The sequence below is a fragment of the Methanobrevibacter sp. genome (genome assembly GCF_017406825.1).
Taxonomy (GTDB): Archaea; Methanobacteriota; Methanobacteria; order Methanobacteriales; family Methanobacteriaceae; genus Methanocatella.
The window spans coordinates 1-56,175 of the sequence record NZ_JAFQXT010000036.1 but is presented as its reverse complement, the minus strand read 5'-3'; the positions used below and the strand labels follow the sequence as shown (position 1 = coordinate 56,175).

Here is a 56,175-nt window from a genome sequence, read left to right as displayed (position 1 = left end):
CAGAAAAATCTACCAATACAACTATGGAGCAACCAAATTGGCTATCAGAAGAGCAATGGAAGGTTACCCATCAATCGAAAAAGTGCTTGCAGAAAAAGACCGTGGAACTCACCCAATCATGGGATTCAAAGTCAAAAAACTCTGGTCACCACCTTACCTGCAGGTTGCACTTGACCTTGACAACGAGGCTGCAATGGAGAGAATCATCAACGACTTGCCGGACAATGACAGAATCCTGCTTGAAGCAGGCACTCCTCTTGTTAAAAAATTCGGTGTCGGAATCATCGGAAAAATCAGAAGCTTACGTCCGGACGCATTCATCATTGCTGACTTGAAAACCTTGGATGTAGGTCGTGTGGAAGTTAAGATGGCGGCTGATGAAACCGCTGATGCTGTAGCTATTTCCGGTCTCGGTACTGTTGAATCCATCGCTAAAGCGATTCATGAAACCCAAAAGCAAGGTATTTACTCTATCCTTGACATGATGAACGTAGCGGAATTCGAGAAAAAACTGGCAAAATTGCCTGAAGACCTGAAACCGGACATTGTTTTACTGCACAGAAATGTTGACATGGAAACCTACAGGGCAGAGCACGGTGAAGACACCAGTGACATGACCGAATGGGGTAACATCAAGGACATTAAAGCGGCACTTGGCGAAAAAGGCTTAATCGCTGTTGCCGGCGGAATCAAACCTAATAATGTAGCAGAAGCTATTGATAAAGGTGCAAACATCATTATTGCAGGCAGATACATTATCGGTTCAAGAGATGTGAGAAGAGCCGCACAGGACTTCTTGGAACATTTCGACCCAGATCCGGACAATATGAGACTTGCCATGGATGAAGACGAAAACATTGAAGTGAAAGACGACTAAGTAAATTAGAATTTTTCTAATTTACCTCTATTTTTTTTTAAAGGTGTATTTTTATGGGATTTTGCAATTCATGCGGCAGGCCAATTGTAAAAGAAGATTACGGAACAAATAAGGACGGAAGTTTAAATCCTGAATTTTGTAAAGACTGCTATCAGGATGGCGAATACACTGAACCTGACATAACATTGGAAGAGATGATTGTCAGAAAAACAAAAGAGATGATGGAAAAGAATCCTAGACTTCCCGAAACTCAGGCTACAGGAATTACAGTAATGTTCATTCCGGGATTGAAAAGATGGAATCCGGAGTTTCAAGAGGATTATGAAACTCTCTAACCATTGTTTAACACAAATTCTTTGACCTTATTGGCTATGTAGGTATCATGGCTCTGGTTTGATTTGATGTAATATAATTCTTCATTCAAATCGTTATATTTGTCAACCAAATCATTGTATTCCAAGCGTAGGGAATCATAATCTTTTTCTAGGTTTTCATTAAGTTCATACATTTCAGCATAACTGGTTTTTGTGTTGAGGTTTTCCTGTTTTAGATGGTCGTATTTTGTTGAAACCTGGTCAAAGCTTGCACGAATGGATGCATGCTCTTCTTTAAGGTTGAAACATTTGCTTTTGAGGTTCTTGTTTTCTTCCTTGATGCTTGAATATTTTGTTTTGAGGTTTTCATTTTCGGTTTTGATGTTGACAAACTTTGTTTTCAGGTTTTCGTTTTCAATAATAAGTTTTGAATGCTTATCTTTGATTGATTCATTTTCCTTTTTGAGAGAATCTAAATTAGATTGGTGTAAAGACTCATATTTCTCTTCCATTTCACTCAAAGCAGTATTCTGTTCATCAATTTTTTCTCTAAGTTCTTTAATTATCTGTTCATATTCTGAAATAGAAGCATTATTATTTTCACTCAGCCTTTCTTCCAATTTTTTCACTTCCTCAACATATAAATAATTAGCAACTTTCAATGAATCGTTTTCTTCTTCAATATCTTTGAAGTTTTCAATTTCTGAATTGGGGATGATTAGGACTTCTTCTTTGTTTTCATAAATGTCTTCATGCTTAGGCACTGTAATTTGGATCTGTTCTGTGGTGTATTTTTTCCTTTCACCACTTTTCAGTGTCCTGTTATATTCTCTTGAATATTTTTTTACAATACCTTTACCAAACTTCATAAGCATCCCTATTTATTATCATTCTAATTTTGTTTTTTTGATTTAATAAATATTTTGCAATTATAATAAAACTATTTTAATCATTTGTTCTAAACTATTTTTATGAAAGTCTTTGGAATCTGTGCAAGTCCGAGAAAAGGCACAACCCATTATGTATTGGACCATGCCCTGAACACATTGGAAGGCCATGGTTTTGAAACTGAAATCTTTACCTGCCAGGCAAAGGACCTGAAGCCCTGCATGCATTGCGATTACTGTTTGGAGAACAAGAAATGCATAATTCAGGATGACATGGCGGAAGTATATGAAAACCTGCAAAGTGCAGACGGAATCATTTTGGCAACTCCAATCCACTCAGGCTCCGTTTCAGCACAAATGTCAATCATCATGGACCGCACAAGAGCCCTTGAGGCTGTCGACTACAATCTCCTGAGAGGAAAAATCGGAATGAGCATTGCCGTCGGCGGCGACCGCACCGGAGGTCAGGATCTGGCCCACATGACAATTATCAATTATTTCATGATACACGGCATAATACCGGTCAGCGGAGGACCTTTCGGCTCCAATCTGGGGGCATCCTTCTGGTCAGAGGACTCCTTGGATAAAATAAAAGAGGACACTTACGGCATGGAGTCTTTAAACAGGACTTTGATTGAATTTGAAAATTTCTTGAATAAGTATATATATTAAAATTAATTTACATATATGTAATATCTATTTTTAAGGTTATATCATGGCAAATAAGTTGGTAAGAGGCAGTTTGATAATTTTCATCGGCAACATAATCTTCCGTATCGGAGGTTATCTGTACCGTTTTTTAATGGCTACCCTATTGGGTCCTGTCAACAACGGTATTTTGGGAACTACCTTATCATTCCAAGGAATTTTTCAGACTTTAGCGGCCGGAGGTCTTCCTCCCGCGATATCCAAATATATTGCTGAGTATAATGCCGTTGAAGACTATGATATGGCCAGGCAGACAATCTACACTGCCTTAAAGATTATGGTATTTCTGGGACTGTTTCTGGGAATATTGATGATTTTTGTCATTGCCCCATACATTGCATATAATTTCATGGGCAAGCCTGAAGTTATGGTTCCGTTGCAGATTATCGGTCTGATTACTCCTTTCAGCGTCATCATGGGAGCATTCAGAGGCGCATTTCAGGGAGTATACAAGATGGAGTATATCGTTTATTCCCGTGCAATCGAGCAGTTGGGAATGATTCTGTTTGCAACAGCATTCGTTTTGATAGGATTTTCTGTTGTCGGTGCATTGTGGGGTACGGTTATCGGCTATTCCCTTTCCGCTCTTTCCTGTGTGCTGATATTTAAGTTTTACATGCCAAAATATATTCCCCAACCGTCTGACGATTTCGAATTCGGCTTGCGCGATGAACTCAAATTAGGTTTGATGCTGGTGAAATTCTCAATTCCCGTCATCATCACCGCAATTGCCGAAATGCTCATCTATAATATCTGTACAATTATCATGGGCAAATTCCTGACATTGGCGGATATCGGATTTTTTACAGCGGCGGATCCTATTGCCAGATTGCCTCTGATGATTTCCATTTCCGTTGCAACAACAATTTTGCCGGCTTCCTCTGAGGCGTTTAAGGTTAAGGATATCCCTACCCTTCAGAAATATGTCAGTGAAGCCTATAAGATATCATTGCTGTTTGTGGTTCCTATGTGCATAGGCCTTGCATTGTTTGCGGCACCTACCTTGAAGCTGCTGTATTTCAAAACCCCTGCATACGTTGCCGGGGCTTCAGCTTTGGCGATACTCTCCATTGGAATGACTTTCTATTCAATATTTGCAATATCAACAAGTATCGTTCAGGGAATTGGAAACCCTAGAATCCCAATGTATATCCTGATATTCGGTTCCATTACCACAGCCGCTCTCTGCTGGGTGTTTGTTCCATATCTGGGCATTGCAGGTGGAGCTACCGCCACAACAATCGCTTGTTTCTGCATGATGGTTCCATGTGTGTATTTCGTATTCAAGCTAACCGAGACAGAGGCTCCCAAAAAGCCTGTCGTCAAGATTGTGATGGCCGCCATGATTATGGGATTGGCAGGCCTGTTTATTCCAAAGACCACAATATGGCTTTTCCCTGGAATCATAATCTGCATTATTGTCTATTTCTTCGCCTTGATTTTGGTCAGATTCTTCACTACCGAGGACATTGCCACCCTAAGGGGATATTCATCGAAATTAGGCCCCCTATCCAAATTTACAAATAAGGTCTTGAACTTTGTTGAAAGAATTGAATTTAGAAACAGATAATTGAAAACCTATTTATTATATAACGAATATATTTTTTATTAGTTATACTTTGGGGAGTATAAAATGACTGATGTAAAAGCCGGTGTAGAATATAAGATTAATGTTGACGGTAATTCTTTTTTACTTGACAGTAAAAAGTATAATTTACTGGAGTCTATTCTAGAAACTGGTTCTTTAACAGCGGCTGCTAAAGAGATTAATGTTTCTTATAGGACTGCACTGAATTATATTGATAAAATCGAGTCAACACTTGATGTGAAAGTTGTAACAACCACTAAAGGTGGAAAAGGCGGAGGTGGAGGAACCTCTTTAACTGAAGAAGGCTACTCTATCTTGAAGGAATGCAAAAAGATCAATGCCATAATGGAGCTTCATAAGGATGTCAATGAAATCGAAGCCGAAATAGTGGACATAAATGACGTCAAAGGTGTAATGACTATTAAAATGGAGGAATTTGAAATTAACGCTCCGTTGAATAGGAATTATAAAATCGGCGACCATATATTGGCCTTGATTAGTTATGATAACATCTTTTTGATGTTGGAGCCGCAGGCTTCCAGTATCCGCAATATACTCAAAGGCCAAATTGTTGAAATGAGGCTTGAAGGCGAAATTATTCGAGTTAAAATCAACATTGGCGGCATTACCTTGTGTAGTGATATTACGGTATCAGCGGAAAAGGAATTAAATCTCAGCATAGGCAAGGAAGTCTATGTCGGATTTAAGGCAATGTCTGTTGCAACTTTAAAATTATAAAGTGATAGTATGCCATTGCAGATTTTAGTTGATGAAGATAAATGTATTGGATGTGGAAAGTGTGCCGAGATTTGTCCCAAATCCGCTAAAATTTGGAAAGTTGGTAGCGTTGCACGTATATTGGATTTAAGATATTGTCATGTCTGTACACTATGTGCAATGGAATGCCCTACAGATTGCATTAAAATCATACGTCCGGGCGAAGAAGCCTAAATTATTGAAGCTAAAATTAATTATATTATAGGTTAGATTATGACTAGAATTGCTAACGTTTCAAGGAAAACATCAGAAACCGATATAGAAATAAAAATGAATCTCGATGGTGACGGAGTATATGATATCTCAACAGGAGTGAATTTCTTCAACCACATGCTGGAATCATTCTCCAGACATTCAATGATTGACTTGGATGTAAAGGCAGTCGGCGATATCGAAATAGATGACCACCACACCATTGAAGATATCGGAATACTTTTAGGCGAAGCCTTTTTAGAAGCCATCGGCGATAAAAAAGGCATTAAAAGAATGGCTCATGCAATCGTTCCAATGGATGAATCAGTTTCAACAATAGCAATCGACATCAGCGGACGCAGTTATTGCAACATGAAATTGGATTTCAAAAACGACAAAATCGGTGACATGACCTCAGATGTCCTCATTCACTTTTTTGAATCATTTGCCTCAAGCGCCAAAATAAACATTTACGGCACCGTCGAAGGAGCCAATGACCATCACAAGGCGGAAGCTGTTTTCAAGGCATTTGCAAAGGCTCTAAAAGACGCAATTAAAATTGAACATGATCAAATTCCTTCCACTAAAGGAGTCTTATAGCTAAATTATTAGCTATCTTTTTTTTAATTTTTAAAATAAGATATTCATTACTGTCGGTGATGTTCGGTCTTAAAAAAAATAAAAAAGTAAGTAGTAATTAAACTACTTATTCTGGTTTACTGATTAAGTCTGTTTTACAACCTGGGTTTCCTTCTTTCATGTGAGGGGTTCTTAAAACAGTATCATTAGCTTTTTCGATTTCTCTTGCTTCTTGTGCTAATTTAGCAGCACATGCAGCGATTTCGTGAGCAGCTGCTACTAATGGGATGAAGTTTTCGAAACCTTTGGTCATGAAACAACCTTTCATGTCTAAGTTTGCAACGGATCCTGCCATTTCGTAAGCAGCGATAGCTTTTGCTTTTGCGTATGGGTTTGCGAATCCACCAGCTTCTGCAGCTTTTTCAGCGGTAATGATGAGTTTAGGTAATTCGATTTCTTCTCCTGCATCTGCTTGAGCAATTACAGCATCAATGGTTTTTTGGACTAATCTTAATGCACCGGTTTCTGCGAGTACTTTTAAGATGTCTGAGTTGAAAATAGCCATTTCAGTTGGGTCTAACCATTCTCTTTTTGCACCAATCATTGGGTCAGACATTACGATAATGTAACCGAGTCCTTGTTCGTCCATTTCATCTTTTTTACCTTTACCAGGTGCGTCACCGATGATAATAGCAGGAACGTCTTTTTCGGATAATAATTCTCTTGCTTTAGCTGGTCCAGGTGCTCCTGGGTTTGGGCTAATGAAAATTGCGAAATCAGGTTCGAAAGCGTCGATCTTAGGTACAACGTCTTCTACTTGTTCTGGGTTCATTTTTGCACCAGATCCAAATGTCCTTACATCGATATTTGGTCTGTCTGCTCTTTCGTCTAACAATAGGTCAATTACTGGTGAAGTACCAATATTACCACTTTTAATAATAGCAATTTTTACTACCATAATTTAGTCTCCTTATTTGATAATTAAAATTTTAATGTAGAAAGTATTTAAATTTTATTATTTGTTATTTTGGCTACATATTGTTAGTAACTCATCAAACTGTTGGTTTTTATTAAAACATGTTTTTTAAGGCTAATAATAATTAATTTTGAGATAAAAAGAGCGTATTATTATGCAGTGTTGAAAAAAATCATTAAAAATAGAATTAAAGTGGTTCCGACGAGACTCGAACTCGTGATCCCCTCCTTGTAAGGGAGGTATCATACCACTAGACCACGGAACCAACAAGTAGTATTATGAATTTCTTTATATATATACATTTCTATTTTTCAAATTTTAGCTAAGAAAATTTTATAACTTAAAAAATATATATAAAATAATTGGTGATAAAATGGCTTGGGATGACACAGCTAGTAAAATATGGTTTGATGGAAACATGGTAGACTGGAAAGATGCAAACATTCACGTACTTTCTCATGTTGTCCATTACGGTACAGGTGTTTTTGAAGGAATTCGTGCATATAAAAATGAAAACGGTGTAGCCGTATTTCGTTTAAAAGAGCACGTTCAACGTTTATTTGATTCAGCAAAAATTTATAAAATTGATATTCCATATACACAAGAAGAAATAGAAGAAGCAATCTTAGAAACAGTTCGTGTCAATGATTTGGACGGGTGCTACATACGCCCAGTCGTATTCAGAGGATATGGAGAACTCGGTGTAAACCCTCTAAATTGTCCTGTCAATGTGGTCATTGCCGCTTGGGAATGGGGATCATATTTAGGTGAGGAAGGAATGGCAAACGGTGTGGATATTGGAGTTTCCTCATGGAGAAAACCGGCACCAGATACCTTCCCGGCACTTGCAAAATGTGCAGCAAATTACATGAATTCTCAATTGGCAAAACTGGAAGCTATCGATAATGGATATGACGAAGCCATCATGCTTGATTATGAAGGACACGTTTCAGAAGGTAGTGGAGAAAACATTTTCCTTGTCGAAGGCGAAAAACTGTTCACTCCATCAATGTCCTCATCCAATCTAAAAGGTATTACAAGAGACACAATCATGACCGTTGCACGCGACTTAGGCTATCAAGTCGTTGAAGAGATAATCTCAAGAGAAAGATTATACTCTGCAGACGAAGTGTTCTTCACAGGAACTGCAGCGGAAGTAACTCCAATCCGTTCAATCGATCACAGAACTATTGGTATAGGCAGCAGAGGACCGATTGCTGAAAAAATACAAAAAACATTCTTTGACATTGTTGAAGCTAAAACTGAAGACAAATACGGTTGGTTATCTTACATATAATGGTGTAGTCTATGGATATAGTTCAGGGAATTATAATCGGCATAGTTCAGGGTTTGACTGAGTTTTTGCCGGTTAGTAGTTCAGCGCATTTAGTTTTCATTCAAAACATCCTTGGAGTTGAAAGCTCTCTGGCTTTCGATACCTTTCTTCATTTGGGAACTTTGATTGCAGTATTATGGTTTTTCAGGGCGGACATCTACCAAATGCTCGAATCATGGTGGTACAGTATTCATGACATCTCACAGGGAAGGTTCAGGGAAGGATTTTATGAAGACCCTTACAAGAGACTTGCATGGTATGTGATAATTGCAACAGTTCCGGTTGGAATTGTAGGTGTGCTGTTTGAAGATTCAATAGACGCATTATTTTCAGGGGCATTGTATGTTCCTGCATTCTTTTTGTTTGTAACAGGAACAATATTATACCTTTCTCAAAGAATGCCAAGCGGTGAAATCAATTATGATACAATAACCAAAAAAGAAGCATTATTCATGGGATTGGGTCAGGCGTGTGCAATTCTCCCTGGTCTTTCACGTTCAGGAACCACAATTGCAGCCGGTTTAACAATCGGCCTTGAAAAGGAATTTGCCGCCAAATTCAGTTTCATATTATCAGTTCCGGCAATCTTTGGAGCATTTGTTTTCCAACTTGCGGATATCGGTGCTGCGATGAATGTCAATTTCCTTCCGGTATTTTTAGGATTTGTCGCATCAATCATAGCAGGGTATCTCGCAATCAGATGGATGCTGGACCTTATTCAAAATAAGAGCTTGGATATTTTTGCATATTACTGCTGGTTGGTTGGTATAATAGTGTTTATGGGTTCAATTGCCCACATATTTTAAAATTAAAAATGGTAGAGATTAAAAAATAATCTCTATTTACATACTTTTTCTATTTTTTTTCTTAGTTTTTCAACGGAGTTTCCTAAAACAAGCGCGGTATACATTGCTCCTCCGGCTCCGGCTCCTTCTTTAACAAATCCTTTCAGGTAATTTTTCAATCCTTCATGTTCGGAATCCTCGAATCTAGGATCTACAACATTAACGGTGATGTTGTCGTCAATCTGTTCTAGAATGCCGAAAAGGTCTGCGGTTTCATCGGCTGCGACAAACACTGTTGTAGCCAGGTTGATTCTTGAAAAGTCGAAGGTCGGTTGTATGGATTTAATCGCGGCACAGGTTGCGGCCATCTGTGTTCCTCCAGCCAAAATGATAGGGATGTCGGAACCTAACACCAATCCTGCAATCGCGGCGATGGTCGGGTCACCAACTGCGCCTATGGCCTGCATCGCATCGGCTTTTCCTATTTCAATTCCTGCGTTTTTCAATCCTTCATTAACGGCGTTTGACTTTAAGTCATGAGGGTTATGGGGCATGCTTCCGCTGACTTTCTCATTGGCTTCATAGCCAAGGGCTTTCAATACTCCAAGAGCGGTTGTAGTTCCTGCGGCAATGCTTTCACCGATAATGAGCATTTCATGCCTTAATGAAAGTTCGCTGCCTAAGTCCTTTGCGTTTTCAAATATTTCCAGAGGGTTCAAAACTCCTTTTCCTGTTCTGATGTCCCTTCCGTAATCTTTACCTAGACTCACATAGTCGAGATCAGGTTTGATTTTAGAACCTGCATCGACAATGACGAATGGGATGTTTGCAAGTTGAAGGGCTGCCTTTGTAAGCCTTGCAGGTGTCGGTGCTGCCGCATCACCCACAACGGTTTCTGCAGGTGCTTCACAACATCTCACTTCGCCCAAAACCATAAATTCAGCATCGGAAGCAGGAGTGTATATTGTTAACTCCGCGGATGGGCCCGCTCCAGAAATTCCCTCAATCAATGAGGTATCTGTTGTTCCGATTGTAAGTAAAAATACAGGGTCATCACATTCCTGTAGTTTTTCTGTCAAATCTGTTGACCCGTAAGTGGTAATTCCATCAATCATCTTTTTCACCTTGTTTTTTCAATAAATCTATAATTATTTTATTCTGATTAATAATCTTTTTGTTTTGAAGCATGATTTTCTTTAGCAATTCCCTTTCAGGCAATTCGTCATCTGTTGGGAATGTCTGTCCGTCTCTTGCTCTTGGTGGGATTTTAATCTGGTCTTTTGGAGGAAGGGATGTTTTTTCATCTCCTCTTGGAGGTATTGTGCCTCTTGAAGCGCTGTCTTCTTTAGCAACAAAGTCAACATATCTGTGTGTTACCTTATTTTTTCCTCTCTCTTCAAGAAGTTCCATCAGCCTGTCATCCACCTGCTCAACACCAACCAGCTGTTCCTGCTCGACTTCATGTATCAACCTTTTTTGAATGTTGTATGCATTGTAAATAGGTATTCCTCTGGTATTGCATTCGTTTTTAAACATGTCGTTGATGTTAATGTCTCCGGTTAACTGTTTTACTCTCTTTTGTTCTGGAGTGTTTGCACTATAAAATCCCATACTTTCACTTTTGTTTTTTAAATTTAAAATTGTTTCTATATTGAATTTTTGTCTTATTTTTGGACATTAATAAAATATTTATATAAAAAATGTCTAATTATTATACATTGGTGATAAAATGATTAAGGATATTTTGGGAAACCACCCTCAGATTAAGGTAATTGACTATATGTTGTCTTGTCCTTTCCATGAATTTACAAAACAGCAGTTAGCAGTAGGCTCTGAAATATCTAGATCCACATTGGATAAATTCATTGATAATTTTCTTGAATATGAATTATTATGTAAAAAAGGGTCTAAATATATTGTAAATCCTAAATCTGAGTTCATAAAAGATTTTTTTAGCATTAATGATAAACTTGTCAAAATAGAAATTGAAAAGCAATCAAGACTTCCGGAAGATATGGGTGATGAATTGAGTGATGATGAATTGGATGAAATCCTTAATGACATTCCTGATGAAGTAAATCTGGAAAAATTAGAATTTGAAATTGAATCAAAAGAATTCTATACATTTTCCTCAGACAAATCCAATGAAACTTCTTTCGATTTGTTGTTAAGCAGGTGATAAAATGAAGAATGTATCTGATATACCATATGATGAAACAGTAAAGATAAATGAAGACTCTAAGGTTGTTCATGCTTCATCTTTTGGTGTAGGTGGCACGAATGATGAAATTAGAATAATAGTCTGTGATAAAAAATTAATCACAGATGAAAATGGATTTAAATTAATTAATGAATCTGATTTACAAATTGTTATGGATAAAAAAACGGCTAATGATTTAAAAAATCTTTTAGAAATGTATACCGGGAAAGAATAGGTGTTAAAATGAAAACCAACACCATTATTCAGGAGGAAATCCTATTCTTCTTGTATCAAAACAAATATTTCAACAAACGCCACACTCCAATTTCAAATATCTGCAATAAATTGTCCCAAATTCCATGCAAATATATCAAGAACGAGTTAAAAAACTTATACAGGATTAAATTGATTAGATTCAAAAAAACTAAACATGGAATTGATGTATTTTTGAACGTTAAAATGAAAAGGGAAATTGAAGGCATCATTTCACAAAGACTGGAATCATGGTATTCATTATGATTTAATATTAAAAGGGACAATATTATATTATTAAACATTCAAGTTGATTATTTTGATAAGTTTAGGAATTGAAGGAACAGCAGAAAAAACCGGTGTAGGCATTGTTGATAGCGATGGCAATATCTTAGCCATGGCTGGAAAACAGCTATTTCCAGAGGAAGGAGGCATTCATCCAAGAATTGCCGCAGAACATCATGCAGAATGGATTCCTAAACTGATACCGCAAGCCATGGAAGAGTCCGGCTTGTCATATGATGACATTGATTTGATTTCATTTTCACAGGGTCCGGGCCTAGGCCCCGCTTTAAGGATTGTTGCAACTTCCGCAAGAAGTCTTGCATTGTCACTTAAAAAGCCAATTATCGGCGTCAATCATTGCATTGGCCATGTTGAAGTTGGAAAACTGGATACCGGTGCGGTCAATCCAGTATCACTTTATGTCAGTGGCGGAAACAGTCAGGTAATTGCCTATGAAAGCGGAAGATATAGGATATTCGGCGAAACCCTGGATATTGCAGTCGGAAACTGTCTGGATCATTTTGGTCGTGAAACCGGTTTGGGACATCCCGGAGGTCCTGTAATTGAAAAACTGGCAAAAAAAGGTTCATATGTTGATTTGCCTTATGTCGTTAAGGGAATGGATTTCTCATTTTCAGGATTGTTGTCAGCTGCCATAAGGGAAGTTGAAAAGGGCACTCCAATTGAGAACGTTTGCTTTTCACTTCAGGAAACAGCCTTTTCAATGCTTGTTGAAGTTACAGAACGTGCCCTGTCACACACTCAAAAGGATGAGGTGATGCTGTGCGGAGGGGTATCAGCCAATTCAAGATTGCGTGAAATGCTTAGGATAATGTCTGAAGAGCATGGAGCCAAATTCTACATGCCAGAAATGAAGCTTTGCGGCGATAATGGGGTCATGATTGCATGGCTAGGGCTTTTGATGTGTAAGGAATTTGGGCCGATGGAAATGTCTGAAACCGGCATCATCCAAAAGTTCAGGACCGATGAGGTGGATATCCCTTGGATTGACAATGCTAAAACCTATTTGACACTTTCGGATGAATTGATAGCAAAAGGAGCGGAATCCAACATTGTCAAAAGCAGTTATTTGGGTGAAAATGCGGTCATCAAGGATAGGATTCCTAAAGGTTATAGGGTTCCGGAAATCGACAATAAAATCAGAAAGGCCAGAACTAAAGAGGAGGCCAAGCTATTGTCCGATGCAAAAAGGGCAGGTGTCAGGACTCCGGTTCTTTATGATGTTGATTTGAACCGTAAAGCCATTACAATGGAAGAGATTGATGGAATTATGGTTAAGGATGTTATGGATGAAGACTTAGCTTTTAAAATTGGTGAGGAAATATCTAAACTGCATTCATACGATATTATTCATGGAGACATCACATCATCCAATATAATGCTTCAGGACGGCAATTTGGTTTTCATTGATTTTGGGCTTGGAAGATATTCGCAATTGAAAGAGGATAAGGCTGTAGATCTGCTTGTTTTGAAAAAATCCCTGCAGAGCATTGATTATAATCTGGCTGTGAAATACTTCGGCTGCGTTTTAGATGGTTACGGCGACAAATCAATCTTAAATACAATATCTGACATAGAATCCCGTGGAAGGTATACTCACTGAATTGATAACCAACACATATAATAAAAACCATCATCAAAGTTAAAATTATGATAACATTTATAACTGGTAACGAACATAAAGTAAAAGAAGCAGAGAATATTTTCAAAGATTATGACATTACTTTAGAGCATATTGATTTAGGCTACACAGAACCCCAAGGAACTCTTGAGGAAGTGGCCATATCAGGCGCAAAATATGCTTGTCATAAATTAGAAAAACCTGTGATTGTTGAAGATGCTGGTTTATTCATTAAAGCTTTAAACGGATTTCCGGGGACATATTCACATTATGTTCAAGATACTATCGGAAATCAGGGTGTTTTAAAGTTATTAGCAGATTCCGATGACCGTTATGCCGAATTCAGGTCAGTTATTGGGTACTGTGCCCCCAATTCTGAGCCCAAGATCTTTTTAGGCAAGGTCAAAGGTGAAATCGCAGTTGAAGAAAAAGGAAATTTAGGATTTGCTTTCGATCCAATTTTTTATGTTCCTAGTGAAGGTAAGACATTTGGAGAACTTACAACTGATGAAAAAAACCAATTTTCACATAGAAAAAATTCTTTAGAACAGTTTATCAAATGGTATTCTACTAAAGATTAAATTATATTTATTGGGCTTATTTAAGATTTAAAAAATTTAAAGAGGTTTATATTATGGCAAGACCAGAATGGGTAACTTATAGTGACGAAGAAATTGAAGAAATGATTTTAAAATTTAACAGAGAAGGTAAAAGTACTTCCGAAATCGGTATTATCTTAAGAGACCAGTACGGAATTCCGTCAGTGAAAGACGTAACCGGTGAAAGAATTACTCAAATCTTAAAAAGAAACGGTCAGGCTGGCGACTACCCTGAAGATTTATTAAACTTGATCAGAAGAGCAGTCAACATCAGAGACCACTTAGAAGAAAATCCTAAAGATTTACACTCCAGAAGAGGATTAACCATTATCGAAGCTAGAATCAGAAAATTAGCATCTTACTATGTAAGTGAAGGTGCATTACCAGAAGGTTGGAGATATAATCCAAAAGAAGCAGCACTCCTTGTTAAATAGAGCTAGTGAAGCTACCAATATGCTTAAGGGGCATATTGACAATGATAGTGTTATCAGATTAATTTCTCATAACGATGCTGATGGAATATCAGCAGCAGCAGTTATAGCGAATGCTTTAAAGGAAGAGAACGTTCAGTTCCACACTACAATAATCCCACGTCTTAAGGAAGATATTGTAAATCAGCTCAGAAGCGAAAAATATGATTTGTTCATATTTTCAGACATGGGAAGTCCTTTCATCAAGGAATTCAATACCTATAAGCATGATGTTATAGTTGCTGACCACCATCAGGTTGACGATACTGAATCTGAAAGCAATGTGGTACATGTAAACCCTCATCTGTTTGGTATTGATGGCAGTAAGGACTTGTCAGGTTCAGGTTCAGCTTATCTTACCGTTCGTGATTTGGATAAAAAGCACCTTGCCTATTTTGCACTTATTGGTGCATTTGGTGATATGCAAGGCCAAGACGGTTTTACAGGTGTCAATAAATTGATTTTAGATGATGCAGTAAGCAGCGGGGCTGTTGAAATCCATGAAGGTTTAAAGACAGTTTCCAAATCATCCGAACCTGTTTTCAAATCACTTGCTTATACTTTTTCACCGCCTTTGCCGGGGATCAGTGGAGATTTGGAAGGTTCTCAGGAATTTCTTGAACGCATGAATTTATCTTATGGAATCAAGTTCACCGATTTGGAGGATGAGGAAAAGGATCTTTTGAAGGATGCTCTCATCAATATTAATCCGGAGATTTTCGGGGACTGTTACACTCTTCCAAAGGAAGTTCCATTGCTTAGGGATTTGGAGGAATATGCATACATCCTTGATGCCTGCGGCAAAAACAAAAAACAGGGTTTAGGCTTAAGCATCGCTCTAGGTGAAAGGGACCAGGCATTGGATGCCGCCTTAAAGCTCCAGCGCCAATATCGCGACCAGATAGTCAGAGGCCTTGAATGGATTAAGAAGTATGGAGCTGAACAATTGAATTCAATTCAATATTTGTATTCTGAAGATAAGGTATTGAAATCAGTAATGGGAACAATTGCAAGCATAGGATTGTCAGTTGAATTATTGGATAATTCAAAACCGGTCATCGGAATGTCAAGACTTCACAAGGACATTAAGATTTCCGGGCGCACCACCCGCGAAATGGTTGCACGTGGAGTTAATTTAGGCCAGGCGCTTAAAGACTCATCAAACAATTTCGCAGGAACAGGTGGCGGACATGACGTCGCGGCCGGTGCGATGATACCGTTCGAGGCAAAGGACAATTTCCTGCATTTAGTGGATGAGATGGTTGAATATCAATTAAATAACGATTAATATGTTTTTGACAAAAAAAGAACAAGAAATGTGTGATGGGGAGTATGGAGAAACCATCAGAAAAAGTATGAATATCCTAGTGGCTTTAGGAGATATCTATGGCGCTTCTAAACTGGTTGACATCACTTCCGCTCAGGTATCCGGCGTTTCCTATAAAACAATAGGGGATGCGGGTTTGGAATATCTTGAAGACTTGGCCCGCGACGGTTCAGGTAAAGCCACAATAAACGCTTCACTCAATCCGCCGGGAACAGATTTGGATAACTGGGAAAAATTAGGTTTTCCCCACGATTTTGCAATCAAGCAAAATCAGATTGTAGACGCTTATGCAAATCTGGGCATTTCCAAGACATGCACATGCACTCCATATCTTGTGGGTAATGTTCCAAGATTCAGGGATCACGTTTCATGGTCCGAGTCATCTGCTGTAGCTTATGTCAATTCAGTCATCGGCGCCCGAACCAATCGTGAAGGAGGACCTGCGGCTCTTGCAGCGGCAATCGTCGGTAAAACTCCTCTTTACGGATTCCATTTGGATGAAAACAGAAAGGCCAATTTGTTAGTCAATGTCTCTACAGAATTGAAGGGTGCGGATTTCGGTGCATTGGGTTACATAATAGGCAAGGTTGTCGGCGGAGGAATACCTTATTTCAAATTGCAAAATGTTCCGAACAACAACGATTTGAAAACCTTGGGTGCGGCTCTTGCATCTTCAGGTTCCGTTGCGCTTTACCATATTGAGGGCGTGACTCCGGAATTCAACATAAACTCTGAAGATGAAATTGAGGATATAATGTTCATTTCCGATAAGGAAATTTCACAAACCCGCCAAAAATTATCAACCACAGATAAAACTCCGGATTTGATTTGTCTGGGATGTCCTCATGCGTCACTTGAAGAGATTAAACAGGTGGCAAGCATTGTTGAAGGCAAAAGCATTAAAAACAAATTATGGATTTGCACATCCGTCAGCGTTAAGGCAACAGCTGACAGAATGGGATACACTCAAACAATTGAAGCTGCAGGCGGAAACGTCGTATGCGACACCTGTATGGTTGTAGCGCCAATCGAAGAGATGGGCTTTGAGGTCATCGGTGTAAATTCAGCAAAGGCAGCAAACTATGTTCCGTCAATGTGCGGACTTGATGTTGTTTATAATGATGTTGAAAATCTTATTCAATTTGAATAGGGTTTCAAATTCTTTTTTTTAAATATTTTTCAATCGTTTTGTTAAACTTTAAATTTAATAAAATCTATAACTTATAGTAGAAATTATAAGGAAACTTTTTTATGAATTATTTAGTTGTTGGTGCAGGAAACGCAAGTAGGCCTGTTGCAAGATTGCTCAATTATTTGGGACATGATGTTGTAATAACAGATTTAAAAGATATTTCTGAATTCAAAATTGAATTCCAAAGAAGTTTAATTGAAATGGAAAAGGAAGGCGTGAAATTAGACATGGCCAATAAGGATCCATCAGTCGATGGATTTGAAGCGGCATACATGCCACCTACTTTACCGGAATCCGCTCCAATCGCTCAAAAGATAAAAAATTCAGATTTGAAGGTTCTAACCAATGAGGAATTCTCTAAAATCGTCAATAACTTGATTCCGGTTGATATAATAGGAATAACCGGAACCATGGGCAAGACCACAACAACTTTCATCACAACAAGCTTGTTCAAACAGGCAGGATACAATGTTTGGTCCTGTTCATCCTTAGTCAATAACTTGGTTTCCGAAGCCATTATCGATGGAATTGTTAAAGGCAAGGCACAGGGCTGCGATATTGCTATTTTTGAACTGCCTCACGGCACAATAGGTCTTTTGAATAAACTAAACGTTAAAATAGGTCTTTTAACAAATATTGCAGAAGACCATCTTTCAGAATTTGGAGGCTCACTCGAGTTATACCAGCAGCGTAAGCTTATTTTGGAATCGATAAGCGAAACGTTCATTGCAAACTATTCATGTTTTGATTTGATAAATCCGATAAGGGATGATGCAATTTACTACGCACTTGATGAGGATGTTGATTTCAAAGGCACTGTTGGTGATAAGTCATTGACAATAGAATATGAAGACGGTTCTTTTACAACTCCCTTTTACATGATGAGCTATTTCTTTGAAAACTCAGTTGCGGCTTCAGCCGCCGCCCTCACATATGGAGTTAAAAAAGAAGACATTATTGATGCATTAACTGTATTTAAAGGATTGCCTGCACACATGGATGATGTGGGGGAATATAATGGAAGAAAGGTAATTCTGGATTCAGCATTTTTATATGATGGAATGAAAATCACTCTGGATTACTTCAAGGATGAAAGCGTGGTATTGTTCCTTGATCATTTTGATACATTATCAGTTAGGGATAAGGCGGAAGTCGGCGAACTGGTTAGCAATTATGACCTTAAATGCGTAATTGCAAGCGGATTCAATGAAGTGACTCAGGAAGTGGAAATGCAGGCCGCTCAGGAGATACTTGATGCGATTACAAATCCGAATATTAAAAAGGTGGCGGTTGAAAACATTCAGATTGCCGCTGAAGAGACATTCAGGTACTCAGAGCCGGGAGACATCATTCTGCACATGGGTCCGCTTATAGCATATGACAGGCTAACGACCGTTGATAAAATCATGAAAGGACTTGAAATAGGAAGTAAAAAGTATGAATAAGAATAAAACCTTTGGTGTTATAGGAGTTTGCGGAGCAAACGGTAATTTGATAGCAAGAGTACTTAAACAGAGAGGATATAATGTCATAGGCACAGACTTGTCCTTTAAAAAAGATTGCAGGTTCGCAAAATCCCTTGAAGGTTATGATATTGAAGTTTTTTATGGAAAAACTCCCGAATCATTCTTTAATAAGGTTGATTATGTTATTCCACCTTTAAGTCTATCAAAAGATTCTGAAATTCTTAAAAATTGTGATAAACCGATTTTGGACGTATATGATATTATTGACATGATTAAACCTGAAAAGCCGGTGTTCGGAATAACAGGTACCAACGGCAAAACAACCTCAACCACCTTACTTAAAAAAATTGCATATGACAATGGAATAAAACCATGTGAGCATGATTTGGAAGGAATGCAGGGTAATGCCGAATTCATTCCTATTTTACAGTCAAGATTGGATGGGGATGTCGGAATATTGGAGGTTGGGACCTTTGGTGTTCCGGGAACAGTAGGAAGGATTGTCAAGAATACGGATATGGCCGCAGGTTTGATTACAAACATCACACCTGACCATCTAAATGATCTTGGAAGCTTTATGGATTATGCAAATGTCAAAGCGGAATTCATAAAGGAAATAGGTTCCGGACAATTAATAGTCAATGCCAATGACCCTACAATCATAGGCCTTTTAAGGGAATTGGATTTCAAAGGGGAAGTCATAACATTCGGTGTTGATGAGCTTCCGGATTCAATCAGCATGAAGGAATGTGTTTGCGGACGCGAAATTGCCGTAAAGGAAATCATATCAGGCTGCGGATATTACTTCTGCAAATGCGGCATAACAACTCCTCAGGTAGACTATATTGCATCCAATGTTGATTTGGCTAACCGCACTTTCGACTTGTTTACTCCGACTGATAAGTTAACAGTAAAGATGGGCATTGACGGCCTTCATAATGTTTATAATGTTACTGGAGTCATAATTGCCGCGCATGAATTCTTAGGCCTCCCATATGATAAGATCTTACCGAGCATCGCTGATTTCAATGGTGTCAGCGGAAGAATGGAGGAAGTGGGTAAGGTAAAGGGCAAGGATATTTATGTTGATTATGCCCACAACCCCGCCGGTGTGGAAACAGTGCTTAAAGAATTCAAAAAGCTGTTCGGCGAATTCACAACTGTCATAACAGTTTCATCCGAATCAGGTTATGTTGGAGACTTGGATATTTTCAACAGTGTCTTAAAATTCTCCAAATTCATAGTGCCCGCATCTGTCGCTTCACAAAAGATAGCCGTTGAAAAATTAAGGGAAAACCCTAAATTGAATGACAGGATATTTTTAAACCATATCGATGATTTTGTAAAAACAGGAACATTGGGCGCTTCAGAAGAGGAGGTTCGCGACGGTTTAATCAAGGCTTTAAATCTTGATTGTGAAATGGTAATCGCTCTTGGTGAAGCCGCCACCAAATTCAAATCTGTCGTATTTGAATTATGATATTAGGATTACTTTTCAAATGCTCTCTCTTAATATATTAATAAGAGTATTAATTAATATGATATCATGACAAGTTACATTAATCATCCTTTATTAAAAAAAGATGCAATCGAATCTAGATTATATCAACAGATTCTTGCCGGAGATGTTTTAAAAAAAGGAAATACTATGGTTGTTGCACCAACCGCACTGGGTAAGACAATCGTAGCGATTCTTGTAGCTGCAGACAGATTAAATAAAGTAAAAAACTCAAAAGTTCTGGTTCTAGCACCATCCAAACCATTGGCCATCCAACACGAGGAAAGTTTTAAGGAGTTTATCACTTTGCCGTGTTCATCACTGACAGGCGCCATTAAAACCGATGAAAGGGTAAAAAGATGGGAGGAATCCCGAATCATCAGCGCAACTCCGCAAACCATAGAATCCGACTTATTAAATGGAAGATATGACTTGAGCAATGTTTCATTGATTGTTTTTGACGAATGCCATCATGGTGTTGGATCTTATTCCTATGTATATCTGGCATCAAGATATGTTCAGGAATCAAGTTTTAATCTCATTTTAGGATTAACCGCTTCACCGGGCTCCGATAAATATAAAATCAAAGAAGTATGCGAAAACCTCTACATTCAAAATATCGTAGTCAAAACTGAAGATGACGCCGATGTAAAGCCATACTTCAACCCTGTTGAAATAGAATGGGTTAAAATTAAAATGAGCGGAGAACTTGCAAAAATCAAGGAAAATGTTGATAAAGCATTAAAAGTAAGGCTAAAGGCTTTAAAGAATATGGGCATCATAAAAACAGTTGCAGTTAATAAGGTGGATATTTTAAAAGCCAGAAGCAGAGTTCAAGGCGAAATTGCACGTTCCGCAAATCCTGATAAGAACCTGTTCCAGGCAATGTCTATTTTAAGTGCGGTCATAAATGTTCAGCATGCTCAGGAACTGATAGAAACCCAGGGGGTTCAGACCTTCAATAAATATGTTGGCAGATTACGCAAAAAACAAACCAAGGCAGCCAAATCGTTAATGTGGGATGATAATTTCGGTCGAGCTGTTAAAATGGCAAGGGATGCTGAAAAACATGGTTGGGAACATCCGAAACTGCGTGAAATAACCAAAATTCTTAAAAAGGAATTGGGGGACAACGGCCAAACCAAACTCACCACTTCCCGTTTTGAAGATAAAAGCGATGAGTCATCTTCAAAGATTATAGTATTTACACAATATCGTGATACTCTCGAAATGATTCATCAAAAACTTGAAAAAGAAGGAATAAAATCTGCAAAGTTCTTTGGTCAGGCAACTAAGGATGGGGAAAAAGGATTAACCCAAAAAGAACAGAAAGCTATTATAAAATCATTTAGAATGGGTGAATATGATGTTTTGCTTTCAACAAGTGTTGCAGAAGAGGGTATAGATATTCCTGCAGTTGATTTGGTGGTATTATATGAACCGGTGCCGTCTGAGGTCAGAATGATTCAAAGAAGGGGAAGGACTGGCCGTAAAAGAACAGGACGTGTAAAAGTGTTGATTACTGAAGGCACCCGTGATGAAGGTTATTACTGGTCAAGCATCAGAAAAGAGGACCGTATGAAAAATCAGTTAATCGACCCTGAGGTATTGGAGGAATTGAATGCTTCAGCAGTTGAAAGGATGGATAACCAGCGCAATGTTAAGGTGATTGATAAGCCTAAGGAGGAAAATGATTTTCCTGTTGTTTATGCGGACTCAAGAGAAGGCAATTCCAAAGTAATTAGACATTTAACCGAAATGGAGATTGACGTTAAAGTTCGTTCAATGGCCGTCGCTGATTATCAGGTAAGCGATGAAGTGGCTATTGAGAGAAAAACCGCGAAGGACTTTGTTGACTCAATCGTTGATAAAAGATTATTCAAGCAGGCAAAGGAATTGTCTGAAGAATTCAAACATCCTATATTGATTTTGGAAGGTGAGGATTTATACACAGGTTTCATTAATCCAAATGCAATTCGCGGAACAATGGCTTCCATTGCAATTGATTTTGGAATCAGCATTTTGCCTACAAGAAATGCTCAGGATACTGCTGCAATGATTAAGAGAATTGCTATTAGAGAACAAAATGGTGAAAGGACTCCTATTCAAATCAGAACAGACAAAAAACCGGTCAGCCTTTTGGAGCAGCAATTGTTCATTGTAGAATCATTACCTAATATAGGTCCGGTCAATGCCAAAAATCTGTTAAAGCACTTTGGGTCTGTGTCAAATGTTCTTAATGCTTCAGAAAGTGACCTGCAGGAAGTTGAAGGAATCGGTAAAAAAACAGCTAAGGATATTAGGAAAGTGATTGATTCCAAATACCTTTATTTTGAAAGGGAAATAAAAGAAAAGAAACTTCTTTAGAAGTTCCTTTTAATGTACTCATAACTTTTTTTGATAGAATCATGGTCATTTACTTCAATGATGTAGATGCCATCATAATTTTTTTCTTCTAATTTATTGACAATAGATTTTAAATCAATAGAGCCTTCACCAAATGCAAGGTGAGCATCATCATCACCAAAATTATCATGCATATGTATGTGTTTAATTGAATCAAAAATCATTCCGTCCGGAGCATATCCCGCATGGTTGGCATGGCCGATGTCCAGGGTCATGGACATGTCCAGTGAAACGAGCAGTTCATTCAAATCATTCAAATTCTGATAAATCATGCCGTCAAATGTAGGCATGTTTTCAATGGTTGTCAAAACACCTAAATCGTCGCCATACTCTCCTAGCTCTTTTATTGATTCATTAGCAAACTCATAAACTCTGTTCAAAAAGTATTTGTTCGCTAAAAATGGTGCAAGGCCGGGATGTACGACCACGGCTTCGGCATTTATTTCATTTGCCAAATCAATAGATTCTTTTATTTGGTTTATTGAGTTGATTCTACTTTTCTTTTGAACTGCCGCAATGTTAACGTCCATAAAAGGGGAATGAACTGAATATTTTAAATCATAACTTTGCAAACTATCAGTGTCCACCTCTTCGTGAGGGAATTGATGGACAATTTCAGCATAGTCCAAACCTAAATTTTCAATGAATTCGAGATTATCTTCCAATCTATCTGTTATGCCGGCCAGTGTTGATGCTCCAATTTTCATGTTATCACATTTTTTGAATAGCAGTAATCTCCAATCCCATCTCGATAGCTTCAATGATGATATCGGATAGCTCTATTCCTCTTTTGATTTTGATTTCTCCTTTTTTAGATGTTGTTGCGGTCAATAAATACTCTCCGTCTATTTGAATGTCAAAGTTTTTACGGCCATTCTCACGTCCGAGCTCCAAGATCAACTGTTTTCTGGTATGCAGGATATCAACTTCGAAAGGAGCCTTGTTTATAGGTTTTGATTCAATTACCTCTACGCCTAAACTTATTCCAATGATTTCTTCAATTTCAGCAATTCTTTTCCCGTTTTTTCCGATGATTTTTGGGATGAACTCTTCGGGGATGTATATGTTGGCCCTTTCAGGTGAAATCACTTCAACATCAACTTTTGCTTTTTTCGGCAGAATCTTTTTGACTTTCCTCAAGATTTCCTTTTCAGCGATCTTATCCACTGATGATTTGTAATTCGCTTCGCTGCCGGTTCCGTTGACAAGATCTATGTCCATCACGATGGTCTGCTCTCCGTAGGTATAAATCTCATTTTTAAGCTCACCGGTTTCAAAGTCTCTCACTTCAATAACAGGCCTTGCGAGGTCCGCCTCTTTCATACCTGTTGGAACTTTAACAGTCATTTTGGTCTCATAGACGCTTGTAACTTTCCCGTCTTCAATGTAAATGCTTGTATCAACAATCGATGGAATTACACCAAGCTCAACTCTTGAAGCGATTCTTTGGATTGCATCAATCGGGCGTGTTGCATGGACAACTCCAATCATACCAACGCCGGCAAGCCTCATATCCGCAAAGATGTTGAAATCAGTGTTTTTACGCAATTCATCATAGATGGTATAATCAGGCCTTACAAGCAACAGCACATCAGCGGTATTTTCCATGCTTCCTTCCAAAGGAGCGTACTGTGTTATTTCATCAGGCAGCTGCAAATCACGTGGCGATTCCATTGTCTTTACAACCTTATTTAATTTTGATGCGTAATATTTGCCTATTGCCTGTACGAATGTTGATTTACCTGCTCCCGGAGAACCGGATATTAGAATTCCTTCGGCATTTGTCCTGATTCTTTCGAGCAATTTGTCAGACAAATGATATTCATCCAAATCGATGTTTGCAACGGGCCTTACGGCTGTAATCTCCAAACCTTCAGAAAATGGCGGGTAAGCTATTGAAATCCTGTATTCTCTTGATTGAACAACATATGACCCTTTCTTCTCGCTTTCCAAGTAAGTTTTAGGGTCATTCTTTGCCTTGTCGAGGATTTCATCAACAATTTCCTGAAGTTCCCTGTAATTATAACGTTTTTCGTTTAATATGATAAAATCAATGTGTCCGGGGGTTCCTTTTTTCGCCATCGGAACTACATTTTCCTTTAAATGGACGGACATTGTATCGTCATCAAAGTATTTTTCGATTGAAAGTGGGGTTTCTTCAATTTTCTGTTCATAAAAATATACGGGTATTCCCTGTGATTTCGCAACCTCGGCCTGCACTTTATCGTTGGTAACAAGTGTTCCCATCTCGCTTCTGGCAATATCCCTAATGATGCTGTCTATTTCGCCGCTTTTAGCATACTTTATGTCATAGTTGGTTGGCCTTTTTCCTTTAAAGGTGATTGCAAGTTCGCCTTCATCCTGCAAATCCTGCAGTTTCTGAAGTTCCTTTAAACCTTTTCTTCCTTCAGACCTGTTGGCGTTTGCCTGGTGTTCAAGTTCACAAACCACCGCTTCGGGCACAACAATTTCAGGATAATCCAAATCCTCCTTTTCAATGAGGTCTGATATTGCACCTATGATAACGGCGCTTGTGTCTGGTATTATACATTTCATTTCAATACACATCTTCCGGGTTTACAAGTCTTTTTAAGATAATTTCAGTATCTTCTTCTTTCATATCATCAATGTCGATCCTGTTTTCGGTGTTCAGCTTTCTAAAAAAGCAGGATTTATAACCTTCATGGCATGCCGCACCGGTTTGGAAGATTTTTAAAACAATTGCATCCATATCGCAATCCACAAGGATTTCATGAACTTCCTGAAAATGGCCTGAGGATTCGCCCTTAAGCCACAACTGGTTTCGTGATGTGCTCCAGTAATGGGCCTTGCCTGTTTCAATGGTTTTAATCAATGCTTCCTTATTCATGTTGGCCAACATCAGTATTTCATTTGTTTCAATATCCTGCGCAACTGCAGTGATGACCTTAACGCCGTTGATTTCATGCCTGAAGTTTATGTTCATTTCTATTCCTCTTTTAAATATGTTATGAGATTATCAATTTCAATCAGTTCCTGTTCGCCGCTGAGCATGTCTCTAACGGTAACTTTTCCTTCTGCAAGGTCATTGGCACCGACAATGATGATTTTTTCAACTTTGATTTTATCGGCATAATTCATCAATTTTTTGAATTTCTTACCGTTCAAATCAACATCGGTCTTGATGCCGTTTTTTCTAAGCAATTGGGTTATCTCAAATGCTTTTGCGCGAACATCCTTTGTGATTGGAGCCACATATACGTCGAGGTGTGAAGGCAGTTCTTCCTGTTCGGTCAGCTCTTCAATAGCGTTCATCAGCCTGTCAAAACCAAGAGCAAATCCTGTGGATTCGACTTCCTGGCCTCCGAATACCTTGACGAGACTGTATGAGCCTCCGCCGCAAATCTGCTTTTGAGCTCCAAGTTCCGGAACATAAATCTCGAATACGATTCCGGTATAGTAGTCAAGTCCCCTTGCAACGCCGAGGTTCAAAGTGTAATTTTCAACCCGGAATGATTGCAACAATGATATCAATTCCTTTAACTCTTCCAGTGCTTCTTTTGGCTCTTCATATGGTGCAATAAGTTCTTCAACGTCTGTGATGATTGATTTGTCTCCGACAAGGTCAATTAGTCTCAATAATATTTGGTTTAACTCGTCATTATCAATCACCGGTGAATCTCCACTTAATGATTCAATCAATAAGTCCTTATCGCCCTTATCGATTACAACCATGATTTCCCTTTGGGTTTCATCTGTGATGTCAAAGTGTTTGAACAGGCCTCTGATGATTCCCAGGTGGTTGATGTTCACATCAGCTGTGGTTATTCCTAATGATTGGATTGCATCGCTGCATAGGGCTATAACTTCAGCTTCTCCCTGCGGAGTTTTAGCGCCAATCAGTTCACAGCCGAATTGCCAAAACTGTCTGAATCTGCCTTTTTGAGGTCTTTCATATCTAAAACAGCTTCCGTAATAATATAGCTTGATAGGTTTGACTGCGGTTTTTTCAAGCTCATTTAAATATAATCTGGCAACCGGAGCGGTAATTTCAGGTCTTAATGTCAGTTCCCTGTCGGATTTGTCTTTAAAATTATATAACTGATCGACAATTTCCTCTCCGGATTTTGTTGTAAATAAACTTAATTCCTCAAATAATGGGGTTTTAATCTCTTGATAACCATAACTTTCAAATACTTTTCTTAAGGTACTTTCGGCTTGCTTTCTTTGCCTCATTTCATCAAATAAAAAATCTCTTGTACCTCGTGGTCTTGTAAATTCCATTTTTACTCTCCTTGTATGCGATATATTATAGTTTAACTATGTATGTACAAAGTTATATAATCTTTGTTAATCTATTAAATAATATATGAATATTAAAGGCAGTACGAATATTGTAGGTTTAATAGGCCATCCTGTTGAGCATAGCTTTTCACCGCCAATGCATAATGCGGCATTTAAGCAGTTAAACCTGGATTATGCCTATGTTGCATTCGATGTTGAACCTCAAAACTTAAAATCCGCAATCGAGGGCGCCGAATCATTGGGCATCAGAGGCTTGAACGTTACAATTCCACACAAGATTGATGTTATGGAATATTTGGATGATATTGATGAAGTGGCCGGTTTAATCGGAGCCGTCAATACAATCGATTTCAAGGACATGAAAGGTTACAATACCGATGGAATCGGTGCAGTTAGGGCTATTGAAGAAGTCACATCAATTAAAGATAAGAATGTTGTTGTTGCCGGAGCTGGTGGAGCTTCAAGAGCAATATCATTTTACATTGCAAAATATGGTGCAAAATCCTTAACAATATTAAACAGGAATGTTGAAAAAGCCCAAAAATTGGCTGAGGATGTGTTAAATTCTGATTTGATCAGTGATGTCAAAGCCGATTCGATTTCTGAAATAACATCTTATTTAAATCACGGAGATATTTTAATCAACACAACCCCTGTTGGAATGCATCCAAACATAAACGATAAGCCTATCGCATCAGCCGGCAATATGCATGACGATTTGGTTGTATTTGATGCTGTTTACAATCCAAATGAAACTGTACTTTTAAAAGAGGCCATCAAAGCTAATGCAAAACCTGTATATGGAATTAAGATGCTGCTATACCAGGGAGCTGAAAGCTTTAAAATCTGGACAGGAAGGGAAGCTCCCGTAGACGTAATGGAAGAAGCCTTGAGAAAAACAATCGATTTGAAATGATAATATGGATTTAATTTTTGATGTTTCAGGTTTAAAGTCTGAAGATGATGAGTTCGGTTCATCCAAAAAGGATGTGCTCAAATATTTGAAGATTATTGGAGTTGACACTCGTTTTATATCCTACACTCCAGAAAAGATTTACATCAACAATTTAAGGTTTTCAAAGTTTTCAAGAACAAGGGAGGCTACCTTTAAAAAGCAATATCCTGAAATTGAAGTTGTAAGAAGCAAATTATTCCAGAAAATATGCTCAAAGTCTTCAAAACATTTGGCCTTGGAAATCGAACCCAATTCTGCAATATTGATGCCAAAAGACAATTACATTGTTGATTTGCTTATGGAGCCATATACTCGCAAATACGGTGTGAAACTGGTTTATGAGGGGGATTATGATTTAATCGTCAATCCTTTAATTCTAGATGACCAGGTTAATAATATCTTCGAAGGCATCTTTAAGGGTGAAGGTCTGAATTACACAAAAAATGACAAGGAAATTTATCCTTTGGCAAATGTATCGCTTGACTGGATCAATTCCTTTTTGGAAATGGACGGTCAGGAATTAATAAAAAATGAAAATGAAAATGAATTGGCCAATTCATTTTCCGAATTTTTGGATGAGGTTGCTCCACAGTATAGGGATAATGTTGTGAGCGCTTCTGAATTTTTAAAAAATAAACTAGAAACTGAATAGGGAAACTTGCTTATCAGTTTTCTTTTTTTCATTTTTTTCTTCTTTAGGAGGCTCTTCTTCAACTATTTCCGGTTCTTCGACAATATCCTCACGTCTAGTTTCAACTCCCGGAATTTCAAACGGCAATTCTTCTTCTGCCGGTTCTTCAGCTTCCGGAATCACATTCATCATCTGGTTTTTAAGCTCTTCAGCACGTTTGTCACGTTCTTCAACTCTCATTTGAGCCTTTTGCTTTTCCATTTTGTCTACAACTTTTTTTGGGATTTTCTTTTTCCGGAACCGTTTGATTTCATTTTCTTCAAGTTCTAGAAAATCGGATATTTCCCAGGCAAGTTCGTCATTTTGAAACATTATTTCAAGGTATGGAAACATTGAAACTGCCACTCTACGGGATATATGCATCTTATCGAACATTTTTTCGGCGATGTCGTCCCTCAAGTTTCTTTTTCCTCTGTTACGACTCATTAAGGTAAATATTGTTGGGGTTTGGATTTTTGTGAATTTTTTATATGTTTCATGTTTGGAGTTGCTTACTCCGATACCCATGAAATCTGTAGCGTATTTCCAGTAGCCGTAGTTTCTACTTCTTTGGGTTCTTCCAAAGAATAAATCGGCTTTTGATATGTAGTCATATGCCTTTTTGATTTCATCCTTTTTCTTGTACTCCCTTGGGATGTTTTCTGCAATGTATTCCATGACGAGTGTAGGGTCTTCTTCAACCCATAATGCCTCTTTAACATGGGCAGGGGTTTTGCTTTTCAAAACTCCTGTAATTGCATTAAAGATATCTGAACGGGTGTCTTTAATTTTCATATCTTCAAGGTCTTTCACTTCTAGTGCTGTGTCCTTATCAGAAAGTGCTTGTAGAGTGTTGATGGCTGAACGCACATCTCCCTGCGATTTAACGGCTATTTCTTTTAAAGCCTGGGGATTTGCATCAACACCTTCTTCTATAGCGATTTTTCTCAGCAGCGCTGATATGGAATTCCACCTTGATTTCTTCATTTTGATTACTTGGCATTTAGGTTTAATGGATTGCAATCGTTTTGAATAAAAGTCATTGGCTATTAGAATCATCGGATGGTGTGAAGTTTTGATTATCTCTCCGATTGCCTTTACACCACCACGGTCATTGGTTCCATGAATTCCGTCTACCTCATCAAGGATGATTAGTTTGTATTCATCGCCAAAAAGGGATCTGGAAGATGAGGATTCGCCGATTGTATTTTTAATCACATCCTGTGAACGTTTGTCACTGGCGTTCAATTCAATGTATTCTGAGAATTCCTTGGCTATGATTTGAGCTAATGTTGTTTTTCCGATACCCGGCGGTCCAACTAAAAGCAGAGGTATTTGCGGATTTCCTTTTTTCCACTCACCAACCCAATCTGTGATTATCTTAATCTCTTTTTTATTACCCACCACTTCTGACAGTTCCTGTGGTCGGTATTTGTCAGTCCATAACATTTCAATACCTTATAAGAATTGAGTTAATAGAGCTTCAAGCTGTATTCTTGGATTAGCCCCTTCTCTTATTCTAAAATCACACTCTGCTATTGCTTCAATCAAATCCATGTAGATGCTGGCATCCATTTTTCCATCAATAACTCTTTTTGAAACGTCCTGATAAATCTGGGTTACCATATCTTCACCGCTGGTTCCCTGCAAGACCATGGTTTCTCTCAAAATGTTGCGGGCACCCATGAAATCACCCATCAACGCCTTGTTTATCATGTTGCCAATATCCTGAGGTTTAGCCTTTGATATAACCTCATAAATGGATTCCTCTGTTATTGTCTCTCCTTCTGAAGCTGCGGCCTGCAATACATTCACGGCCTTTCTCATGTCCCCTTCAGCAAAATAGACAATGGTTTCAAGGCCTTTGTCGTCTGCTTCAAAGCCTTCGTTTTCACAAATGAACTGTAGACGTTCCTTGATTTCTTCCCCTTTCAGCGGAGCGAATCTAAATATTGCACATCTTGATTGGATAGGATCTATAATCTTTGATGAATAGTTGCATGAAAGTATAAATGAAGCGGTTTTGGTATACATTTCCATTTCACGACGAAGAGCGTGCTGTGCATCTTTTGTCATGTTGTCTACTTCGTCCAAAAAGATTATTCTGAATGGTGCGCCAACAGGTTTTAATCTGCAGAAATTTTTAATACGGTCTCTTACTGTGTCAATTCCCCTTGCGTCAGAAGCATTCAATTCTAAAAAGTTTTGTCTCCAGTATTCTCCAAGAATGGATTTTACCAGTGCTAAAGCTGTGGTTGTTTTACCGACACCTGCAGGACCAGTAAACATTAAATTAGGCATGCTCTGTTCGCCCACATATTTTTCAAGTCTTGTCACGATTTGCTTTTGTCCTACGATGTCTTCTAATTTTTGTGGTCTATATTTTTCTACCCATGGTCCGCTCATTTAATCACCATTTTTTTATAGTTAAATTTATGTACTATGTTGTTAAATTATTTTTTGCTTAACTTTTTAAATATATAAAATCTAACTAATATATAATTAAAGCGAGCATTTGAAAAGTAATATTTCAAAAAAATTAAGGTGTTAAAAATGAGAGGCACATGGAAACTCAGGTTAAGAATGATTCTTACAACTATCATAATGTTTACAATCGTTTATTTCCTTGTAATGCTTGTAGGATGGTATTTGGGAGTAACAAGTTGGATGTTATACATGGGCGTTAGCCTAGTCATGGTATTTTTACAGTATTGGTTCGGACCATCCCTTGTCAAACGTTCAATGAACGTAAGGCCGCTGTCAGAAGCGGAAGCTCCGCACATCCATCAGATGGTTCAGGAATTGGCTGATGCGGCAGGGGTTCCTAAACCTGAAGTAGGTTTGTCCGAAATCAATATTCCTAATGCATTTGCATATGGAAGATCAAGCAGAAGCGGGCATATAGCAATTACCCGTCCAATTCTCGGATTGCTTGACCGTGATGAACTAAGAGCAGTGTTAGGTCATGAAATGGGACATATCAAGCATAATGACATGGCTGTTACAGCCGCCGTAAGCGTTATTCCAATGATTTGTTATTACATTGCACTGTCATTCATGTTTTCAGGAGACAGCAGAAATGGCGGAGGCATTATAATTGGCATATTAGGTTATGTATTCTACTTAATAGGACAATTGCTGGTATTGTTCATCTCAAGAACCCGCGAATACTATGCCGATGAGGCTAGCGTCGAATTTGGAAATCGTCCGGCTGCTTTAGTTTCCGCCCTTTATAAATTGTCCTACGGCGCTGCAAGATGCGATAAGGAAACAATTGCAGAACTGAACACTAACAGGGCATTCTTTGTAAATGATGTTAACAATGCAAGAAACGACATCACCGATTTCAGGCAAATTGACTTTGACGGTGACGGAAAAATTTCCGATGATGAATTGAGAAGGCTTGTAACATCAGGCGTAAAAATCTCAAAGAAAAACGGAATCATGGAATTGCTCTCCACCCACCCGGATTCACTCAAAAGGGTTAAAAGATTAGGAGAATTGGAAAATTAGGTGCATTATTATGAAAATGATTTTAGATGAACGTGGAAAGAAGTATGTTTTAAAGCCCGGTGAGGAATTTCAGAGTGATTTGGGAATAATCAAAGCGGAAATTCTCGATAATGCTGAAATAGGAGATGAGGTTAAAAGTCACTTGGACCACTCATTTAAAATCGTAAAGCCCAACATCAACGATTTCATAGATGTAATGGATAGAAGATGCTCAATACTTATCAAAAAGGACATCGGACAGGTTTTGGCACACACGGGCTTGGGGGCTGGCTCACGTGTAGTCGATGCCGGAACCGGTGCCGGAGCCATTGCACTTAATTTCGGAAATGTGGTGGGGCCTGATGGTGACGTTTTCACTTATGAGATTCGTGAGGACTTTGCTGAAGTTGCAGCCAAAAACATCGAGAAATTCGGAATTGAAAATATCCATGTTAAAAATCAAAATATCAAGGATGGAATAGATGAGGACAACATCGATTTGGTATTTTTGGACTTGCCAAAGCCATTTGAGATATTTGAAGAGGTGTGGGACGCTTTAAATGTTGGCGGGTGGCTTGCAGTCTATGCGCCTTACATCGACCAGGCCGAAACATCATACCGCGTTGCAAAAAAATTGGGTTTTTATGATATAGAAATATTCGAAACTCTAGAACGGGGTCTTGAGGTCAGGACACAGGGAGTAAGACCTAAAACACGCATGGTCGGACACAGCGGATATCTGATGTTTGCACGAAAATTATAATAAAATAGATAGAGGATATGTACCCTCTATTTTCAACTCTTTTTGATTAAGGATGAATCAGTCCTTCAGGAATTTTATATTGACTGTAGTTTTGTGCGATTTCATCAACGGTTCCGTCTTCAAACATTTCATCCAATGTCTTTTGAACTTGGTCTCTCAAATCTGTATTTCCTTTTTTGAATGCAACGCCGTACTCTTCATGGGAAATTGTATCATCAAGAACTTTGAAATTTTCGTTATTGAACCTTTCGGTTATCTTATAGTATCCCAATCCACTATCACAAATAACAGCATCACAAACGCCGGATTCCAAATCCATCAAAGCAGTATCATATCCGTCCACTTCATTGACTTTTCCTAGCAAATCCTTCAGTGTCTGATTATTTTTGATCGTATTTAAAAAGGAGCTGCCCTGTTGGATTTCAATTGTCTTTCCTTCCAAGTCACTGAGGCTTGAAATACTTGAATCTGATTTAACGATTATAATTTTTGTATTGTTAAAGTAGGGTTCAGTCCAGGTATAGTCATTTTCTCTTCCGTTAATGGTAAATTCACTCCAGATACAATCTATCTCCCCACCGTCCAATTCTAACTGTTTGGTATTCCAGTCTATAATCGGTTGGGGGACGAATGTCCAATTATTCCTATCACAAACTTCTTTAGCAAGTGCTAAATCGAAACCCACATAGTTACCATCATCATCTTGATATCCAAAGGGTGGGAATTTGCTGTTGAAACCAACAATAAGATTAGTTTCGTTGTTGACAGTATTTGCATCGGCGCTGCTGAAAAAATCAAATATTCCCTCAGCACTTACGCAAGCCATAGTCAATGACACTGCCAGTACTACTGTTAAAATAAAAACTATTTTTTTATTCATGTCTATCCCTCTTTTTTTTAAGCGTAATTATTCCATAAATAATGCGGGTTTGTAAGGCATTGCATTTTTAGCCTTATTCTGTGGGTCATATGAGTCATCGGTGTGGATAATTACTTCATTGCCACATTCCTCTTTGATGTATTCAAGGGCATCGGTTAGGATTTCTTCCTCATTTATTTTTCCGATGTATCTTGTTTTTGTTATCTCCTTACCGATTTTTTTAGCCACCATGGCTATTTCCTTTTTGTCATCATAGATGTTGGCTCCGATTGCTCTTCCCATAATCTGGCCGATATCCGGTTTTCCGACTTCATCAGCTATTTTGTATAAATCCCATTTCCAGTCAGGAGCGAGGTAGATGTGGACTTTTTCGACTTCATCTCCAACCATCTGTTTGATGTGTGCAATATCCTTAATGATATTTTCCACCAATTCCTCTGACTTTTCGATTTCGAGACTTATCGCTGATTCGTCTGATTCAGGCCATGCAGCTTCACTTACAAAGCCTTCTCCTCCATAAGTCGCCCATAGCTCTTCTGAAGTGTGCGGTGTGAATGGTGCAAGAAGCCTGATCCAAGTTTCCAGTACTGTTGATAGGACATAAATGACTCCAGGGTCTTGTGCATCTAGTATATGTTTGACTCTGTAGAGGTAGTGGTCAACATCTTTTTTAAGCAGGAATAATGAGTTTTGAAGCGCTTGTCTTGTCTGGAAGACTTCAAGTGCTTCGGTTGATTTTTTGACATGTTCGTTAAGCTGGCTGATCATCCATAAGTCGATTGTACGTGTCAGTTCGACTTCTTCAATGTTGCTTAAGTCCAAAGGCGAACCCTTGATTTCTTCAACTCTTGCTGCAAATTCCCTGAACCATTCGAGTCTTCTTTTAGTACCGAGAACTTCCTTTTCTCTCCAGTCGAAGTCTTGCCATGGTTCGGCTGATGCCATAAGGAACAATCTCACGACATCTGCTGTGTAATCTTTGATTGCATCCTTCAAGAGAATAACGTTACCTTTTGATGATGACATCTTGTTTCCTTCAAGAAGGCCCATACCGAACACTACAGTTCCTTTAGGCCATTTCTCTTCCGGATAAATCGCACTGTGCGCAAACATCAAAAAGCTTAAGTGGTTACCCACCAAATCCTTTGCGGACAGTCTCCAATCCAGTGGATACCAGTAGTTGAATTCGTCCTGGATTTCTTTGACCTTTTCTGCAGGCACTGTAATTTCACCTGAATCCTTGTTTAACAGTACTTTGTCAAAGAAAGCAAGGTTCAAGTCATCAGGATTCATGTCCCTTAGGTATTTTGCAATTGAATAATAGGACATGTAAATTGTTGAATCGGTTAAAGGTTCAATCAGCCATTGGTTGTCCCATGGAAGCCTTGTTCCAAGTCCCACTTTTCTGGAACATGCCCAGTCATCCAGCCAGTTGATGTAATAGTCAAAGTTGTTTTTCAGTTCTTTTGGAATGATTGTTTCGCCTTCAAGAACTTTTAGGGTCTTTTCGGTCCATTCTTCATCACCATATCTCATGAACCATTGGTCATCCATTATTTTAACAACACAATTGTTTCCGCATCTGCAGATTACAGGCCTTTCGGCGAAATCATACATGATGGTAGCCATGTTTTCAGAAATCAATTTTTCTTTCAGCTCTTCACGGGCAAAACGAACCTTCATGCCTCCGAATCCCGGAATGGATTCTATGATGGTACCTTTACTGTGTTGCTGTTTGTATAATTCATTGGTGGCTTCATGAAGTTTTTCATCGTTCTGGTCGGTGATGCCCAATCTTTCTATGATATCGGCTGCAGGGATTTCCCCGTAGCCTTTGAGAGTGCACACTGGTATAGGTTCGACATTTTCGATGATACCTTCTAAATTGTATTTTGCTATCAATTCCTCATTGTTTTTCAAGTCTTTAAGGGCAATGTAGTCTGCCGGCGCATCAGCAGGTTCTGAAAACACAACACCGCTTCCGTAAGATGCGCTTACAAAGCTTGCCGGGAAAACTGGCAGTTCATCACCGGTAAATGGATTTTTAGCCATTTTTCCAATAAAATCATTAGGGTCAATTTCGGAAATGATATTCAAATCCTTAATTTGGTTGGATAAGTTATAGTGAGCTTCTTTTGTTATTATCCACTTTTCGCCTTCAGCATCAACGAGAACATATTCGACATCGGGATTCAGCCAGATGTTGGTTGCTCCAACGATTGTTTCAGGCCTTAATGTTGCAGTTACGAGAATCTTATCTTCAATCGGGAATTTTAAGAGGGTAAGTTCGTTTACCCCCACGCCTTCGCCTTCAAGCAGGTCGTGGTCTCCGACAGGGTTGTCACAGTTTGGACAGTATTTCACAGGGTGTTCTCCTCTTGCAACCAATCCCTTTTCATGCAATGTTGTTATTTGCCATTCGATGAATTTTCTGTAAGTCGGATCGATTGTCCTGAATTCTCTTCTCCAATCTATTGAATATCCCATTTCATCCATTACTTCATGATATTCGGTTGAGAAGTATTTTACAATGAATTCAGGTTCCTCTAATTTTGGCAAGGTTTCTTTTGGAACGCCGTGAACTCTGTGGTACAAATCAAGTGTCCAAGGGTCTTTCCTTTTAATCCTGTCTGCTATTCCAATAACAGGGGCACCGGTTACGTGCCATGCCATTGGGAATAGTACGTTGTAGCCTTCCATTCTTTTGAATCGTGCATAAACGTCAGGTACGGTATATGTGCGTCCGTGTCCTATATGCATTGCTCCACTAGGATATGGGAAAGCAACTGTAATGAATAGTTTTTCTCTCTCATCAGGGTCTGATTCAAAAAGCTTTGCGTCAGCCCATTTTTTCTGCCATTTCTTTTCAATATTTTCGCTCACTAAATCACCATTAAATTATTTTTTGAGGGTATTCCGGAACTTTGCATTTGTGTTCGCTCCCAATAACTTTATTAATAATCATATTAACGTCATCTGCTGAAACATCTAATTTTTCAGCTATTTCAGTATCTTTCATATCTTTTTCGGTGTAAAGATATAATATCTTATCAAGCAAATCATAACCCATTCCAATTTCCTCTTCATCGGTCTGATTGGCCCAGAGGCCAGCTCTTGGAGGTTTGTCGATTATTTCCTTTTGGATATTCAGGAATTCGCTTAATCTGTAAACTTCTGTTTTGTATAAATCTCCAATCGGTTCCATGTCACATGCTCCGTCACCGTGCTTTGTGAAATAGCCGATAAGGATTTCGCTTTTGTTACCTGTTCCGCTGACAAGGTAATTTTTAGCGTTTGCATAATAATAAATGATTGACATTCGGATTCTAGCCTTAAGGTTTCCTATTGCCAGGTTGTTTTCTTCTAATTTTGTCAGTGATAAATACTCGTTTAGAATACTGTCAATGGCAATCTCTTCGTATTCAATGCCTAAATGCTGGGCTATTTCGATTCCATGAATCCTGTCTTCTGCAGGTGTTGTTTCGGAGGGCATGATAATTCCAAAAACATTTTCTTTTCCAACCGCTTCGCATGATAAATATGCAATTAAAGTGGAATCTATTCCTCCACTCAATCCAACCACAATTCCGTTGGTTTTTGACTCGGATACCTTGGATTTGATGAATCCAATAATGGAATTTTTAGTTTTTTCGCAGTCTATTTCTGGAATTTCACTAATGCTTTCACCAACTTAAATCATTTATACAATAAATAATATGTACCTATTAATTTATATATTATATCATGTCTGTAGAATTACTTTGCGAGAAATCATTTTCCAATGAAGACCTGGAAATTGTGGATAGGTTTGTTGAGTTTCAACAAGCATTGATTGATGCCGATGCCGATAAATTGGACGATATTCTTTTGGATGATTTTAAACTTACTCAAATTCCAAACAGGTTCCAAACAAAAATCGAATTCATATCTGATATAAAAGACGGTTCTTTGAAGTTTTCCAAATCCGATATTATGAATCCTACAATCTTGTTTGATGATAATAGTTCTGCTTCATTAATATCTAAAGTTAGACTGACCGCCGAACTCAACGGCAAGGAACTGAGGTGGATTTCCAATACTGTAGCAAGCTTCAGAAAAATTGATGGAATATGGCATATTGTTGAATGGGACCAATGACTTGATATGGAATAGAGATTAAATGAATTATTTACAATCCCCAATTTTATTCTTTATCTTCATAGTTATACAACCTAATATACAAAAATTATTTAATATTATGTTTATTTTTTGTAATATAAAAAATACACTGTCGCTGTCTTTTTATATTTTTATATTGTTGGAATCCTTAGTGAGAGTAAAAATCCACGTAAGTACTGGAGTGTACTTAAAACAAGGTTAAACAAAGAAGGTGTTGAAGTGGCTACAATTTGTAGCCACTGAAAATGATCATGGTTATTTATTTGCGGTCATTTCATTTCTATAATCAAGCGACATTTTTTTGTTCAGATATTTGAACAAGTATTTATATATGATTGTTTAATTATTTGAATAATTATTTATATAAGATAATTTAAATATTTGAATAGATGTATTGAATCAGGAGGTTGTTGCAATGTTGGAAAAAGAAGAATTAATATCAAATTTTATTAAAAATGAATTAAATGATGTTCCAAATATTTTAAATAGGAATTTGTCTAAAAATAATGAAAAGTTTAATGCTCGAAATGAATTAGATGAATTAAAAGGATATGCGAATACTTTTTTAAACGAAGATACATCAAATAAAATTGTTGTATTGCCCGGTCTTAGGGGTGTTGGCAAAACAACATTGATCCTGCAGCTTTATGAATATTTGCTTAAAGAAAAGAATGTTCCTCCTAGAAATATTCTATATGTTTCTTTTGACGATTTAAATGATTTTGTTGAATGTAACATTCGTGAAATGGTTGAAATTTATTTAAAGGATGTGTTTAATGAGAATTTAAGAACTTTAAATGAAAAGGTTTTCATCTTCATCGACGAATCACAAATAGATAAGAAATGGGCAAGAACTGGTAAAATCATTTACGACAAATCATATAATATTTTCATCATATTCACAGGTTCATCTGCACTCCATCTAGAACAATATGATGACCTTGCAAGGAGAATGCGTAAAAAATCAATAACTCCATTGAATTATACTCAACATCTTAAATTAAAATATGATTTAAATTCTGGTAACTTATCAGGTGATTTAAGGAATTTGATATTTACGGGCAATATTGATGATGCAGTCAAATCAGAATTTGAAACTAATAATCTGTTAACCAATTGTATAGACTACACTTCTAATGACTGGGATGAATATGTTAAATTCGGTGCTTTTCCCATACTTTTTGATAAAAAGACACACAGGGAAATATGTGAAGATTTAGTTGAAATCACTGAAAGGGTCATTACTAAAGACTTGTCTCAAATAAAAGAGATTTCATCATCCAATCAATCAAATGCAAAACGTATATTAAGATATTTTGCCCTGCAACAGCCGGGTGAGTTAACACATGCAAATCTGGCGAATTATTTAAAAACATCATCTGCAAATGTCAATAAAATATTGGATCTGCTTGAAAAAACCCATTTGATTTTCCATTGTGAACCATATGGAGGTTCAGCCAAAAGGGTAAAAAAATCCTGGAAATACTACTTTGCAACACCCAGTATCAGACATGCATTGTCAAAAAAAGTTGGAAACCCTTTGCTGGGAAGTGATGATTATGAAGGATTGCTTTTAGAAAATCTTGTTGCATCAAATCTCTTTAACCTATCAGACAGGCAGTTTAGCAATTTCACAATATACTATGATGCAAACAAAAAAACAAATGTTGATTTCTTAATTCAGCAGGAATCCGAAAACATTATTCCTATTGAAGTGGGTCGTGGAAAGAAAAAGAAATATCAAATTAAGCACGCTATTAACAGGTATGACTGTGAATATGGTATAGTTGTTGCAAATAATACAAAGACTATTGAAAGAAAGGATAATGTAATCTACATACCTCCAAAGACATTTTCATTTCTATAGGAGTTTATCATATGTTTGGATATCAGCATTATAACTAACTTTATATACTATAAAACATTAAATTTTTAGTAACTAAAAGTAAGTTTATTATAAGGAGGTAATATACTTGGCGTTTAAAGATTATTTCAAATTCAACAAAGACAAGACTACATTCATTTTCATTGGAGGAAAAGGAGGAGTTGGAAAAACCTCAGTGTCCTCCGCTACAGCATTATGGTTGGCTGAACAGGGTAAAAAGACCTTAATCGTATCAACCGACCCGGCACATTCCCTGTCCGATTCACTTGAAGTGCCAATCGGCAGCTATCCTCGTGAAATCAAAACCAATCTTTTCGCTGTTGAAATCGATCCTGATGTTGCAATGGCACAAAAACAGGCACAATTGGATGCTCAAAAAGCGGCAAACCCTGATGATGAAGGCAGCTTGTTCGGCATGGACTTCTTGTCCGACCAGTTGGACATGGCATCAGCATCTCCGGGGGCTGACGAAGCGGCGGCATTTGAAATGTTTATGGGTGTGATGAATTCAGATGAATATGACGTTGTCGTATTCGATACCGCTCCGACAGGCCACACACTAAGATTATTGTCCTTCCCTGAAGTCATGGATTCATGGGTGGGTAAAATGATGATGCTTAAGGCAAAGTTAGGTTCTGCAACCAATGCGCTTAGAAAAATCATGCCTTTCATGGATGAAATTGATGACCCGCAGACCTCAGAGGATTTAAAAAGAACTAAAGAACAAATTGACCAAGCAAAAGAGGTTTTGTCCGATCCTGAAAGGACAACCTTCAAGATGGTTGTAATCCCCGAAGAAATGTCAATTTATGAGTCTGAAAGGGCATTGGAGGCACTTGGAAAATACAACATCACTGTTGACAGTGTAATCGTTAACCAAGTAATGCCGGACATTTGTGACTGTGATTTCTGCCATTCAAGACATAAACTGCAGCAGAAACGTCTAGCATTAATCGACCAAAAGTTCCCGGACCAACACATCGCTGAAGTTCCTTTATTCAAGGATGAAGTTAAAGGTCAGGAAAAATTACTGAACCTTGCACACATCCTGTATGAGGATAAGGACAACGATGAGGTTGTTCAGGAAGCTATTCAGTTATGAAAAATTAAAAGTTATTCTTTAACTTTTAATAATTCTTATTTTTTCTGAAAAACCATGTAGCAGCCAACACCACTAAGAAAGATATTAAAAATATTCCAGAATCCACGATAAAAGTTCTGCCCCACCATAATTCAGACATTGTGCTTAGAACATATAAAATCAGTATTATGATTGATAGCACATCAAAAATTCGACTTATTCTGTCGTTTTCAAACTGCGGCTTGTATTTTAGAATCATTGCAATCAACAATACAATTAAAAGCAATATTCCAAATATGATGTGCACATATGAGGGGATATCCAGCGTAAATGTACATATAAGATATGCTATTATAACGATAGCAAAGAATATTATCTCGTTTTTATCCATATTGGCCTCCATTATTTATTTTCCCAGCTTTTATCCCAATATTTTGCAGGCATGCTGAATGGTGTCCAGTAGTCCTCACAAAAGTACTGGTAGGTCTCTTCCTTAGTTAACTGTTTTGTTTTTCCATCACTAATATATTTCGCCGTGTTTCTATCCAGACTCAAATCGTCATTGATTCTTACTTCAATATAATCGCTTCCTCCGTTTTCATTGGGGATATTGTATATCTTTTTGGATTGCAGGTATCCTGGCCTTGTGAATGTGATTTTATCCATTACACTATGCCAGTCATCCTCTTCAATCATTTTTTCCCGGTATGTTGTTCCGGTGGCCTGTATGAATACCATTGTTGATATCAACCCGTTTGCAAGTGCCGATGTGCCGGTCAATGCTGACTTCAGAAGAAATCTTCCCACATTGTAGGCCATTGTGGTCAACGGATGAATCTTTTTGAAATGGTCAGACAGCAGATAGAGTCCCGGCGAAGAAATTGTTAGCATATCCCTAATTCCTTTGATAATATCGTGGGGTACGGTTCCAACACTGCAGCAATCCTCACATGTGTGAATCCGGGATCCTTTGTATACATCATTTCCATGTTTTAGAATTACATTGCAAACGCCGCTGACAGTATTTAAAATTATTGCCGAGTCATTTTCATTGAATACGTAAATCTGATCTCCCAGTTGAACTATGCTGTAGTTTTGAGATGACAATACGTTATTCAAGGAATTTGTGTTGTTGTCCAAGTATCTTTCTGCAACCGGTTCAAGAGCATATTCCTCAATATTCGCCAGATTAACCGAATTCAGGAATCTGAACAGTCCGACGTTTTTCTCATCCCCACTGACGTCCATTCCCATTTCTGCGTTTAGGATGTGAAGGTAGGTGTCCTCAAGGTTTATTCCTCCAAGTATTGTTGTCGTGTTTTTCCGATTCCATAAAACATTGAACTCTTTTGCATAATTGTCTGCTATTTCATCTGCAAGCCATGCGGTTTCAAGAGACGCCAAATGCATTCCATAAACGTTCATGACACCAAATCTGGATAAATAAGCCGAATTTTTATTGACCCAATTTTCCATCATGCTTCGGGTTACCTTTTCATTGATTATGCTGTAGGTTTGAAGCGCTTCAAAGCCTAAGACTTTCCGGTATTTTTCTGCATATCCGTAGCTTATCCGTTCTGTTTTTTCAAGTTCCTCATGTCCGTTGATGGCAAATCTGGTTATGATGTCTTCTCTAGTTTGATAACCTGCAATAAAATTTCCATAATAACTATAAGTTACGGGGATTCCAGTGTTTGTAAATACAATGGGATTGTTGACATGATTTGTTATTTCAGCGTAATTGAAATCTTCATTTACCCTGTCATAGAGCTTCGCCAAATTGTATTTCACTCCGGTTTCGTCGAAATAGTGTGTTTGCACATTGACTTTGGCCATTATCTTGTCATTTTTTAGATAGGTAAAGGTTTCGCTGATGTCCGGTCCCTTATCCGCATAGACTCCAAATAATTCAATATTATCACAGGTCACATCCTGATAGTCGATTTGTGTATATGTGGGGGTTCTTGTAATCATTATCCCGTTTTCTTTTAGGCAATCTTTATCGACAGATGCCATCATTGCATATCCGTTGAATGGAATCAGATAGCTTTCCTGGGCCATGGTCAATACATCCTCCACGTTTGTTTTGCCTGTTGCGAGGTGAAGGGTTTTTGAGCCCACTTCAACTGTAAAGACTTCTATTTTCGGCATTTTGACCGTTCCATTTGATCCTGTTTTAAGCGTATATGCGCTGTTGTGGAATGCATATGGTATTGTAACGTTAACATAGTTCGGAATGATTGTCGAATGGATGAATTCTGTTTTTTTAATCAGATTTTCGACAGCAGCCTTATTGACAGTAATCTTATTGGTGTTTTTCAGTCCTTCGTATTCGGTTGTAATCGTGTATTTTCCTGCGGGCAGGTCAATCGTTTGTGATGCAATTCCCTTTGCATCGCTTTTTGGAGTGTAGGTTTTCCCGTTCACTTTCAATGTGACTTTCTTGTTTGGGGAAACTTTACCGTAGCAGTTGAGAACTTTCACGCTGAATTTGCTGCCGTCCTTTTCTGCCATTGTCAAATCCTTTGTTTCAAGTATTGATTTAACCGTAATCCTTTGCGTGATTGTTTCTGAAGTCTTGGTGTTGATTGATGAAACGCTGTAGGTTCCAGGTTTTAAGTCGACACTTAATTTTCCGACACCTTTCTTATTGGTTTTAACAGAATAACTTTTACTGTTCACCTTAAACTTAACGCTTGTTTCTTTTAAAAGCTTTCCTTTCTTGTCGTAAAATGTAGAGTAGTATGCGGCCTTATTCTTATAATATTTTGAAAAGTCATCGCATTTTATAGTGCTTTTGATTGTTACGGTATTTTTAACGGACTGCTTTTTAAAGAGTGCAGTTTCATCATAGGTGGTTATGACAGTGTATTTTCCGCTCTTTAGATTAAGGTTTATCGATGCCTTTCCATTGGTGTCGGTTGTTTTTGTGTAGGTTTTTCCGTCAATTGAAATTTTCACTTTGGATTTCTGCATTGCTTTGTTGAATTGGTCTTTAAGGGTAACAGTGAATTTGCTTCCGTCCTTATAATGCATCTTCACATCACCGGATTTGATGCTGACCTTCAGTTTATTGGCGCTTACCGCTTGTTTAATGCCCGATACTAGATTGCTGTTTGCATTGCTCGCTTCAAGACAATCTTGATTTTCAATGTTTGCTTGGTAAATTTCTCTTTCAGGTTGTTCTATTGTCTGTTGGATGGTTTCATTGTCCATGCTGGTTGCTGAGGCAACTCCAATCAATAAAAACAGTAGGAGAATGAACCATATGGTGTTTATTTTAATGTTCATGATATCTGCCTTTTCTAAATTATCGAACCGACCGACAATTAAGATTTGATATCTGGAACATATAAACTTTAATTTTAGAATTAAATGGCAAATGACTTTTAAAATGAATTTTTAAGGTCAATTCTATGGATCAATTACCATAATGCACATGTAGGTAAACTCGCTTTCGGCAATGTCATATAATGTTGAGTTGACAATTCTTTCATCAGGGTAGCTTAGACGTTCACAGACCGTAACTTTACGGTCCTTTTTAACCCCGTTATCAATTAAAAACTGTGCCATATCCTTAACTTTTCTGGAAGGCAATGCTATTGTTGTCTTGCCATTATTGATGACAGGCAAAATGTCTTCAATGTTTTCCCTGCCGTGAAATGTCATCACATTCGCATTGTCCCATTGGATGTGGCATCTTGCCGCTGCAAGCTGAAGGGAACTGATTCCGGGAATGACTTCAATGTTTTCTTTTGGAAAATTCTTTTCTTCGGATATTCTTAAAACGGTATTTAAAACACCGGAAAAACCGGGATCTCCGGTTGATAATATTGACACGACATTTCCATCAACTGCCAGTCGGACTCCCTTTTCTAAAGTGTCCAATAATTCCTTAACATTAAATGCAAGCTTGTTCTGTACATCATCGAATAATTCAATTGCACGGGTGCTTCCAACAGTATAATTACTCATTTTAACAGTGTCAATTGCTTTTTTAGTTAAATATTCGCTTGCACCGGGGCCAATTCCAACAATATAAATTTTACCAGTCATCTTAATCATCAATATTTAGTGTTTGCTTAAATGTATTTTTTAAATTTTCACGTGTCTCTTCAGAATAACTTTCCGCATCTCGTAAAGTGAACATTGCCAGTTCATATAATATCCTGTTCATTGATTTTCCATACTCAGTTAAATAATATTCAGTAGTTACGGGATTTGTATTCAGAACCTTTTTTTCAATCAAACCGTTTTTTTCTAAATTTTTTAAGCAGTTTGACAATACTTTATTGCTTAAGTCCGGTTTGTCTTCTTTAAATTCCCTAAAATGTTTTTTTCCAAAAAATATGTCCCGTATAATTTGTATGCTCCATTTTTTACTTATCAAATTCAATGTTCTATCAACAGGGCAAACTATCTTTTCAGTGTCCATAATTAAAAATTGATTCAATTATTATAAATAGTTACTTTTTAGCCACCAAGTTTCCAAAAGGTTACAAAAATCATTTAAATACTACAAGTTAAATTAATTATTAGCCGATTAGGGAGAGATTAAAATAAATACAAACGAACAATTAGATTACTTGATTAATTACCTGATTAACGAAAGGGATGAAAATATTAATGTCCCTGATGATTTTCACTCAAAAAGGGCATTGCTTCGTTCATTAATGAATGTAAGGTTGCCTTTAAACATATCGGAAGAATTTTTAGAAATCCAAGATGAATTTCTAACTGCCGAAACTTTAAATAAGAATTTGACATCAGTTGAGGATATCGATGAATTCGATGGCAAAGTAATGTTGTGGCAGGGGGATATAACAACATTGAAAGTTGATGCTATTGTCAATGCTGCAAATTCTAAATTATTGGGTTGTTTTATTCCTCAGCATAATTGCATTGATAATGTAATCCACTCCGCTGCAGGAGTTCAGTTAAGGGAGGAATGCAACAATATCATGACTATTCAAGGTCATGATGAGGAAGTGGGCAAGGCGAAAATCACAGGAGCCTATAATCTGCCTTCAAAACATGTAATCCACACTGTCGGGCCGGCTATTCCTCAAGGTTTGAAACCTTCCAAAAATGACTGTGTTAAACTTGAAAATTGTTATAAATCATGTTTGGAAATTGCGAATTACAATAAACTGGAATCATTGGCATTTTGCTGTATTTCAACAGGAGTATTCAATTTTCCACAAGACAAAGCGGCTGAAATTGCAGTCAAAACAGTGAAAAATTATTTGGAAGAAAATGAAACAACACTGAAACATGTAATTTTCGATGTCTTCTCAGACGATGACTACCTGATTTATAAAGAATTATTGTTTGGTGATTAAATGGAAAGGTTCGTACAAAGATTAGAGAAAGCTAGAAAAGCTATTGATGAATCGAATTACATAATTATTGGTGCAGGAGCAGGATTATCGACAGCTGCAGGAATTATTTACACTGGTGAAAGATTTGAAAAGTATTTCAAAGGTTTCATTGAGGAATATGAATTTAGCGATATGTACTCATCAAGTTTCTACCCGTTCGAGACATCCGAAGAAAAATGGGCCTATTGGGCAAGGCATATTTTTGCAAACAGGTATGATGTAGGCGAAACAGATGTATATCAAAAATTGAGAAGATTGGTTGAAAATAAAGAGTATTTTGTCCTAACAACCAATGTTGAACATCAGTTTTGGATTAATGGCTTTGATGATGAAAGGATTTTTGCAACACAAGGGGATTATGGTCTGTTGCAATGCGGCAAGGCATGTCATGACAAGTTATATCCAAACAGGGAACAGGTCTTTGAATGGTTGGAAAAAACCGAGAATTTTAAAATCCCCACTGAATTAATACCAAAATGTCCTGTTTGCGGTGAAGAAATGGATTTGAACTTAAGAAAGGATAATCTGTTTGTTGAAGATGAAAAATGGCATGAAATGAATGAGAATTATCAAAATTTCCTAAATAGGATTGAGGGCAATTTCGTATTTTTAGAAATCGGTGTCGGATTCAATACTCCGGGAATCATAAGATATCCATTTGAACAGATGACGTATAATAATGAAAATGCAACATTGATAAGGCTAAATTTAGATTATCCTCAAGCCATACCTGAAAACAAGGATAAGACAATTAGTTTTGATGAAAATGTAGAGGAAATTTTAGATTACTGGCTTTCAAGAATCTAAATTTTCTATTTCCCTTTTCAGGAATTTATATATTGATTCGGAGCCAATCAAATCCCCCGGATCTTCCCATTCGCAAGGATATAAGATGAATGGTTTGGTCTGATTTCCCCCAAGACCTCCGTGAGATCCTATCAGCTCTTCAAAGGCACATACTTCATCATTTTCGGAATCATAAAAGCTGTTCACCATCAAATCAGGCATGTTTTTAAAGCCGTTTTCCCTTCTTAAGTGGCGAGCGGCATTCTTGCCAAAGCCTTCAAGGGGATTCTCACCCACTGTTTTATCACTGTCCAGGTAGTAGATTCCATTTTGTCCGATAACCATTCCTCCGTTTGTTATGGAATTGACAAGCACGAATCCAATTCCCGGATGCTTTACAAGCCCAGGAATCAGGTCTGGGAATAACATGACGATTTCTTCATATGTTAAACGCTGTTTCCATTGGGTCAGATAAATAAGGCCCAGATTTCCTGATCCCAATACAATCAGTTCGGAATCTTTCGCTTTTTTAGTGCTGTGCTGTTGTGTTTCGTGTCCTGTGATATATTCTAAGCTATTTGAATATCTTTCACGTAAATTTTGATACTGTTCATTTTCAAAGATTATTGCGGGTTTTCTTTCCTGGATTTCTTTTCTTAAATTCTGGATTGCCCTTTCATCATCAAATAAATCGTCACGGATAGTTTCAACATGTTCCTTAATGGTTTTTAATTGTCTGCTTTCCGGAAGCAATGCGTCCCTGAAGTGGTCAATGTTATATTCGGTTTGGTAAATCTTCAAATCATCTGGAAGCAATCTGCGAACATAATTTCCTAATGTAATCCCGTATCTCTGTTTGAATGTAGCGCCGTTACTTTGCCCGTGGTCAGACAGAACAACCAGCTTGTAATCTCGGTCGTTCATCTCAATGGCTGATACAATCCTTGAAAATTGAAGGTCAATCTGTTTTAAAACATTCCATACGTCTGAGTCTTCAACTCCTGAGTGGTGTGCTATTTCATCATAACCCATGAATGTCGCATAGGCGGTATCGATTTCTCCCCTAAACAGTTCGCTTGTTAAAATTTCTGTTGTAGCTTCCCTTAAAACCACATTAGCTCCTGCACGGATTGCAGCATAAACGATGGTTCTTCTAAGTCTGGGCTGCACGTTTTTTAACCTGTGCATTATCTGGGACTTCAACTCCAGGAGTATGTCCCATAGGAATAATACAAATATCCTCTGGAAATTATATGATTCCAGAAATATCGTATGCAACGTTTTGTTATATATTCTTTTGATGCTTCGCATTCTTGAAGAGGTCATGGCTGACAGTTCGCTGTCTCCTGAAAACATATTGGCAATGCTTATTCCATTTACAAGCAATCCTTTTCCGTTGCTTATTCTTTCCTCGATTTCAGGGGCATGACTTAATTTGCCCGAAACCATGAGTTTATTGTCGTTTTCCTTTTCAATCCATCTGTAAGCCACGATATCTTTATTGTTGCCATGCAATATTCCGGCCTGACTTGATCCGGTTTGTGATGACAGATCGGTTTCCCATTGCTTTAACGTGTGAGTATTGTTGTCCAGCCAGCTTTTTAGAGTCGGCATAAACCCGTTATCAATGGCTTTTTTCAAGGTATTGATTGATAATCCGTCTATTTCAAGCATCACAACTCCAGGATATATTTTTTTATAGGGACTTTTTCTTTCCAGGGCATATTTTAGAATAAGCTTAATATAGCTGTCATAGTAATTTGTGTTTGTCAAATTGGTGATAATGGTGGTGAATATCGCCATAACGATTGGAACTTGCCAAAAACCATAAAAACCGACATAAACTCCCGGAATGAAGTATGTTGCTATGTAAAAGATTAGGGAGTTTAAAAAGATGGCTCCAATTCCAAAAGTTAAAATGATATATTTTATTAAAAAACGCCTAAAAATGGGCCAGAGAATCGCGTTTGCAATAGAAAATGCTATTATAATAAGCAATACATTGTAGATAGGCCCCACTGTGAAATCAGTGCTTATGTAGTCAACTCCTATAATCGCCAGCATATTGGCTAGGATAAGCAAAATAGTGCTGATCACCGTTTTCAGCGAGGAAATTATTGTGTTTTTAAAGCTCATTCTATCTCAATCTTTTTTCTTATTTTAGTTTTAAGCGTAATTATTGTAATTTCAGGTTTGCAATTGACGCGGATTCTAAATGAATTTGTTCCAAGGCCTCTGCTGGTGTATTGATACATGCCTCCAAGTTCATAAAGCCCGACAGGATATCTGATGAAATTGTTGCCTCTTAAAGGGGTTGTTTCAATTTTGGGGATTATGAACTGTCCTCCATGCGAATGGCCGGATATCTGCAGGTCAATTTTTCCTGTTTGATAGGATTTTTGTGCAAAATCAGGTTCATGTGCAAGCAGAATTGTAGGGGCGTCTTCATCTAACTTGGCCAGAACCTTATTCAAATCATCAGCATAAACTGTAAAAGAGTCTACGCCGCCCAGATTCAATTTATCATCTCCCCTTATTAGGGTAACGGCATTATTGCTCAAATCGATAATGTCTGAATCTTTAAAGATTTTCCTGATTTTTTCAGCGTCGGTCCAATGGTCGTGATTGCCCAAAACACCGAATTTTCCGTCTTGCGATTTTAACTTTCTGAAAGATTCTTCCAATGCCTCCTCATAGCCGTCGAGAATATATGAAACATAGTCCCCGGTCAATGTGACCAGGTCATAATTTAATGTATTGACATAATCTATCAGGTCATCCAAATACTCTGGAGTAATCCATTGGCCTAAATGAATATCGCATAAATTTAGAATTCGGTAATTGTGAAAATTCTCTCCTAAATTGGGCAGTTCAATGTCAACTTCCATCACATCAACTTCATCGGGATTGAAGTATTTCTCAGGCAGGGTATTGTTCATCGAATCCTGTATGATTCGGCGAATTTTCATAACTGGGGGGCGTACAACATCATCATCTTTCATTAGTATTACTTTTGATTTCTGAAACTATTTATAATTTTAACAACATAAGTTTAGATGTTAAAGATTAAGTGATTATCATGCTTCAAATTGCAGTTTGTGGAAAACCAAATGTTGGAAAATCATCTTTTTTCAATTCAGCAACTGCATCAACAGTAGAAATGGCAAATTATCCGTTTACAACAATTGATGCTAATAAGGCAGTTGCTCATGTAATTAAGGATTGCCCATGTAAGGAATTAGGCGTTACCTGCAATCCTCACAATTCAATCTGCATCGATGGAAAAAGGTTGCTTCCAATAGAATTGATTGATGTTGCAGGACTCGTTCCTGGAGCACATGAAGGAAAAGGATTAGGTAATAAGTTTTTAGATGAATTGATGCAAGCTAAAGTTTTCATACACGTCATAGACGCTTCAGGCTCAACCGACATTGAAGGAAATCCGGTAGACCCTGGAAGCCATGACCCATTGGACGATGTTGAATTTCTAGAAAACGAGATTGTAATGTGGATGTATGGAATCTTATCCAAAAACTGGGTCAGGCTAGTCAGAAAAGTCGGAGCCGAACATTTGGACATTGCAAAAGTCCTTTATGATCAGCTTTCAGGAACAGGAATAGCTATTGAAGATATTATTGAAGCCAAAAGAACAGTTGAACCGGATTTCAACAAATGGGAAGAGGATGACTTGATTGAACTCACCCGGAATATTCTCCACATCGCCAAGCCGATGATGATTATTGCAAACAAGGCAGACCTGCCGACATCCAAAGCGAATATAGAAAGAATCAAAGAGAAATATCCTAATATCATTGCAACTTCAGCCGAATCCGAAATTGCGCTTGTAAGAGCTGCTGAAGCAGGTTTGATTTCATATGTTTCAGGAGATGGCCATTTTGAAATTCTTGAAGAAGATAAACTGAATCCAAATCAGATTAAGGCTCTTGAATATATCCAGACCAATATTTTGGATGTTTATGGAAGCACTGGTGTTCAGGATGCACTGAATTATGGAATTTTCGAGTTGCTTGACAGAATTGTGGTATATCCTGTTCAGGATGAAAACAAATACACTGATCAAAAAGGTAATGTCCTGCCTGACGGATTTTTAGTTAAAAGAGGCTCCACCCCAAAGGAACTGGCCTATATCGTCCACACCGATATCGGAGATAAGTTCATGCATGCGGTTGATGCAAGATCAAAAATGCGCGTGGCCAGTGACTATGAACTGAAAGACGGTGACATTATTAGTATCATAACAAGAGGATAATTCTCCTCTACTTTTTTTTATACTATGTGTAAAAAGGAAGCTATAAACACATATTAAAGCCAATTTTCATCTAAATTGTCAGTTTATCAAATTGGAAAATTTCGGACTAATCCAACTATGCTTCCTATTCACATCATAGATTGTTAGCAATCAAACAGGGTGATAGCCAGCAATAGGTAGTAACTTGCCATGAAAAAATAAGAGATGGCAAGCACTAAATTTTCAACTGCCATATTGTACGTTCTCCATTTTGATTGGAGTGTTTTTAATATAATGCTCTTTCGATTTCATAAAAACACCTATGTTTATAATAAAATTATATTAGTGTTTTAGAAATAATCATTTTTACTTAAAATTATATAAAATTTATTTATTTTTGAAATCAAAATTGTTATTGTCGTATAATGTTATTTAAAAGATAAATATTGTCTTAAGTTTGTAATGGAGCCAGAGAAACTTTTATATATATTGAAATTAATAGTATTATATAACATCTAATTAGGTGTTGGACTGCATATTGCAGACCTATGTTTTTAATATTTGAATGAGGATGTGTCAAAATTTGTTAATCAAATTTATCCTTATTCATTTAAACTGTTTTTTGATATATTTAATAGTATAATGGATTATTATGCAAAAACTGAATAAAAATTTAAATGCTGAAGACTTTAAGCAATATTATTTTTTAAAAGAGGAGCTAAAAGATTTTTGTAGATTAGAGGGTTTGAAGATAAGTGGATCTAAAAAAGATTTGGAAAATAGGATAATTCATTATTTAGAAACTGGCGAAATGTTGGAAGAACCTGTAGTTAAGGAAGTTTCTAATAACTTTCATTCAACAGTCACATTGGATTCAAAATTGGGTGAAAATTTCAAATGTAGCCAAGACAAGAGGGAATTTTTTGAAAAAGAAATAGGTAAATCCTTCAAGTTTAAAGTCAAATTTCAGCAATGGTTGAAAGCAAATCCTGATAAGACCTATCGTGAAGCAATAGATGCATATTATAAGATTCAAAATTCGAAGGAAAAAACAAAGATTGATAAACAATTTCAGTACAATCAATATATACGGGACTTCTTTAAGGATAATGATGATAAGTCTCTTGAAGAAGCAATCAAATGTTGGAAATATAAAAAATCTCTTAAAGGTCATAACAGATATGAAAGCAGTGATTTGGTGGCATTATTATGAAAAAAGTAAGGATTACAGTCATGAGAAAGGTCAGGCATGATGATTTGATTGAAAAATATGAAAATCCGCTGGAGCATGAATGCGATGTTGAAGAAGGTCAGGTTTTCATTGCAAACGGCTGGGTAAAACCTGACGATTTCTGCGACAGTGCATGGGAAAGCGTTTCACCATTTGTATTGGGGCTGGCAAATGGGGCCAGTGATTTTTATGGCGGATGGATGAAGAATGAAAAATCTGCAATGATTTCCTGCAATGACGGTTTTAGACCGGTAAGTTTTCTTTTAGAGACATTGGATGAGGATGCGGATTAATCCTTCTTTTTTATATAATACCTTCTCTAAAATGATATTATGGCTAAATTAAATGAGTTTATCAAAAATGAGACAGTATTTGTCATATCATTAATATTGGCCATAATCTCTTGTTTTTTTGTAAAACCCAGCATTGATTATTTAAATTATATTAACTGGGACACAATCATCTTGCTTTTTGTTATAATGCTCATAGTTGAGATTCTTAAAAATCTCTCTATTTTTGAAATTCTGGTTAGAAAACTCATAATTAAAATTCGAAATACTCGCGGCATGGTTTCACTTTTAGTTTTCATGGTATTTTTCAGCTCAATATTCATCACAAATGATGTTTCCCTGATTATTTTCATACCTTTCACAATATTGGCATTAAAAAAAGTTGGCAGAAGTGATTTGGCGATAATCACAGTCGCTCTACAGACCATTGCGGCAAATGTCGGTTGCATGCTTCTTCCAATCGGAGCGCCTCATAATATTGTCATGTTCACGGTGTCCGGCATTTCATTCCAATCTTTTTTCCTGTTGCTTTTGCCTTATGTCATTGCATCTCTCGCATTCATCACATTAACGTTAACGTTCATGCCGAAGGAGAGTATTGTTTTGCCTAAAATGAACAAGGTAGAATTTGACGCCAGCAATTTCATTAAAAGGGTTTTTCTTGGTGTTGACTATTATCTGCTTTTAACTTTCATTTCCCTGTTTATTTTAATAGGCAATCTGGAAAACATTCCATTCTTCAATTTGTTATTCAAAAAATGGATTATGGGCAACGAGGTCCTTTGGGGGGTTATTGCATCTCAGGTAATTTCAAATGTGCCTGCAGCAATGCTTCTCAGCGGTTTCAGCACTAATTATAAAGCTATCATTATTGGAATAAATATCGGCGGTTTCGGAACCCTTATTGCATCAATGGCAAATCTGATTTCTTATAAAATCCTTGTTCGCGAACATGATGAATTCAAAACCAGGTATCTAATTGTTTTCACTGTTTTAAATGTTGTTTTGCTAATGATTCTGTTGGGAGTTAATGTTTTCACCAGTTAATGTATTGTTAAAGTTATATGTATTGAAAGCAAAATATTAAATTAGCATTTCTATTTTAAATTGGGGATGAAATTAAAGATTGATGTTGATTAAATGGCTAATGAAAATGTTGAATTAATGAGGGGAGAGCCTGAAATTGCAGTTAGAAAGTTGGCAATTCCAATAATGATATCAATGCTTCTGACAGCATCATACAATATTGTCGATGGAATTTGGGTTGCAGGACTCGGCCAGGCAGCTATTGCGGGGATAGGTTTTGTAACACCGATATTCATGGTTATGAACGGTTTCAGTGTAGGACTTGGTAATGGTGCAACAAGCAGCATCAGCCGTGCCGTTGGGGCAAGAAATCATGAAGGAGCCAGCAAATCGGCAACTCACTCAATTTTGATATTTTTAATTGCATCTGTTGTGCTAACATTAATTTTCCTTGTGATTCTAGAGCCTTTGCTTATATCTTATGGTGCCAGTGGCCAATCTTTAAGTGAAGGGATGAAATATGGAACTCCTTTGTTTTTAGGTCTTTTTGCATTCATGTTTGCAAATGGAGGAAGCGGAATTCTTCGTGGTGAAGGAGACATGAAAAGGGCAATGTATGCCATAATCGTTTCCGTAATCCTGAATTTTATTTTGGATCCCCTTTTCATTTATGTTTTGAATTTAGGTTCAGCCGGAGCATCTCTTGCAACAATAACAAGTTCCATAGGCTCAGCTGCGGTCATAATGTATTGGATTTTAGTTAAAAAAGACACTTATGTCGATGTTAATTTTAAAGCTTTTAAGTTTGAACCCGAAATATTCAAAGACATTTTAAAGGTAGGAATTCCGGCTTCTTTAGACATGCTGGTGATGTCTGTTGCAATGAGTTTCTATTTGATGTTCATTTCATCAGTCGGCGGTGAATATGGTATTGCGGCATTCACATCCGGTCAGAGATTATACTTATTTGGAATCATGCCTTTGACAGCTATAGGTAGTGCGGTTGCAGCTGTTACCGGAAGCTCTTTCGGTGCTAGGAATTGGGATTATCTTTCAAGAACCCATATTTACGGAACCAAGTTTGCAATGAAATTGGCGCTTCTTATCATGTTTATTCTTGTAATATTCGCACCTCAATTGTCATTGATTTTTGCATATACTCCTGAAACTGCTCCTTTAGTCCCAGAAATTACCAATTTCTTAAGAATCGCATCGTTCGGATTGCTTCTGGTTGGAATCGGTATGCCTTCAAGCTTCTTTTATCAGGGAATCGGTCGGGGAACAACCAGCTTATGCTGGACAATAATCAGAGAGTTGATTCTAACTGTAAGCTTCACTTATCTGTTTGGAATGGTGTTCAATTGGGGATTAACAGGTATTTGGACAGGTCTTGCCACTGGTAGGATAATTGCATCCATTTTAAACTTCACATATGCCAGATACACAATCAGAAAGCTAAAGACAACACTGGCGTAAGTTTAGAGAGGAATAATCAGTTAAAACTATTCATCCCACAGGTCTGCAACCTTATTTGCAATAAAAACGCAGCAGTCAACACATGGGGATTTGTCCTCTCCATTGTTGGTTATTGTGCCGCAGCACACGCTTCCGTATTCTTCTTTAAAGGTGTTGAAAATTTCTTTTGCGTTTGCCTTGATTTTTGATGGGTCATCGATTATTAACCCGTTAGCCATTATGGCGCCAGTTACGGCTCCGCAAGTTCCTTCATCAAATGTTCCGCCTATTCCTCCGGCAAATCCGCATCCGAGTTTCACCATTTCAGTTTGGCTGATAGGATATTCGGCGGTTTCACAAAGGCCCATCAATGTTGATTCGGAGCAACTTTTAAATTTTCTGTATTCCCTAATTTTTTCCTCTAATATTTTTTTGTCAAGTTTCATTCTACAATCTCCTTAATTAATTATATAAATTAAGAATTTTAAATAATTATTTGTTAAATATTCAGGTGATAAAAATTATACATCCAAGACCAAGTCCGATTGCCGCTACTCTTTATACGTTAAGAGACATGAATGTTGAGGTCATTGTCATGCATGGACCTACCGGGTGCTGCTTTAGAACAGCAAGACTTTTAGAAAGCGATGGGGTCCGTGTCGTTACCACAGGAATGTCTGAAAACGATTTTATATTGGGTGCTGGTGAAAAATTAGTTGATACATTAGTTGAAGCCTATGATACGTTTCATCCAAAATTGATGGGTATTGCGGGCACATGTGCAAGTATGATTATCGGTGAGGATTTTAAAGAAGCGATTGCAACTGCAGATTTGCCATGCACAGTTATTCCCGTAGAATCCCATGGGGGATCTGGTGAAGGGGACAATACTGTTGGAGCAATAATGGTATTGGATGCCGCAGTGGAATGCGGCGTGATACCTCGTGAAGAGGCAGACAGGCAAATTGAAATGCTTGAAAAGGCAACGGAAGTTGAAAAGACTCGTGGTATGGCACAGGGCAAATATATCAAACCTAACTTCGGAGATTCAAAAGAATCAGTTGCAAAAACCGTAGTCAAAGCTTTAAAAGACGATAAAAAGGTAGCGTTTGTCCTCAATGTTAAGAAGGAAACATCATATTTGTTTGCAGACATCATTAATTTCGATTATAAACAGATAAATCCTAACAATAAACCTGTTTTTGTGGCAAATCTGGATGAGAATATTGGCCT

General features: G+C 37.6%; 55 protein-coding genes and 1 tRNA gene. 35 read left to right on the top strand and 21 right to left on the bottom strand.

Annotated elements, in window-relative coordinates; all coding sequences use genetic code 11:
* Positions 1 to 877: bifunctional 5,6,7,8-tetrahydromethanopterin hydro-lyase/3-hexulose-6-phosphate synthase (locus IJF99_RS06185; protein WP_292793151.1), on the top strand; the 877-nt coding region annotated here is incomplete at its 5' end.
* Positions 878 to 930: 53 nt separating this feature from the next.
* On the top strand, positions 931 to 1,212 hold the full coding sequence (locus IJF99_RS06180) for a zinc ribbon domain-containing protein (protein WP_292793149.1): 282 nt from the start codon (positions 931 to 933) through the stop codon (positions 1,210 to 1,212).
* On the opposite strand, the gene IJF99_RS06175 is transcribed toward IJF99_RS06180, so the two are convergent.
* Positions 1,209 to 2,060 (bottom strand): phosphoserine phosphatase, encoded by an 852-nt coding sequence (locus IJF99_RS06175; RefSeq protein WP_292793147.1) that lies wholly within the window; start codon positions 2,058 to 2,060, stop codon positions 1,209 to 1,211. The genes IJF99_RS06180 and IJF99_RS06175 overlap by 4 nt on opposite strands.
* 102 nt (positions 2,061 to 2,162) lie before the next feature.
* Between IJF99_RS06175 and IJF99_RS06170 the strand changes: the two genes are divergently transcribed.
* The 5 genes from IJF99_RS06170 (at position 2,163) to hisB (ending at position 5,943) form a co-directional block, all read left to right on the top strand.
* The gene (locus tag IJF99_RS06170; protein WP_292793145.1) at positions 2,163 to 2,750 is read left to right on the top strand and encodes a flavodoxin family protein; all 588 of its coding nucleotides are present in this window, start codon (positions 2,163 to 2,165) and stop codon (positions 2,748 to 2,750) included.
* Positions 2,751 to 2,793: 43 nt separating this feature from the next.
* Positions 2,794 to 4,356 carry a flippase gene (locus tag IJF99_RS06165; protein ID WP_292793143.1) on the top strand — a complete coding sequence of 521 codons (1,563 nt, stop codon included), beginning with the start codon at positions 2,794 to 2,796 and terminating at the stop codon, positions 4,354 to 4,356.
* A 63-nt stretch (positions 4,357 to 4,419) separates the two neighbouring features.
* Positions 4,420 to 5,112 (top strand): TOBE domain-containing protein, encoded by a 693-nt coding sequence (locus IJF99_RS06160; protein ID WP_292793142.1) that lies wholly within the window; start codon positions 4,420 to 4,422, stop codon positions 5,110 to 5,112.
* Between the two features lie 9 nt (positions 5,113 to 5,121).
* The gene (locus IJF99_RS06155; RefSeq protein ID WP_292793140.1) at positions 5,122 to 5,325 is read left to right on the top strand and encodes a 4Fe-4S binding protein; all 204 of its coding nucleotides are present in this window, start codon (positions 5,122 to 5,124) and stop codon (positions 5,323 to 5,325) included.
* 39 nt (positions 5,326 to 5,364) lie between these two features.
* Complete coding sequence (hisB, locus tag IJF99_RS06150; protein WP_292793138.1) at positions 5,365 to 5,943, top strand: imidazoleglycerol-phosphate dehydratase HisB; 579 nt, start codon at positions 5,365 to 5,367, stop codon at positions 5,941 to 5,943.
* A gap of 106 nt (positions 5,944 to 6,049) precedes the next feature.
* On the opposite strand, the gene IJF99_RS06145 is transcribed toward hisB, so the two are convergent.
* Both IJF99_RS06145 and IJF99_RS06140 read right to left on the bottom strand, forming a co-directional pair.
* A complete protein-coding gene (locus IJF99_RS06145; protein ID WP_292793136.1) occupies positions 6,050 to 6,880 on the bottom strand; it encodes a F420-dependent methylenetetrahydromethanopterin dehydrogenase in 831 nt (276 codons plus the stop codon).
* Positions 6,881 to 7,091: 211 nt separating this feature from the next.
* Positions 7,092 to 7,163 (bottom strand) — tRNA-Val (locus IJF99_RS06140).
* 108 nt (positions 7,164 to 7,271) lie between these two features.
* On the opposite strand from IJF99_RS06140, the gene IJF99_RS06135 reads away from it, so the two are divergent.
* On the top strand, positions 7,272 to 8,195 hold the full coding sequence (locus tag IJF99_RS06135) for a branched-chain amino acid transaminase (protein ID WP_292793134.1): 924 nt from the start codon (positions 7,272 to 7,274) through the stop codon (positions 8,193 to 8,195).
* An 11-nt stretch (positions 8,196 to 8,206) separates the two neighbouring features.
* The gene (locus tag IJF99_RS06130; protein WP_292793132.1) at positions 8,207 to 9,040 is read left to right on the top strand and encodes an undecaprenyl-diphosphate phosphatase; all 834 of its coding nucleotides are present in this window, start codon (positions 8,207 to 8,209) and stop codon (positions 9,038 to 9,040) included.
* 32 nt (positions 9,041 to 9,072) lie between these two features.
* On the opposite strand, the gene cobT is transcribed toward IJF99_RS06130, so the two are convergent.
* Positions 9,073 to 10,134 carry a nicotinate mononucleotide-dependent phosphoribosyltransferase CobT gene (gene cobT / locus IJF99_RS06125; RefSeq protein WP_292793130.1) on the bottom strand — a complete coding sequence of 354 codons (1,062 nt, stop codon included), beginning with the start codon at positions 10,132 to 10,134 and terminating at the stop codon, positions 9,073 to 9,075.
* Positions 10,127 to 10,630, bottom strand: coding sequence for a hypothetical protein (locus IJF99_RS06120; RefSeq protein WP_292793128.1), 504 nt, complete (start codon positions 10,628 to 10,630; stop codon positions 10,127 to 10,129). The genes cobT and IJF99_RS06120 overlap by 8 nt, the downstream gene beginning before the upstream one ends.
* A gap of 118 nt (positions 10,631 to 10,748) precedes the next feature.
* Here IJF99_RS06120 and IJF99_RS06115 point away from each other — a divergent pair, with 118 nt between their 5' ends.
* From IJF99_RS06115 to IJF99_RS06065, 11 genes are all read left to right on the top strand, one after another.
* Entirely contained in the window at positions 10,749 to 11,198 is a 450-nt protein-coding gene (locus tag IJF99_RS06115; protein ID WP_292793126.1) for a hypothetical protein, read from the top strand.
* A 4-nt stretch (positions 11,199 to 11,202) separates the two neighbouring features.
* Positions 11,203 to 11,454: a hypothetical protein gene (locus IJF99_RS06110; RefSeq protein WP_292793124.1), complete on the top strand. Its 252-nt coding sequence runs from the start codon at positions 11,203 to 11,205 to the stop codon at positions 11,452 to 11,454.
* A gap of 8 nt (positions 11,455 to 11,462) precedes the next feature.
* Positions 11,463 to 11,738, top strand: coding sequence for a hypothetical protein (locus IJF99_RS06105; RefSeq protein WP_292793122.1), 276 nt, complete (start codon positions 11,463 to 11,465; stop codon positions 11,736 to 11,738).
* A 43-nt stretch (positions 11,739 to 11,781) separates the two neighbouring features.
* Positions 11,782 to 13,380 carry a bifunctional N(6)-L-threonylcarbamoyladenine synthase/serine/threonine protein kinase gene (locus IJF99_RS06100; protein ID WP_292793120.1) on the top strand — a complete coding sequence of 533 codons (1,599 nt, stop codon included), beginning with the start codon at positions 11,782 to 11,784 and terminating at the stop codon, positions 13,378 to 13,380.
* Positions 13,381 to 13,427: 47 nt separating this feature from the next.
* Positions 13,428 to 13,979, top strand: a complete 552-nt coding sequence (locus IJF99_RS06095; protein ID WP_292793118.1) for an XTP/dITP diphosphatase — start codon at positions 13,428 to 13,430, stop codon at positions 13,977 to 13,979.
* Positions 13,980 to 14,032: 53 nt separating this feature from the next.
* Positions 14,033 to 14,431, top strand: coding sequence for a 30S ribosomal protein S15 (locus tag IJF99_RS06090; protein ID WP_292793116.1), 399 nt, complete (start codon positions 14,033 to 14,035; stop codon positions 14,429 to 14,431).
* Positions 14,421 to 15,755: a DHH family phosphoesterase gene (locus IJF99_RS06085; RefSeq protein ID WP_292793114.1), complete on the top strand. Its 1,335-nt coding sequence runs from the start codon at positions 14,421 to 14,423 to the stop codon at positions 15,753 to 15,755. The genes IJF99_RS06090 and IJF99_RS06085 overlap by 11 nt, the downstream gene beginning before the upstream one ends.
* 1 nt (position 15,756) lies before the next feature.
* Positions 15,757 to 16,944 carry an aconitase X catalytic domain-containing protein gene (locus IJF99_RS06080; protein ID WP_292793112.1) on the top strand — a complete coding sequence of 396 codons (1,188 nt, stop codon included), beginning with the start codon at positions 15,757 to 15,759 and terminating at the stop codon, positions 16,942 to 16,944.
* A 101-nt stretch (positions 16,945 to 17,045) separates the two neighbouring features.
* A complete protein-coding gene (locus IJF99_RS06075) occupies positions 17,046 to 18,431 on the top strand; it encodes a Mur ligase family protein (RefSeq protein WP_292793110.1) in 1,386 nt (461 codons plus the stop codon).
* The gene (locus IJF99_RS06070) at positions 18,424 to 19,932 is read left to right on the top strand and encodes a Mur ligase family protein (RefSeq protein WP_292793108.1); all 1,509 of its coding nucleotides are present in this window, start codon (positions 18,424 to 18,426) and stop codon (positions 19,930 to 19,932) included. The genes IJF99_RS06075 and IJF99_RS06070 overlap by 8 nt, the downstream gene beginning before the upstream one ends.
* A 66-nt stretch (positions 19,933 to 19,998) precedes the next feature.
* Positions 19,999 to 22,317 (top strand): DEAD/DEAH box helicase, encoded by a 2,319-nt coding sequence (locus tag IJF99_RS06065; RefSeq protein ID WP_292793106.1) that lies wholly within the window; start codon positions 19,999 to 20,001, stop codon positions 22,315 to 22,317.
* Here IJF99_RS06065 and IJF99_RS06060 read toward each other — a convergent pair.
* Genes IJF99_RS06060 through hisS form a run of 4 tightly spaced genes read right to left on the bottom strand, consistent with a single transcriptional unit; the run spans position 22,314 to position 26,619 of the window.
* Positions 22,314 to 23,063 (bottom strand): sugar phosphate isomerase/epimerase, encoded by a 750-nt coding sequence (locus IJF99_RS06060; RefSeq protein WP_292793104.1) that lies wholly within the window; start codon positions 23,061 to 23,063, stop codon positions 22,314 to 22,316. The genes IJF99_RS06065 and IJF99_RS06060 overlap by 4 nt on opposite strands.
* 4 nt (positions 23,064 to 23,067) lie before the next feature.
* Positions 23,068 to 24,912, bottom strand: coding sequence for a PINc/VapC family ATPase (locus tag IJF99_RS06055; RefSeq protein WP_292793103.1), 1,845 nt, complete (start codon positions 24,910 to 24,912; stop codon positions 23,068 to 23,070).
* A gap of 1 nt (position 24,913) precedes the next feature.
* Entirely contained in the window at positions 24,914 to 25,321 is a 408-nt protein-coding gene (gene hisI / locus IJF99_RS06050) for a phosphoribosyl-AMP cyclohydrolase (RefSeq protein ID WP_292793100.1), read from the bottom strand.
* Between the two features lie 2 nt (positions 25,322 to 25,323).
* Positions 25,324 to 26,619: a histidine--tRNA ligase gene (hisS, locus tag IJF99_RS06045; protein WP_292793098.1), complete on the bottom strand. Its 1,296-nt coding sequence runs from the start codon at positions 26,617 to 26,619 to the stop codon at positions 25,324 to 25,326.
* Positions 26,620 to 26,704: 85 nt separating this feature from the next.
* On the opposite strand from hisS, the gene aroE reads away from it, so the two are divergent.
* Both aroE and IJF99_RS06035 read left to right on the top strand, forming a co-directional pair.
* Entirely contained in the window at positions 26,705 to 27,556 is an 852-nt protein-coding gene (gene aroE, locus IJF99_RS06040; RefSeq protein ID WP_292793096.1) for a shikimate dehydrogenase, read from the top strand.
* A 4-nt stretch (positions 27,557 to 27,560) separates the two neighbouring features.
* Positions 27,561 to 28,247 carry an ATPase gene (locus IJF99_RS06035; RefSeq protein WP_292793094.1) on the top strand — a complete coding sequence of 229 codons (687 nt, stop codon included), beginning with the start codon at positions 27,561 to 27,563 and terminating at the stop codon, positions 28,245 to 28,247.
* Here the strand turns inward: IJF99_RS06035 and IJF99_RS06030 are convergent.
* The gene (locus tag IJF99_RS06030) at positions 28,233 to 29,714 is read right to left on the bottom strand and encodes a replication factor C large subunit (protein WP_292793092.1); all 1,482 of its coding nucleotides are present in this window, start codon (positions 29,712 to 29,714) and stop codon (positions 28,233 to 28,235) included. The genes IJF99_RS06035 and IJF99_RS06030 overlap by 15 nt on opposite strands.
* A gap of 9 nt (positions 29,715 to 29,723) precedes the next feature.
* Positions 29,724 to 30,671, bottom strand: a complete 948-nt coding sequence (locus tag IJF99_RS06025; RefSeq protein ID WP_292793090.1) for a replication factor C small subunit — start codon at positions 30,669 to 30,671, stop codon at positions 29,724 to 29,726.
* A 147-nt stretch (positions 30,672 to 30,818) separates the two neighbouring features.
* Here IJF99_RS06025 and IJF99_RS06020 point away from each other — a divergent pair, with 147 nt between their 5' ends.
* Both IJF99_RS06020 and IJF99_RS06015 read left to right on the top strand, forming a co-directional pair.
* The gene (locus IJF99_RS06020) at positions 30,819 to 31,778 is read left to right on the top strand and encodes a zinc metalloprotease HtpX (protein ID WP_292793088.1); all 960 of its coding nucleotides are present in this window, start codon (positions 30,819 to 30,821) and stop codon (positions 31,776 to 31,778) included.
* Between the two features lie 10 nt (positions 31,779 to 31,788).
* The gene (locus tag IJF99_RS06015; RefSeq protein ID WP_292793086.1) at positions 31,789 to 32,520 is read left to right on the top strand and encodes a tRNA (adenine-N1)-methyltransferase; all 732 of its coding nucleotides are present in this window, start codon (positions 31,789 to 31,791) and stop codon (positions 32,518 to 32,520) included.
* Between the two features lie 46 nt (positions 32,521 to 32,566).
* Here the strand turns inward: IJF99_RS06015 and IJF99_RS06010 are convergent, their stop codons facing one another.
* From IJF99_RS06010 to IJF99_RS06000, 3 genes are read right to left on the bottom strand one after another with little or no spacing between them, the layout of a single operon-like run.
* Positions 32,567 to 33,400: a transporter substrate-binding domain-containing protein gene (locus IJF99_RS06010; RefSeq protein ID WP_292793084.1), complete on the bottom strand. Its 834-nt coding sequence runs from the start codon at positions 33,398 to 33,400 to the stop codon at positions 32,567 to 32,569.
* Positions 33,401 to 33,427: 27 nt separating this feature from the next.
* Positions 33,428 to 36,283: a leucine--tRNA ligase gene (leuS, locus tag IJF99_RS06005; RefSeq protein WP_292793082.1), complete on the bottom strand. Its 2,856-nt coding sequence runs from the start codon at positions 36,281 to 36,283 to the stop codon at positions 33,428 to 33,430.
* A gap of 10 nt (positions 36,284 to 36,293) precedes the next feature.
* On the bottom strand, positions 36,294 to 37,079 hold the full coding sequence (locus tag IJF99_RS06000; protein ID WP_366931257.1) for an NAD+ synthase: 786 nt from the start codon (positions 37,077 to 37,079) through the stop codon (positions 36,294 to 36,296).
* 65 nt (positions 37,080 to 37,144) lie between these two features.
* Here IJF99_RS06000 and IJF99_RS05995 point away from each other — a divergent pair, with 65 nt between their 5' ends.
* The 3 genes from IJF99_RS05995 (at position 37,145) to IJF99_RS05985 (ending at position 40,545) form a co-directional block, all read left to right on the top strand.
* Positions 37,145 to 37,537, top strand: a complete 393-nt coding sequence (locus IJF99_RS05995) for a DUF4440 domain-containing protein (RefSeq protein WP_292793080.1) — start codon at positions 37,145 to 37,147, stop codon at positions 37,535 to 37,537.
* A 436-nt stretch (positions 37,538 to 37,973) separates the two neighbouring features.
* Positions 37,974 to 39,425, top strand: a complete 1,452-nt coding sequence (locus tag IJF99_RS05990) for an AAA family ATPase (RefSeq protein WP_292793078.1) — start codon at positions 37,974 to 37,976, stop codon at positions 39,423 to 39,425.
* A gap of 106 nt (positions 39,426 to 39,531) precedes the next feature.
* Positions 39,532 to 40,545: an ArsA family ATPase gene (locus tag IJF99_RS05985; protein ID WP_292793076.1), complete on the top strand. Its 1,014-nt coding sequence runs from the start codon at positions 39,532 to 39,534 to the stop codon at positions 40,543 to 40,545.
* Between the two features lie 25 nt (positions 40,546 to 40,570).
* On the opposite strand, the gene IJF99_RS05980 is transcribed toward IJF99_RS05985, so the two are convergent.
* The 4 genes from IJF99_RS05980 to IJF99_RS05965 form a co-directional block, all read right to left on the bottom strand.
* Positions 40,571 to 40,915 (bottom strand): hypothetical protein, encoded by a 345-nt coding sequence (locus IJF99_RS05980; RefSeq protein WP_292793074.1) that lies wholly within the window; start codon positions 40,913 to 40,915, stop codon positions 40,571 to 40,573.
* An 11-nt stretch (positions 40,916 to 40,926) separates the two neighbouring features.
* The gene (locus IJF99_RS05975) at positions 40,927 to 43,815 is read right to left on the bottom strand and encodes an Ig-like domain-containing protein (protein ID WP_292793072.1); all 2,889 of its coding nucleotides are present in this window, start codon (positions 43,813 to 43,815) and stop codon (positions 40,927 to 40,929) included.
* Between the two features lie 123 nt (positions 43,816 to 43,938).
* Entirely contained in the window at positions 43,939 to 44,580 is a 642-nt protein-coding gene (locus tag IJF99_RS05970) for a cobalt-precorrin-7 (C(5))-methyltransferase (protein WP_292793070.1), read from the bottom strand.
* Between the two features lies 1 nt (position 44,581).
* On the bottom strand, positions 44,582 to 44,959 hold the full coding sequence (locus IJF99_RS05965) for a helix-turn-helix domain-containing protein (RefSeq protein WP_292793068.1): 378 nt from the start codon (positions 44,957 to 44,959) through the stop codon (positions 44,582 to 44,584).
* A gap of 118 nt (positions 44,960 to 45,077) precedes the next feature.
* Between IJF99_RS05965 and IJF99_RS05960 the strand changes: the two genes are divergently transcribed.
* Positions 45,078 to 45,866 (top strand): protein-ADP-ribose hydrolase, encoded by a 789-nt coding sequence (locus IJF99_RS05960; protein ID WP_366931256.1) that lies wholly within the window; start codon positions 45,078 to 45,080, stop codon positions 45,864 to 45,866.
* Positions 45,867 to 46,712 (top strand): hypothetical protein, encoded by an 846-nt coding sequence (locus IJF99_RS05955; RefSeq protein ID WP_292793066.1) that lies wholly within the window; start codon positions 45,867 to 45,869, stop codon positions 46,710 to 46,712.
* On the opposite strand, the gene IJF99_RS05950 is transcribed toward IJF99_RS05955, so the two are convergent.
* Together IJF99_RS05950 and IJF99_RS05945 are read right to left on the bottom strand one after the other, a co-directional pair.
* Positions 46,701 to 48,827, bottom strand: coding sequence for a phage holin family protein (locus tag IJF99_RS05950; protein WP_292793064.1), 2,127 nt, complete (start codon positions 48,825 to 48,827; stop codon positions 46,701 to 46,703). The two genes, IJF99_RS05955 and IJF99_RS05950, sit on opposite strands and share 12 nt — an antisense overlap.
* A complete protein-coding gene (locus tag IJF99_RS05945; RefSeq protein ID WP_292793062.1) occupies positions 48,824 to 49,693 on the bottom strand; it encodes a metallophosphoesterase in 870 nt (289 codons plus the stop codon). The genes IJF99_RS05950 and IJF99_RS05945 overlap by 4 nt, the downstream gene beginning before the upstream one ends.
* A gap of 77 nt (positions 49,694 to 49,770) precedes the next feature.
* Between IJF99_RS05945 and IJF99_RS05940 the strand changes: the two genes are divergently transcribed.
* The 5 genes from IJF99_RS05940 to IJF99_RS05920 all read left to right on the top strand — a co-directional run bounded on the left by IJF99_RS05940 (position 49,771) and on the right by IJF99_RS05920 (position 54,963).
* Complete coding sequence (locus tag IJF99_RS05940) at positions 49,771 to 50,961, top strand: redox-regulated ATPase YchF (RefSeq protein ID WP_292793060.1); 1,191 nt, start codon at positions 49,771 to 49,773, stop codon at positions 50,959 to 50,961.
* A 631-nt stretch (positions 50,962 to 51,592) separates the two neighbouring features.
* Positions 51,593 to 52,153 carry a DUF6434 domain-containing protein gene (locus IJF99_RS05935; RefSeq protein ID WP_292793058.1) on the top strand — a complete coding sequence of 187 codons (561 nt, stop codon included), beginning with the start codon at positions 51,593 to 51,595 and terminating at the stop codon, positions 52,151 to 52,153.
* Positions 52,150 to 52,464 (top strand): TIGR04076 family protein, encoded by a 315-nt coding sequence (locus IJF99_RS05930; RefSeq protein WP_292793056.1) that lies wholly within the window; start codon positions 52,150 to 52,152, stop codon positions 52,462 to 52,464. The genes IJF99_RS05935 and IJF99_RS05930 overlap by 4 nt, the downstream gene beginning before the upstream one ends.
* 39 nt (positions 52,465 to 52,503) lie before the next feature.
* Positions 52,504 to 53,508 (top strand): SLC13 family permease, encoded by a 1,005-nt coding sequence (locus IJF99_RS05925; protein WP_292793054.1) that lies wholly within the window; start codon positions 52,504 to 52,506, stop codon positions 53,506 to 53,508.
* Positions 53,509 to 53,601: 93 nt separating this feature from the next.
* Positions 53,602 to 54,963, top strand: coding sequence for an MATE family efflux transporter (locus tag IJF99_RS05920; RefSeq protein ID WP_292793052.1), 1,362 nt, complete (start codon positions 53,602 to 53,604; stop codon positions 54,961 to 54,963).
* A gap of 26 nt (positions 54,964 to 54,989) precedes the next feature.
* Here IJF99_RS05920 and IJF99_RS05915 read toward each other — a convergent pair whose 3' ends face one another.
* Entirely contained in the window at positions 54,990 to 55,388 is a 399-nt protein-coding gene (locus tag IJF99_RS05915; protein ID WP_292793050.1) for a C-GCAxxG-C-C family protein, read from the bottom strand.
* 77 nt (positions 55,389 to 55,465) lie between these two features.
* Here IJF99_RS05915 and cfbD point away from each other — a divergent pair.
* A partial coding sequence (gene cfbD / locus IJF99_RS05910; RefSeq protein WP_292793153.1) for a Ni-sirohydrochlorin a,c-diamide reductive cyclase catalytic subunit occupies positions 55,466 to 56,175 on the top strand: 710 nt, incomplete at its 3' end.

Excerpts from the sequence above, each read along its gene's own strand:
- IJF99_RS06180 (WP_292793149.1), top strand. The coding sequence starts at position 931 with ATGGGATTTTGCAATTCATGCGGCAGGCCAATTGTAAAAGAAGATTAC.
- IJF99_RS06175 (WP_292793147.1), bottom strand. The coding sequence starts at position 2,060 with ATGAAGTTTGGTAAAGGTATTGTAAAAAAATATTCAAGAGAATATAAC.
- IJF99_RS06170 (WP_292793145.1), top strand. The coding sequence starts at position 2,163 with ATGAAAGTCTTTGGAATCTGTGCAAGTCCGAGAAAAGGCACAACCCAT.
- IJF99_RS06165 (WP_292793143.1), top strand. The coding sequence starts at position 2,794 with ATGGCAAATAAGTTGGTAAGAGGCAGTTTGATAATTTTCATCGGCAAC.
- IJF99_RS06160 (WP_292793142.1), top strand. The coding sequence starts at position 4,420 with ATGACTGATGTAAAAGCCGGTGTAGAATATAAGATTAATGTTGACGGT.
- IJF99_RS06155 (WP_292793140.1), top strand. The coding sequence starts at position 5,122 with ATGCCATTGCAGATTTTAGTTGATGAAGATAAATGTATTGGATGTGGA.
- hisB (WP_292793138.1), top strand. The coding sequence starts at position 5,365 with ATGACTAGAATTGCTAACGTTTCAAGGAAAACATCAGAAACCGATATA.
- IJF99_RS06145 (WP_292793136.1), bottom strand. The coding sequence starts at position 6,880 with ATGGTAGTAAAAATTGCTATTATTAAAAGTGGTAATATTGGTACTTCA.
- IJF99_RS06135 (WP_292793134.1), top strand. The coding sequence starts at position 7,272 with ATGGCTTGGGATGACACAGCTAGTAAAATATGGTTTGATGGAAACATG.
- IJF99_RS06130 (WP_292793132.1), top strand. The coding sequence starts at position 8,207 with ATGGATATAGTTCAGGGAATTATAATCGGCATAGTTCAGGGTTTGACT.
- cobT (WP_292793130.1), bottom strand. The coding sequence starts at position 10,134 with ATGATTGATGGAATTACCACTTACGGGTCAACAGATTTGACAGAAAAA.
- IJF99_RS06120 (WP_292793128.1), bottom strand. The coding sequence starts at position 10,630 with ATGGGATTTTATAGTGCAAACACTCCAGAACAAAAGAGAGTAAAACAG.
- IJF99_RS06115 (WP_292793126.1), top strand. The coding sequence starts at position 10,749 with ATGATTAAGGATATTTTGGGAAACCACCCTCAGATTAAGGTAATTGAC.
- IJF99_RS06110 (WP_292793124.1), top strand. The coding sequence starts at position 11,203 with ATGAAGAATGTATCTGATATACCATATGATGAAACAGTAAAGATAAAT.
- IJF99_RS06105 (WP_292793122.1), top strand. The coding sequence starts at position 11,463 with ATGAAAACCAACACCATTATTCAGGAGGAAATCCTATTCTTCTTGTAT.
- IJF99_RS06095 (WP_292793118.1), top strand. The coding sequence starts at position 13,428 with ATGATAACATTTATAACTGGTAACGAACATAAAGTAAAAGAAGCAGAG.
- IJF99_RS06090 (WP_292793116.1), top strand. The coding sequence starts at position 14,033 with ATGGCAAGACCAGAATGGGTAACTTATAGTGACGAAGAAATTGAAGAA.
- IJF99_RS06080 (WP_292793112.1), top strand. The coding sequence starts at position 15,757 with ATGTTTTTGACAAAAAAAGAACAAGAAATGTGTGATGGGGAGTATGGA.
- IJF99_RS06075 (WP_292793110.1), top strand. The coding sequence starts at position 17,046 with ATGAATTATTTAGTTGTTGGTGCAGGAAACGCAAGTAGGCCTGTTGCA.
- IJF99_RS06070 (WP_292793108.1), top strand. The coding sequence starts at position 18,424 with ATGAATAAGAATAAAACCTTTGGTGTTATAGGAGTTTGCGGAGCAAAC.
- IJF99_RS06065 (WP_292793106.1), top strand. The coding sequence starts at position 19,999 with ATGACAAGTTACATTAATCATCCTTTATTAAAAAAAGATGCAATCGAA.
- IJF99_RS06060 (WP_292793104.1), bottom strand. The coding sequence starts at position 23,063 with ATGAAAATTGGAGCATCAACACTGGCCGGCATAACAGATAGATTGGAA.
- IJF99_RS06055 (WP_292793103.1), bottom strand. The coding sequence starts at position 24,912 with ATGAAATGTATAATACCAGACACAAGCGCCGTTATCATAGGTGCAATA.
- hisI (WP_292793100.1), bottom strand. The coding sequence starts at position 25,321 with ATGAACATAAACTTCAGGCATGAAATCAACGGCGTTAAGGTCATCACT.
- hisS (WP_292793098.1), bottom strand. The coding sequence starts at position 26,619 with ATGGAATTTACAAGACCACGAGGTACAAGAGATTTTTTATTTGATGAA.
- aroE (WP_292793096.1), top strand. The coding sequence starts at position 26,705 with ATGAATATTAAAGGCAGTACGAATATTGTAGGTTTAATAGGCCATCCT.
- IJF99_RS06035 (WP_292793094.1), top strand. The coding sequence starts at position 27,561 with ATGGATTTAATTTTTGATGTTTCAGGTTTAAAGTCTGAAGATGATGAG.
- IJF99_RS06030 (WP_292793092.1), bottom strand. The coding sequence starts at position 29,714 with ATGTTATGGACTGACAAATACCGACCACAGGAACTGTCAGAAGTGGTG.
- IJF99_RS06025 (WP_292793090.1), bottom strand. The coding sequence starts at position 30,671 with ATGAGCGGACCATGGGTAGAAAAATATAGACCACAAAAATTAGAAGAC.
- IJF99_RS06020 (WP_292793088.1), top strand. The coding sequence starts at position 30,819 with ATGAGAGGCACATGGAAACTCAGGTTAAGAATGATTCTTACAACTATC.
- IJF99_RS06015 (WP_292793086.1), top strand. The coding sequence starts at position 31,789 with ATGAAAATGATTTTAGATGAACGTGGAAAGAAGTATGTTTTAAAGCCC.
- IJF99_RS06010 (WP_292793084.1), bottom strand. The coding sequence starts at position 33,400 with ATGAATAAAAAAATAGTTTTTATTTTAACAGTAGTACTGGCAGTGTCA.
- IJF99_RS05995 (WP_292793080.1), top strand. The coding sequence starts at position 37,145 with ATGTCTGTAGAATTACTTTGCGAGAAATCATTTTCCAATGAAGACCTG.
- IJF99_RS05990 (WP_292793078.1), top strand. The coding sequence starts at position 37,974 with ATGTTGGAAAAAGAAGAATTAATATCAAATTTTATTAAAAATGAATTA.
- IJF99_RS05980 (WP_292793074.1), bottom strand. The coding sequence starts at position 40,915 with ATGGATAAAAACGAGATAATATTCTTTGCTATCGTTATAATAGCATAT.
- IJF99_RS05975 (WP_292793072.1), bottom strand. The coding sequence starts at position 43,815 with ATGAACATTAAAATAAACACCATATGGTTCATTCTCCTACTGTTTTTA.
- IJF99_RS05970 (WP_292793070.1), bottom strand. The coding sequence starts at position 44,580 with ATGACTGGTAAAATTTATATTGTTGGAATTGGCCCCGGTGCAAGCGAA.
- IJF99_RS05965 (WP_292793068.1), bottom strand. The coding sequence starts at position 44,959 with ATGGACACTGAAAAGATAGTTTGCCCTGTTGATAGAACATTGAATTTG.
- IJF99_RS05955 (WP_292793066.1), top strand. The coding sequence starts at position 45,867 with ATGGAAAGGTTCGTACAAAGATTAGAGAAAGCTAGAAAAGCTATTGAT.
- IJF99_RS05950 (WP_292793064.1), bottom strand. The coding sequence starts at position 48,827 with ATGAGCTTTAAAAACACAATAATTTCCTCGCTGAAAACGGTGATCAGC.
- IJF99_RS05945 (WP_292793062.1), bottom strand. The coding sequence starts at position 49,693 with ATGAAAGATGATGATGTTGTACGCCCCCCAGTTATGAAAATTCGCCGA.
- IJF99_RS05940 (WP_292793060.1), top strand. The coding sequence starts at position 49,771 with ATGCTTCAAATTGCAGTTTGTGGAAAACCAAATGTTGGAAAATCATCT.
- IJF99_RS05935 (WP_292793058.1), top strand. The coding sequence starts at position 51,593 with ATGCAAAAACTGAATAAAAATTTAAATGCTGAAGACTTTAAGCAATAT.
- IJF99_RS05930 (WP_292793056.1), top strand. The coding sequence starts at position 52,150 with ATGAAAAAAGTAAGGATTACAGTCATGAGAAAGGTCAGGCATGATGAT.
- IJF99_RS05925 (WP_292793054.1), top strand. The coding sequence starts at position 52,504 with ATGGCTAAATTAAATGAGTTTATCAAAAATGAGACAGTATTTGTCATA.
- IJF99_RS05920 (WP_292793052.1), top strand. The coding sequence starts at position 53,602 with ATGGCTAATGAAAATGTTGAATTAATGAGGGGAGAGCCTGAAATTGCA.
- IJF99_RS05915 (WP_292793050.1), bottom strand. The coding sequence starts at position 55,388 with ATGAAACTTGACAAAAAAATATTAGAGGAAAAAATTAGGGAATACAGA.